Below are 53,745 nucleotides of genomic sequence, written 5' to 3'. Positions count from 1 at the left end.
GTTTCGCCGCGGCTAGTTTTCGCGTTAGTTTCGGCGTTGAGCGTCCGCCGCCGAAAAGCCCGAATGCGCCTGTCTTCAGACCCCGCTACCGAATCTCCAGACGGATCAAACAATGTTTGCAAGCTACAGGCCGATCCTCTCGCTGCTTCGCGGCACCGCTTTCCTGCTCGCGGCTTCGGGATTGCACGGCCTGTTGTTGCCGTTGCGCGGCCAGCTCGAAGGGTTTTCGACCGCATCGCTCGGTCTGATGGGCACGGCCTGGGCCGGTGGCTTCGTCACCGGCTGCTTCTTCGCACCGCGCCTGGTGCGCCGCGCCGGCCACGTCCGGGCGTTCGGCGCCTTTGCCGCTTCGGGCGCCATCGTGGCGTTGCTTACCGGCCTGATCATCGACGAATATGTCTGGATCCTGCTGCGCGCCTTCACCGGCTTCACCATGGCCGGAGCCTTCATGGTCATCGAAAGCTGGCTGAACGAGAAGGCCACCAACGAGAACCGCGGCACCGTCTTCGGCCTCTACATGATGGTCACCTATGCCTCGATCATGGGCGGCCAGATGATCGTTGCCGGCGGCGACGTCAGATCGGCGTCGCTGTTCATGATCACCGGCATATTGTTCTGCCTGTCGCTGATCCCGACCGCGGTGTCGTCGGCTTCGTCTCCCAAGCCTTTGCAGGACGTCAAGCTCGACGTCAAAGGTCTCTACGCCAACTCGCCGGTGTCGGCGATCGCCTGCCTGTTGGTCGGCATCGCCAATGGCGCCTGGGGCACGCTTGGCGCCGTCTACGGCGCCCGTATCGGCATCTCCACCGCCCAGATCGCACTGATGATGAGCCTTGTCGTTATTGCCGGCGCGGCCATGCAGCTTCCGGCCGGACGCCTCTCCGACAAGACCGACCGCCGTTTCGTGCTGGCGGGCGCGGCTTTCGGCGCCGCACTGTTCGCCATCCTGATCTTCCTGTTCGAACCGCGTTCCGCCGTCCTCGTCATTGTCTTCGCCGCCGCCTACGGCGCCTTTGCCTACACGCTCTATTCGATCGCCGTGGCGCATGCCAACGACCACGCCCGATCGGAGGATTTCGTCAAGGTCTCGGGCGGCCTGCTGCTTCTGTATGGCTTCGGAACCATGATCGGGCCCTTGCTGGCTGCCGCCCTGATGGGCTGGCTCCGCCCCGAAGGCCTGTTCCTGGCCACCGCGCTGGCGCATCTCAGCCTCGCCGCCTACACGCTGCTGCGCATCAGCCGCCGCGCGCCGGTGCCTATCGAAGACCGCGACGCCTTCAAGACCCAGCCGGCCGATCGCTCGGTCACCCCTGAAGCACTGCGGCTCAGAAAAGCGGAAGCCGACGGTTGAGATTTGAAAAGCTTTGCCCCACAAGTATAGGCATGATCTTTTCTGACGCCTTCATGGCGATTGCCGACCCCAACCGGCGCTATCTTCTGGAAGAGCTCCGGCGTGGCCCGAAAACCGTCAACGAACTGGCTTCGGGCCTGCCAGTCTCCCGCCCGGCCGTGTCCCAGCATTTGAAAGTGTTGCTGGACGCCGGTCTGGTTCAGGCCAAGGCCGAGGGCACGAGGCGGGTCTATACAGTCAGCAGTGCCGGCTTCCTCAAGCTCAATATTTGGCTTGATCAGTTCTGGGAAGCATAGGCCGCGATTCCACCTCGCCTCCCTGGCTTTCAAGTGTCCGTTGCCAGCGCCTTGCCCAGCGCATCGAGCAGGAATCCGGTACCATGCTCGCGCGATGACGGTGTGTCGTGCCCATCGAGAAACGCGCCCTGCTCGGTCAGCACCAGACGCGTGCCCGTGCCTTCCGGGCGAAGCTCAATTGTCGCCAGCGAAACCGAGATTCTGACATCACCGAACAGCATGTCGTAGCTGTAGACGATGCGCTGGTTGGGCACGATGTCCTGATAGGTGGCGGTATAGGTGTGGATCGGCCCGTCCTTCGGCCCGCCGGCATTGACCTCCTGGCCGCCGACGCGAAAATCCATTTCGTGCCTGTGGGTCATCGGGTTGTCGGGGTCGGCGAACCAGCGCCGCTTGGCGGCCGGATCGCTGAGCGCGAAATAGACTTTCGCCGGTGCAAATGGATAGAGGCGCTCGAGGACGAAGGTGGAGTGGACGACGGATCGTTCGGCCATGGTCAGGTCCTCATGGTCAGCTTGATGGTTTCTGCGCGACGAAGACGCCGTCGCGATAAGACGCGCCGAAATAGACTTCGACGGCGCGCAACCTGTCGTCATGGAACAGATGCAGTTCGGTGTTGCGGAAGGTCTTTCCGTCCGCCGTCTCGCAGCGATAGAGGACAAAGGCGGCGTCCTCGTCCTCGCATATCCGCTCGATGACGATCGAGCTGAAGGCCGGGCTGTCCGGCCAGCAGCGCTCGAAATAGGTCGCACGGTCGATGGCGTCGTCATAGGGGCTGGTGAAGGTGAAATCGTCGGCGAGCATAGCCGCGACGGCAGCCATGTTATTCGCCTGGTAGGCGGAAAAATAGCCGCGGATCAACTCCGCTCTGCTTTTGCCGGGCATGGTCATTTCTCCTCTGCTTCAGATCATTCGGTCCCGGCGAGAAAATCGCCGAGCCGGTCGAGCCGACGCTCCCATGTCAGCCGCCGTTCGTTGATCCAGTGTTCTGCGCTGCGCAGCGCCTGCGGCGCGATCTGGCAGGTGCGCACGCGGCCGAGCTTTTCCGAGCGCACCAGCCCGCTTGCTTCGAGCACGTTGAGATGCTGGACGACGGCCGACAGCGACATCGCCAGCGGTTCGGCCAACTGGCTGACCGAGGCCGGCCCACGCGACAGCCGCTCGACCATGCTGCGCCTGGCGGGGTCCGCGAGCGCCTGGAACATCAGGTCGAGCTGGGCGGGATCGTGCAGCATCGCGATCAGCCGTTATTGTAGGGAAAGAACTTGAAGTAGGGCTGCGCCTCCTCGATCACCCGGGCGAAAGACGGCCGCTTGAGCAGGCGGTCGTGGTAGCGTTTCACGGCCGGATAGCTGTCGCCGAACGGCTCGACCTTGTTGGCGTAGAACAGCGCCGGCGAGGCGGCGCAGTCGGCCATGGTGAAGGTGGGGCCGGCCGCCCAGATTTTCGAACGCATCTCCTCCTCGATGATCGCATAGGCGTTGCGCAGTTGCGCGCGCGCCTCGTCGACCCCGAACGGGTCGGTCCGGTCCTGCGGGCGCAACCTGTCGCCGACGATCTTCTGCATCGGCGCCTGCACGTAGAAATCGTAGAAACGGTCGGCCTGGCGGACCTGGAGAGCAAGGTCGGCCTCGGCCGGGATGAGCTCGACCGGCCCGGGATAATGCGCGGCCAGATATTCGATGACGATGGTCGATTCCAGCACCGTGCGATTGCGTGCATCGTCATACAGCGCCGGCATCTTGCCGGTCGGCGACACCTTCAGGAATGCTGCCCGCGACTGCTCGTCGCCGAGGTCGACGATAACCGGCGTGAAGGGCGTGTCGTTCTCGTAGAACGCAATCAGCGGTTTCCAGCAGAACGATGCCAGCGGATGGAAATGGAAGGTCAGGGACATTTTTTGCTCGTCTGTTTGTGGTTCGCCGATGCTGAGCGGTGCCAGCCTGCGCCGACACTGAAGCATTTACTTAACTATTTCCGTGAGGCGAATGTGTCAAGGTTCGAGACTGCCTTCAGGGCTTGGTATGCGTGACGATGGCGGCAACGATCGTGCCCCAGTCGTCGGGATGCAGTTCGTGGCCACCGCCTTCGACGCGGACAAGCCGCCCGCCGGCAACAGCGTCGGCAAGGGCTGCGCCATGCTCGACCGGAAAGATCGGATCCGATGTCCCGTGAATGACGAGCAGCGGAACCTTGATCTCGCGCAGGCGTCCTTTCAGATCCTCGCAGCTCTTCAGCATGAAATGGTTAGTCGCGCTCAGGAAGCCGCCGGATCGGTCGTAGTCCTGTTCGACGAACGCGCGCATCGCCTTCTCGTCGAAGGGATGCGCGGTGCTGGCGATCGCACGCGCATCCTTGACGACGAAGCCGATCACCTGGTCGCGGTCCGACCAATCGACCTTGGCGCCATCGGCCGAGTGCTCCATATAGGCTTCGGTCGTCCCCGGCAGGTGCGATGTATCGATCCCCACCGGCGAACTGCTGATCACCGTCAGTGTGATGACACGCGAGGGATGTTTCAACACCAGTCATTGCGCGATCATGCCGCCCATCGACATCCCGATCACATGCGCCTTGCCGATGCCGCAACTGTCGAGGACGCGCACCGCATCGTCCGCCATGTCGTCGAACGTATACGTCGGCTCGCCCGGCGCATATTTGGTCGACGATTGTCGTAGCGGATCACGAAGCGGCCTTCGCCGGCGAGTTTTTTGCAGAGCGCCTCCGGCCACCAGAGCATCGAGGCCATGGCGCCCATGATCAGCAGAACGGTTGGATCGCCGGGATCCCCAAACGTCTGGGAGACGATTTCGGGTGCTGCGGCCCGTGTCATGGGACTCTCCTCGCATCGGCCAATCAAAGGCCAACCAAACTGATTGCGTTTTGCAATCGGTTGCACGATAATAAAACTGATACGATAATGCAACTGGTTTTTGAGGAGAGTCGGATGAAAACCGAACACCGCTCGGGATGCCCTATCAATCTGTCGCTGGAAGTGTTCGGCGATCGCTGGAGCCTGATCATCCTGCGCGACATGATTTTTGGCGGCAAACGCCACTTTCGCGAACTGCTCAACGGCTCGATCGAGGGCATCGCTTCCAATATCCTGGCCGACCGGCTGAAGCGGCTGATGGAACTCGGCATGCTGACCAAGGCCGACGACCCCTCGCACAAGCAGAAGGCGATCTACAGCCTGACCGAGATGGCCATCACGCTGGTGCCGATCATGGCGCATCTCGGCGCTTGGGGCCGCGTCTGGCTGCCGGTGAGCGAGGAGCTTTCGATCCGGGCCGAGCTGCTGGAGAAAGGCGGACCGCCAATGTGGGAGCAGTTCATGGACGAGTTGCGCCACGACCATCTGGGCACGCCTGTCGCCACACCCGCGCAGCCTTCCGTCCGCGCTACATTGCAGGCCGGATATGAGGCGGTGGTCGCCCGCAAGGCGTCGAGCGGCATCGAGGCCCCCGCCGCTTGACCAACTTATTTCCCCATTATCAGGCCGGCTCTGCTATCAAGGGGCTGAAAAACATAATTTACGGGATTGGATAACGCTCTTGGTCGAGAACTCTAAGGATACTGCCCGCGCCCGGGCGGATATGCGTTTCAAGAAGCAGGAAGAGGCCGCCACGGTGCGGCAAAAGGCGATGGCGGAGTATGTCGCCGAGGCCGACGCCCGCCAGGCCAAGACCAACAAGCTCCGGGCATTGCGCCTTGCCAAGGAAGCGGAAGACCTCGCCAACGCCCCTGCCGTTCCGGTCAAGAAAGCGCCCCGAGCCAAGAAAAAATAGCGCGGCCTTCTTCATCGACGCCCGATCTGGATGCCGGCGGATCGTATCCGCCGCCATGTGCCACGATCAGCAATGCCCGCCATTTCCGCTTTCCCACGCGAAGCAATTTCAACCGCAACCGGGATTTCGCATCCCGCATGTCAGGTCGATGATTGACGCGTTTTGATCAGGAGACAGCCATGACCGCACTGACCCTCGAAAAAGCCAAGCACATCATCGACGCCGCCTTCGCCAAGGGCGCCGAGCTGAAGCTCAAGCCGCTCGGCGTTTCCGTGCTGGACGCCGGCGCGCATCTCGTCGCCTTCCAGCGTCAGGACGGAGCCTCGTTCCTGCGCCCGCAAATGTCGGCCGGCAAGGCCTATGGCGCGCTCGCCATCGGCATGGGCTCGCGCCGTGTCGAGGCTTTCGCCAAGGAGCGGCCGCATCTCGTCGCCGGCATTTCCGACGTCTCCGGTGGACGCGTGTTGCCGGTCGTCGGCGGCGTGCTGATCCGCGACAAGGCAGGCGCCGTCATCGGCGCCGTCGGAATTTCGGGAGATACGTCGGACAATGACGAAGCCGCCGCCATCGCCGGCATCGAAGCGGCGGGCTTCACCGCCGATCCGGGCTGAGGGGGAGCTTCGTCATCCCAGGGCGAAGCAGGAACGAAACTCCGTCGCGAAGACCCTGGGATCCATGCCGCGACCTTTGCCGCAAGTGTAAGCGGAGCAGAATTCTGAACCGTTGCAACGCCTTAGCTTCACGGAATGGATCCCAGGGTCTGCGCCGCGTCGCTTCGCTCCTTGCTTCGCCCCAGGATGACGACCAGAAAGAGCAGCCACGCCAATCGCGAACGGATGCGACCATCCAACGAAGGCGGCTAGTTCAAATTTATGTCTCTACTCGCCGACCGCATCGACACCGAAAACCCGGCCAGCACATCGAACAGGGCGATCACCATCAGCGTGAAGAAGACGGAGTGCGCCGCGCCCTTCACCAGCAGGAACTCGACCAGGAACGCCACGAAGACCAGCGTCGACAACAGATGGTCCATGATCGAGGCGTTCGTGGTGCGCACCGACTTCACCATTTCGAGGAACAGGAAGATCAGCCCGATCACCACCATCAGGTCGCCGAGCGTCATCGAGAACACCCCGCCCGACATCATGCTGAACGAGAAGATCTCGGTCGCCCACGGATCGTCGCCGCTGCCGAATATTCCGAGGAGTCCGAGATTGTAGGCCACGAAGGGCACGATCAGCAGCGGGATGGCACCGAACATCAGGCGTCTCCTCTAGCAATTCCAGGAAAGCGGTTTCCCAAGGAATTGCCTAAACAATGGGGGCACCTTCTGTAGAATGCCCCGCAGGCACGCCGTCAAGATTTTTCGCTAGCGCCCGCAAACACGGAAAAAGACCGCGCGAAACAACCCTGTCAGCCACAGTTGCCCCGGCTGACCACCGACACGCCGGGATTCAGCGCTTGAACTGGCCTGTCCGCACGGCGGCGCCGATAGCGTTGAGGATGAAAAGGCCGGCGGTCATCGAGGTGATCTCGTTGACGTCGCGCGCCGGCGCGATCTCGACGATGTCGATGCCGACGACACGTCCCTTGGCGAACAGCCCCTTGATCAGTTCGATCGTCTGCCGGTAGCTGATGCCGCCAGGCGCCGGGCCTTCGACCGCCGGCATGACAGCGGGATCGAGACCGTCGGCATCGATGGTCAGGTAATAGCGGCCACGGTCCGGGATGCGCTTGAGCAGCGCCGCCGTACCGATATCCTGCCATTCATTGGCGGTGACGATGTTGGAGCCGTAGGCGCGGGCCGCCTCGACCTCCTCGAGCCGGGCGCTGCCCTGGCCGCGGATGCCGAGCTGGAAAATCCCGGCTATATGCGCCATCTCCGAAGCGCGGCGGATGGGGCTGGAATAGCCTTCCCTGACCCCGTTGACATTGTCGCGCCAGTCGAGATGGGCATCGATCTGAACCAGGGTGATCGGCCCTTCGCCGTCAAGCGCCCGCAGGATCGGGATCGGAATGCCGTGATCGCCGCCAATGGTGATCGGCAAGGCGCCGGCGACGCGGATCTTTCGGATCGCCGCTTCGGCCAACCTGTAGTGGCCGCCGGCGGCATCGCCGGGGACATCGCCGACATCGACCACCTTGACGTCCTGCCCGTCGAACAGGGTTCCGCCAATGTCGAAATCATAGCGGTCGAGCCCGAGGCTGATGCGCTGCGAGGCGCGCCGCACCGCCGTCGGCGCGTTGGTCTGGTCGTTGACCAACTCGTCGATCGTGTAGGGACTGCCGTAAGGCATGCCGATGATGGCGACATCCGCCTTCAGCGCATCGAGGTCCTCGACCAGCGGGAAGTTCATGAAGGTCTGGCAGATATCGCGCGGTGCTGTGGTGAGCTTGGTCATGCGGTCCCTCTGAAGCCGGCCGATCATCGCGCGGAAGCGCCGCGACAAGGCATCACTCAATACAGCACCGCCGCCGCAGCTTGTATCGCCACGGACGCCCGGTCTTTGGCATAGTTGGCGGCGCGACGCGCACCAAACGCAAAAAAACCGGCCAATGGCCGGTTCTTTTGGCATTCAAACCCTTCGAAAGCTGGTCTCAGCTTTCCTTGGGCGTCAGCACCTGGCGACCGCGATACATGCCGGTCTTCAGGTCGATATGGTGCGGGCGGCGCATTTCGCCGGAATTCTTGTCCTCGACATAGGTCGGGGCCTTGAGAGCGTCGGCCGAGCGGCGCATGCCGCGCTTGGACGGAGAGGTTTTTCGTTTCGGAACGGCCATGGATATGCTCCACTACATGGTCAAAATGCCCCGATAGCCCTCGTGAAAGGGCCGCGTCAGGGCCATAATCTGAGAAAGTCGGGTGCCTATACACGCCCTGCGCCGTTTTGGCCAGCACCGTGGCGATTTTTTTTGAACTGGCAGCGGTTCTACCTAATCAAGACAACCGACATACGCGCCCGAACGGCCGGCGCGGCGTTCGATCAGCGACGCCAGCCGCCGCAGACCCGGACCGGGCTTGGCCGGATTGCGGGCGATCGGATTGGGCAGCGAGACGGCCAGCAATGCCGCCTGCCGCCGCGACAGCTGTTTGGCCGAAACGCCGAAATGGTGCTGCGCCGCCGCCTCGATGCCGTAAATGCCCGGCCCCCATTCGGCGATGTTGAGGTAGATCTCCATGATCCGCCGTTTCGACATCACCGCGTCGAAATAGACGGCCAGCGGCAGTTCGACCACCTTGCGCACCGAGCCCAGCGGCCGCGACCACAGGAAAAGGTTCTTCACCGTCTGCATGGTGATGGTCGAGGCGCCGCGCGTCGCCTCGCCGGCCAGCGCATCGTCGACGACGCCGCGCAATTCGCCGAGATCGATGCCGCGATGGAAGCAGAATTGCCCGTCCTCCGACATGATCACCGAATTGGCCAGCACCGGGGACACATCGTCGATCGACACCCAGCGCCGGTCGTAACCGGAGAAGGTCGCGAGGTCTTTGACCATCAAGGTCGATATCGGATGCACGAAGGACGGCAGATAGAGGAAGGTCAGCACAATGGGTATCGCCGCCAGCACGACGGCGACGACCAGGCCGCGCCGTGCCAGGCGCTTCAGACCGGCGCGGTTCACGCGCCTTGGTCGCGCCATCTCAAACCCTTCGGTTTCATGATCGACGATCGGTTCCGTCAAGCCGCCCCCACCCGCGCCACTCTCCCGCCTCCGGCATAATGGCGCGAGGCTTCTTGCGCAACGTCTGAGTGTCGGCTACCGCTCCCGGCCATGACGAAAGACGAGCAATTGGCCTTTGAGGCCGCACTTCTGGGGCGGGCGGCGGCGATCGAGGCCGGGCTCAGGCTGCTGCTCGACGGCCGCACGCTTGCCGGCGAGATCGCCCGGCCGGAGCGTCTGATGGCGGCCATGCGCCATGGCGTGCTGAACGGCGGCAAGCGGCTGCGCCCCTTCCTGGTCATGGAAAGTGCCGCCCTTTTCGGCGCCGATGGCGAGGCGTCGCTTCGCGTGGCGACAGCGCTCGAATGCGTGCATTGCTATTCGCTGATCCATGACGATCTGCCTGCCATGGACGACGACGATCTGCGCCGCGGCCAGCCGACCGTGCACAAGGCCTTCGATGAAGCCACCGCCATACTTGCCGGCGATGCGCTTCTGACGCTTGCCTTCGATGTCCTCGCCGATGAGGCGACGGCGCTGCCGGCGGAGCGCAGGGCGGCACTGGTACTGGCGCTGGCGCGCGCGGCCGGCACTGGGGGCATGGTCGGCGGGCAGACGCTCGATCTCGAAGCCGAGCGCAACAGGCCGGACGAAGCCGGCATTATCCGGCTGCAGGCGATGAAAACCGGCGCGCTGATCCGCTTCGCCTGCGAAGCCGGCGCGATCATTGCCGGCGCCGCACCGCAGAACCGCGACCGGCTGGCCGAATTCGGCTCGGCGGTCGGGCTTGCCTTCCAGCTCGCCGACGACCTGCTCGACCTGACCGCCGATGCCAGCCAGATGGGCAAGGCGACCGGCAAGGACGCAGCCGCCGGCAAGGCGACGCTGGTGGCGCTGCATGGCGCGAACTGGGCGCGCAGCCAGCTCCATGGGCTGGTCAAGCAGGCCCATGAATTGCTTGAGCCATACGGTGAACAGGCATCCTTGCTGAAGGCAGCGGCAAGCTTCGTGGCAATCCGCAACAACTGAGGTTTGGGCAATCGGATGCCGAACCGTTTTCGGAATTTGTCGGCCTTGCGCTGCCTGCTTGGTGTCTCTCAAATGCCCCAAAGCAACTGGGCGCGCTATCTGACCTTGACGACGACCTTGCCCTTGGCGCGTCCTGTTTCGACGTAAGCCAGCGCCTCATTGGTCGCTTCAAAAGGAAAGACCCTGTCGACGACCGGGCGAATCGCCCCATCTTCGATGAGGGACGTGATTTTGCTCAGCTGCTCACCTTGCGCCGACATGAACAGGAACGAAAATCCCACGCCCCGGCGCTTGGCTTTGGTCCTGATACCACGGCTCAGCAGCCGCAGCAGCAGCCTTAGCACCACGTTCAGTCTCTGTTTCCTGGCAAATTCGGGATCCGGAGGACCGGAAATCGAGATGAGCTTCCCACCCGGTTTCAGCACAGTCAGGGATTTCTCAAGCGTCTTGGCGTCCTGGCTGTTCAGGACGACGTCGTAGCCCGACAGGATTTTCTCGAAGTCGTCCTTCCTGTAGTCGACGACGACATCGGCGCCGAGATCCCTGACCAGATCGTTGCTTGCCGCGCCCGCTGTTGTCGCAACGATCGCGCCGAGGTGCTTTGCCAACTGGATGGCGAATGTCCCCACGCCGCCGGAGCCAGCCTGGATGAAGATCTTCTGGCCTGTCTTCAGACCCGCCCTCTCGATGAGAGCCTGCCAGGCGGTCAGACCGACCAGCGGGATCGAGGCCGCCTCTTCCATGCTGAGGTTCGCCGGCTTCAGCGCCACGTCGGCTTCATCGATTGCGATGAATTCGGCGAATGTCCCGATCCGGCCGTCGGGCGGCCGCGCATAGACGGCGTCGCCGGGTTTGAATTTGCGGACTTTCGAGCCCACCCTGACAACCCTCCCGGCAACGTCGTGACCGAGGATGAAGGGCCGGCGATAGGGAAGGACGAGTTTGAATTCGCCGGTCCTGATTTTGGAATCCAGCAGGTTCACCCCGGCGGCATGGACCTCGACCAGGACGTCATTGTCCAGCAGCTCCGGCTCCGGCATCTCGGCCAGCCGCAAAATGCCTTTCTTGCTATATTTATCGACAACGAATGCCTTCATGGCAGTGACTTTCTGAGAGTGTCGGTTGGTGTGCCGTTTGTGTGTGAGATTCTCCGTCCCACCGTTGTTCAGACCGGCAGGCGGAACTGCTTGCGCAAGGTCTTGTCGAACATCCCCGCGGGGGCGAAGCGGCGCAGCAGGCTGACCTGGCGCGCTGCCTTCCCTGCGGTATAGCGCCGTCGCGGACGGGCGTCGGTCGCTGCCTTGACGACCACATCCGCCACCACTTCCGGCCGATCGGCTTTGGGCATCACATCGGCAAGCAGCGCCTTGAGACCGGCGCGCGCCTGATCGTAGTCCTTCAACAGGGAATCCGGCTCGATGCCGTTCTGGTCGAAGACGGTGCGCACGAATGCCGGCTCGATGACCGAGACGCGAATGTTGAAGGCGCGAACCTCATGATCGAGCGATTCCGAATAGCCCTCCAGCGCGTGCTTGACCGCGGAGTAGTGCGCTGAGTATGGCGCGGGCACCAATCCCAGAATCGAGCCGATGTTGACGATGCGCCCTTGGCCGCGGCGCCGCATCGACGGCAACACCGCATTGGTCATGCGCATGACGCCGAACAGATTGACGTCGAACAGAGCCTGCACCTGTGCGACCGAAGATTCCTCGGCGCCGCCAAGCAGGCCGACACCGGCATTGTTGACCAAGAGGTCGATGCGGCCGGTCTGGGCCAGCACGGTTGAAACCAGGGCGCTGACCGACTCTCCGTCGGTCACGTCGCAGGTCAGCATGGACACCTGCGCCGGGCCGTTGCCAGCCTTGCTGCGGCTTGTCCCGAAGACGGTATACCCCGCCCGCGCCAAGGCCTCGGCACTTGCGCGGCCGATGCCCGAGGAGGCTCCGGTCACGACTGCGGTTCTTCCCGAAAGGGTACTCATTTGATACTCCACAGACATGAGGGCTAGCTTTTTGCCGTTGATTGAATTATGATCGTAATATCACATTACACACATAATGCAATAGCAGAAAGGAAGAGCGCCATGCGCTACGAAAAGGGCCGAAAGGACGCCTCCCGCGATCGGATCGTGGAAGTCGCAGCCCAGCGTTTTCGCGGTGACGGCATCGCCGCGTCCGGATTGGCAGCGATCATGGGCGACGCCGGACTGACGAACGGAGCCTTCTATCCGCATTTCCAATCCAAGGCGGAGCTCGTGCGTGAAAGCCTCGTAGCGGCACTGGAGAGCCAGTCGCAGCAACTGCAGGAGGTATTGACCGCCGGTGGCCCGGAGATGGGCATAGCGGCGTATTTGTCAGCTGAGCACCGGGACAACCCGGGAGCCGGCTGCGCGTCGGCCGCCCTGTTGCCGGAACTCGCGCGTCAGCCGCTCGAAACGCGACAAGTCTATACCGAACGCTTGCTGGTTCTGGTGCGCCAGTTGTCTGCAGCGCTTCCGCAGACGAAGGATCCGGAAGCCGCCGCCCTGGGCGTCTTTGCGACCCTCATAGGCACACTTCAGCTGGCCCGCGCGGCAGCGGGGACGGATTTGTCGGATCGCATCCTTGCGGCAGGAGCAGACGCCGCGCGCAGCCTGATCCAGCCACGTGACGGCGAGAAGGCATCCTAGAGCTCGGTGGCGGCAGCGGCAAAGGGCCCTGACATCGTCCTGCGGGTCGCACACAGGAAAGGCCGGCCTTTGGAGGCAGGCCGAACCGCTATTTCGCCCGATTCAATCTCAGGTCTAGTGCAGATGCCTGAGCTTGTCGGGATTGCGCATGACATAGACGGCCGCGATCTTGCCGTCCTCGATGTCAAGCGCGGTGGTCTGCAATTCGCCATCGGCCTCCAGCGTGACGAACCCCGGCAGGCCATTGACGAAGCCGACGCGCACCAGCGTCGAGCGATTGTCGCGCAGCCAGGCCGCGACTTGCGCGTATTGCTTCATGACGGCGTCGAAGCCCAGCACCGGCGCCAAAGCCGCCGGACGCTTGCCGCCGCCATCGGCATGAGCGCTGACATCTTCCGTCAGCAGCGCGCCGAGCGCCTGCATGTCGCCGCTGCGCGATGCCGCGTAAAAGGCTTCGGCGATCTCCAGGCCACGCTGCTTCTCCACCTTGAAGCGGGGCCGCGCCTCGCGGACATGGCCCCGTGCGCGAGCGGCAAGCTGGCGGCAGGCGGCTGAATCGCGCTCGATGGCGGTCGCGACCTCCTCGAATTCCAGCCCGAACACATCGTGCAGCAGAAAGGCCGCCCGCTCGAGCGGCGAAAGCCGCTCCAGCGCCAACATCAGCGGCAAGGTGACATCTTCAAGATCGTCCTCTTCGACGATCGGCTCGGGCAGCCAAGGGCCGATATAGGTCTCGCGCTGGCGCCGCGTGGATTTGAGCTGGTCAAGGCAAAGCCGCGTCACCGTGCGGCGCAGGAACGCTTCTGGCTCGCGAACCTGCGAGCGGTCGGTCCCCATCCAGCGGATGAAGGCATCCTGCACGACATCCTCGGCGTCGCTCACCGAGCCCAGCATGCGATAGGCGACCCGCATCAGCTTCGGACGCAGCGGGCCGAAGCCCGCTGCCGCGTCGTCGGGTGCCGTCGCCGTCATCAGGCCGCCTTGGCGCTGGCGCGTATCGTTGCTGCGTCGGTGTAGAGCCCGAAGCCAACGGCGATGCGGTTCCAGCCATTGATGATGTTGATCAAAACGGTGAGCTTCACCTGCTCCTCCTCGGTGAAATGCGCCTTTAGATCATCATAGGCGCTTTCGCGGTCCTGTCCTTCCGAGAGGCGCGTCAGCGCATCGGTCCAGCCGAGCGCGGCACGCTCGCGGTCGCTGTAGCAGGGCGCTTCGCGCCAGGCCGGCAGCAGATAGATGCGCTGCTCGGTCTCGCCATTCTCGCGCGCTTCGGTGGCATGCAGATTGATGCAGTTGGCGCAGCCATTGATCTGCGACGCCCGAAGCTTCACCAGCTCGTTGAGGCTGTGCTCGAGCCCGGCGGCGACGGAGAGTTCGGTCGATGCGCGCTGCCACTGCTTGATCAGCGCAGGGGCGGCGGCGAAGAGGTCGATCTTGGCGGTCATGATTGCAGTCCTTGTGTTGGGTACGCCATCATGACGAGACAAGACCGGCCGGTGTGACATTCAGGCTGGATTTTTTCGAAGGTGCTTTCCCGGCGCGTTCAATCGTCTTTGATCAGCACGATCTTCGCCGGATCGAAATCGATCCCGACCATCGTCCCTTCCGCCACGGCGGGTGTGACATCAGGCGATGTCGCGAACAGTTCGACCGCCGGATCGCTGATCGCGATCCGGTATTCCATGTGGTCGCCGAGATACGAGCTCTTGACCACCTGGCCCTTCATGGTGCCCGCTGGCTGGCCGGGCAAGATGCGCACGGCATTCGGGCGCACAGCGAGCATCGCCGGTCCCGGAGCGTTACCGCGACCCGGCATGTCGAGCAGCAAGGGTCCGACCTTGACCCTCGCTCTGGTCGCATTGCTGGAAAGCACCTCGACGTCGAGCAGATTGGCGTCGCCCATGAAATCGGCGATGAAACGGTTGGTCGGCTCGTTGTAGAGGTCGCGCGGCGTACCGTCCTGGGCGACGCGAGCGGCGTTCATGACGATGATGCGGTCGGAGACGGCGAGCGCCTCTTCCTGGTCATGCGTGACATAGACCATGGTCAGCGCCAGATCTTGCTGCAGGCCGCGGATTTCGTCGCGCACCCGCCGGCGCAGCTTGGCGTCGAGATTGGACAGCGGCTCGTCGAACAGCAGCACCTTCGGCTCCAGTACGATGGCGCGCGCCACCGCGACGCGCTGCTGCTGGCCGCCGGACAATTCGCTCGGCTGGCGCTTCTCGTAGCCGGACAGGCCGACAAGCGACAGCTTTTCTGCGGCGCGCTCGGCTGCCTGCGCCTTGCCAAGCCCCATCGCCCGCAGGCCGTAGCTGACATTCTCCATCACGTTCATATGCGGAAACAGCGCATAGGACTGGAAAACCATGGAGACATCGCGCTCGGCGGCGGACAGCAAGGTGACGTCCTTGTCGTCGATCAGGATGCGCCCGGTGCTGGTCTGTTCCAGCCCGGCGATCAGCCTGAGCGTCGTCGTCTTGCCGCAACCCGAGGGCCCGAGCAGCGTCACCAGGCTGGCCGGCGCGATGTCGAAGCTGACGTTGTCGACGGCGGTCACCGCGCCATATTTCTTGGTGACGCCCTCGAACCGCACCGCTGGCCTGTCCGTCGCAACCGGGGCAGCAGTCTTCGCCGTCTGATCCACGCCGCTTCTCCCCATCAGATTGCTGCCACAACGGCTTCCGGACCAGGGCGGCGCCGGCCGAGCCGGCGTTCGCCGACCAGCAGCTGGATGCCGATGAGGATGACCATCATGACGACGATCATCACCGCCGAATAGACAATCGCGATGCCGTATTCGCCGACATCTGCGCGCCCGACAATGTAGACCGTGGCGAGGTTGAACCGGCCGCTCGCCAGGAAGATGACGGCGCTGACCGCCGTCACCGCGCGCACGAAACTGTAGATCATCGCGGTCACGATCGCCGGCTTCAGGATCGGCAGGATCACCCGCCGCAAGGTAGCAAAAGACCGCGCCCCAAGCGTCAGCGATGCCTCGTCCAGGCTCTTGTCAATCTGGCCGAGATTGGCGAGCCCGGCGCGGATCGCCACCGGCATGTTGCGGAAGATGAAGGAGATGACGATGATCAGCCCGGTGCCCGTCAACTGCACCGGCGGCACGTTGAAGGCAAGGATATAGCTGACGCCGATCACCGTGCCGGGAATGGCAAAGCTCATCATCGCCAGGAATTCGAACATGGTGCGCCCGGCGAAACGCTGCCGGTCGAGCAGATAGGCCGTCAGGATGCCGAGCGCCGCGGTGAACGGCATCGCCACCAGCGCCAGGCCGATGGTCATCAGCAGCGACGGCCAGGCCGAGCCGCTGAAAAACCAGCCATTGACGCCTTTCTCGATCGAAAAGGCGGTGAGGAAATATTCGAGCGTCGGCGTGTTGTCGCGCCCGATCGATTGCACGAAACCGCCGCACAGGATGATGCCGTAGACCACGATGGTCAGAACCAGCCACGGAACGACGGCGGCGTAGCAGCCGATCCGCAAGGCCTTGGGCAGCGTCGCCGGTACACCGCCATCGCCCTTGCCTGCGACGGTGACGTAGCTGCGGCTGCCGATCCAGCGACGCTGGATGACGAAGGCTGCCAGCGTGAACATCAACAGCACGATCGCCAGCACCGCCGCGCGGCCCTGGTCGTGCGCCGCACCGACCACTGCAAAGAAGATGTCGGTCGACAGCACGTTGAAGTTTCCGCCCAGCACCAGCGGATTGGCGAAATCGGCCATGCTCTCGATAAACGAAATCAGGAAGGCGCTGGCCAGCCCCGGCCGGATCAACGGCCAGGTGACGGTGCGAAACGTGCGCCAGCGGCTGGCGCGCAGGGTTTGTGATGCTTCCTCCATGCTCGGGCTGACCCCTTGCAGCACGCCGACCAGAACCAGGAAGGCGATCGGCGTGAAGGCCAGCACCTGCGCGATGGTGATGCCGGCCATGCCATAGATCCAGCGGCTGCGCGGAATGCCGAGATGCACCGACATGAGGTTGGTGACGATGCCGGCGCGGCCGAACAGCAGGATCAGCGCCAGGCCGATGACGAAGGGCGGCGTGATGATCGGCAGGATGGACAGGCCGCGCAGCAGCCATTTGGCCGGCAGCTTGGTGCGAAGCGCAATCAGCGCCAGAGCCAGCCCAAGCGCCGTGCAGAAAAAGCCGACGAGGACTGCGATCGCCACCGTGTTCCACGCCACGCCGCAGGAGCCCTCGCCATAGAGGCAGCGCAGGCTCCATATGTTGGCGCTGAAGATCTTTTCGACGAACAGCGCCGGCACGACATTGCCGTCATTGTCCTTGATGGCCGAGGTGAGGATCGACAGCAGCGGATAGGCGACGAACAGGATCAGCGAAGCAATCACGATTGAGAGCGAGCCGACGACGAAGCGGTCGCCCTTGCACCAGCCGCGCGCGGCGAGCGCCTCGGCGATGAACATCAGCATCGCCACGGCATAGAGCGCAGCGCCCCAGCCGAGCCCCGGCTGCATCGGTCCCGGCGTGCCGGCGATCTGGGTAAGCAAGCCAAATCCCCAGCCCGAATGGATGATGGAAAAGCCTTCGATGGCCAGCCACAGCAGGCCCGCCGCGCCTGCAACCGCCAGGCTCTTGGGGTTGTTGCGCGCCACTAGCCAGCTCGCCAGCAGAAGCGGCAGGACAAGCGGCAACAGCCAGGGCCGGCCACCGAGCGCCAGCATGATGGCCGGCGTCGCATCCGCCGGCTGTGCCAGCCAGTCGAACGACAGGAAGCCGCCTTCGACCTTGTACCAAGGCAAGAGAACGAAGCTCGCCCACGCGGCCATTACCCAGGCGAGCGCGCTGCGTCCAGGAGCGGAACTGACCATGGAACCGGCCGCGGCCATTCAATGTCTTTCTCTGCCAAGGATGGTGCGCCGGCTGCCGCGAAGGGCAGCCGGCGATCAGATGCTAGAGTGAGCGCAAAAGAACGCGCTCAGCCGCCATTGCGGACCTCGTCGGTGAACTTCTTCAACAGTCGCTTGCGTTCGGCCGACGAGCCGTATTTGGCGAAGTCGTAGTCGATCAGCTTGATCTTCGAGAGGTCCGGCGCCTCGGGCGGCACCGGCGTGGCGGTGTTCGACGGGATCTGGAAGCTGCCGTTCGGCGCCGCGAGCTTCTGCGCATCCGGGCTCAGCGCCCAGTCGTAGAATTTCTGCGCCTCTTCGACATGCTTGGCGCCCGTCACGATGCTCATCGAGCCGATCTCGAAGCCGGTGCCCTCGCAAGGCGAAACCACCTTCACGGCAGGGTTCTGTTTCGCGGCATTGATCACGTCGTGCTGGAAGGAGATGCCGATCAGCGTCTCGCCCTTGCCGACGGCGAGTGCCGGCGCGGCCCCTGCCTTGGTGTATTCGGCGATGTTCTTGTTGAGCTGCTTGAGATAGTCGAATGCCTTGTCCTCGCCCATCAGCTGGACGATGGTGGCAAGCATAGTCCAGGCCGTGCCCGATGAATTCGGGTCGGCCATCTCGATCTCGCCCTGGAATTCCGGCTTGACCAGATCGGCCCAGCACGCCGGAGCGGTCAGCCCGCGCTGCTTCAGATCTTCCTCATTATAGCCGTAGCCGAGCGCACCGAGATAAATGCCGACCGTGCGGTTCTTCGACCTGTCGGCCTGCTTCAGCGCCCAGTCGCGCAAGTTTGCCAGTTGCGGCGACTTGTATTCCTGGGTGAGGCCCTCTTCCGCCGCCTGCAGATGCGGGTCGCCGGTGCCGCCCCACCAGATATCGGCTTGCGGATTGTCCTTCTCGGCCCGGAGGCGGGCGTAGATTTCGCCGGCGCTCATGCGGGTCATGTCGACGCTGACGCCCGTCTCCTTCTGGTAGGTGGTCGCCATCGCCCGGCACCAGGCCTCGTCGACGGCGCAATACATTGTGAGGCTGCGGTCGGCCGCCTGGGCGGCACTCGCCAATCCGAACATGGCCAGCGCCGCGCCAAGGCCAAGCCAGGCGGCGCGCAAGCCTTGCTTACTGTCAAATGTCTTCATCGATATTCCTCCCTGTCTTCTCACTGGAAACGATCTACCCGTCGTCGAGCGGCACTCCGATCACCTGGGACAATGTCGCCGCAACACCGGGTGCTGCCGCAAGCACGGGATTGCCCTTCGCCATGCCATCGCCGTCGAGGAACCGGTTCACCCGGCCGCCGGCCTCCTCCACCAGCAGCAATCCGGCCAGGCAGTCCCACGAATTGATGTGCAGCTCGGCATAGGCATCCGAGCGGCCGTCGGCTACATAGGCCAGCCCAAGCGCCCCCGAGCCGGAGCGGCGTACATTGGCGCCGAGCGCCCACACCAGGCTCACCTTGTCGAGATACTCACGGTTCGGAATCCTCGGCGACCAGCCGAACTCGACAAAGGCGCGGTCGAACGCTTGCGTCGGCGACACATGGATCGGCGCGCCATTGCGCGTCGCGCCTTGCCCGCGACGGGCAAAGTACGTTTCGCCGACGGCCGGATTGGCAATGCCGCCGATCTCGCTGCGGCCGTCCTCGACGAAAGCTATCGAAATGCAGAAATGCGGAATACCGCGCATGAAATTGGCGGTGCCGTCGATCGGGTCGACGACCCACATGCGGGCAGAGCCGATGCCGCCGCCTTCCTCGCCCAAAAACCCGTCCTGCGGAAAAGCCTCTGCCAGCGTGGCGCGGATGTGCTCCTCGACCTTACCGTCGGTTTCAGTGAGAAAATCCTGCGGGCCTTTCATCGCCACCGGCTGGACGGCGCCCTGCCGGGCATAGCCTTCCATCGCCAGTTGCCCGGCCGTGACAAGCAGTTTCCGGCAGACCTCGGCACGCCTGTCCATCTCGGCCTTGGACAGCCGGTCCGCCTTCGGATGCGCCGCCGCCCTGCTCATGCAGCCGGTCCGGACAATCGCGCCCTCAATGCCGTCTTCGGCGAAATGGACAGGGTATTCCTCCGATGCCACTCTTGAGCCGGCTTGTATTGCACGGCTGTGCAAAGCTGTTGCATTCGGCCATGCCTGTCAAGTGCGGTGGGTGGCAATGGCAGAAGAGTTGCATTACATTGCACTGGCGTGCAAAGAATCACGAAAACAGCAGCGAGAGCGTTCGCTTGACGGTTCCGAGAATCCGCACCGGTTTTTCCAGCGCCCAGCAGGTTGCCGACCTCGCCGGAGTTTCACGCTCGGCCGTGTCACGTACCTTCACGCCCGGCGCTTCCGTTTCCGGGGAAACCCGCGAGCGGGTGATGCTGGCGGCCGAGCAACTCGGCTATCACGTCAACCATCTGGCTCGCGGCCTGATGCGGGCCTCGACCGGCATCGTCTGCCTCATCGTTGCCGATGGCGACACGCCCTATCATGCCCGCCTGCAGAAGGCGCTGACCCAACATCTGCGGGACGCCGGCAAAATGGCCATGGTGTTCAACACCTCCGGCCCCAGCCACCATGTCGACCAGGCGCTGCGCAACACGCTGAACTATCGCGCCGATGCGAGCATCGTTCTGTCCGGCTCGCCGCCGCAGTTGCTGATCCGCACCTGTCTTGAGAACGGCCAGCGGCTGGTGCTGATCAATCGCGATGACCGCTTCGACGGCCCGCACAATATCGGTGTCGACAACGCTGCAGCCGCAGAGGCAGCGCTGCATGCCTTCATCCGGGCCGGCTGTACCCGCCCCGCTTTGGTGACCTCGGCTGCCGGCACGCCCAGCCTGCTCTCCCGCGAAACCGCCTTCCTTACCGCCGCGCAGAAGGAAGGGCTGGAGGTGACCGTGTGGCGCGAGGGCCGCACCGGCTATGCCACCGGAGCCGATGGCGCCAGGCGGCTCTTTTCCGGCCGGCAGCGGCCGGATGCGGCGTTCTGCGTGACCGACCTGATTGCGTGCGGCTTTCTCGATGCGGCCCGCCACGAGTTCGGCATCAACGTACCCCGCGATCTCTGCGTCATCGGCTTTGACGACATTGAACAGGCCGACTGGGCCTCTTACCGGCTGACGACGTTCTCGCCGCCGATCGAGGAGATCGCCAGGCGCGCCGTGCGGCTCGCGACCGGCGCGCGGGAGGAGGCTGGCAGCCGCCTGATCTGCCATGCGCCCATGGTCTGGCGCAGCACGGTGAGGCCGGGCCAGGGCTGATGCGAAACATGTGTCGGTCAAGACGGGAAACGTACTGATGTCCAAGAAAAAGGCCAGGAAGACCCGCCAGGCGGCAAGACCGGTGGAGATAGCTGTAGGCCCCGAAATCCGGAGCATGATGCGCAAGTTCGGCCTGACCGAGGAAGAAGCACTGCGCATGATGCGCGAATGCGATGCCACCCTCTATGGCGCCAACTCCGGGCACGTGCAGCCAGGATCTTGACGGCCCGCCAGGCGCGAACGGAATTTTAATGTAAATCAAGCGTAATCCCGACCGTTAAAATGATGCGTATGTGTTGGGGTTGCGCATGCCGGAATATTCTTTCTTCATCCGCTCGATCCGGATCCGCTACATCTCGGGATTGCTCATCTTTGCGCTGGCTTCCACCGCGGTGATGTTTGCGCTCAATCGCGTCAATTCCTTCCGCCACGACATCGACGCGCTGAGCAGCAATCTCGTCGTCTTCACCCGCGACCTGCGCAACGCCTCCAGCTTTGCCGAAACCGCCAGCACGACCTGGCGCACCGAAACCCGTGACGGCCTTGCCGCCGCCGCGCGCGGCCATTCGCAACGCCTGACCAGCGAGATCGAAACACTGTCCGCGGAGTTGGCCGCGATCAAGCCGAGCCTGTCGGCCAAAACGCTGGACGAACTCTCGTCGGCCGCCGTCAACGGCGACCTGTTCTGGTCGTCGCGCGACATCGTGCGCAACTTCAACCTGATGTCGGCGGCGCAACAGACCGACGAATGGAGTTCGCGCGAAATCCTCAACCAGAACGACCTGTTCGTCCAGCCGATGCTGGTGCGTGTGCGTACCGCCATGGATGGCGAACGCCATCTGGCCGACGCCTCCAGCGACAGGCTGCTGTTGTGGGCAAGCGGCCTTCTGTTCGCGGTTCTTGCCATCGTTGCCCTCTGGATCTTCCGGCCGATGGAAAAGGCGATCCGCCGCGCCTTCACCGAATCCGCCGCATCCTTGTTCAAGGCCGAAGCGGCCGACCGCGCCAAATCGGAATTCCTGGCCAATATGAGCCATGAGATCCGCACGCCGATGAATGGCGTGCTGGGCATGGCCGAACTGCTCGCCAAGACCGAGCTTAACGCGCGCCAGAAGACCTTCACCGAAGTCATCGTCAAGTCCGGCAATGCGCTGCTCACCATCATCAACGACATCCTCGATTTCTCCAAGATCAATGCCGGTCAGCTGACGCTCGATCCTGCACCCTTCCGGCTTGCCGAAGCGGTCGAGGACGTGGCCACACTGGTGTCGGCGCGCGTCGCCGAAAAGAACCTCGAGCTGATCGTGCGTGTCGACCCGCGCCTGCCTGCCCATGTCGTCGGCGATGCCGGACGGTTTCGTCAGATCGTCACCAATCTGCTCGGCAATGCGGTGAAGTTCACCGAGAAGGGCCATGTGCTGATCGATGTCGGCGGCGAGGTGGTCGACGGCATCGTCCAGCTCAAGGTCCGCGTCGAGGACACAGGCATCGGCATTCCTGCCGAGAAGCTCGAGAACGTGTTCGAGAAATTCGCGCAGGTCGACGGCTCGTCGACGCGCCGCCATGAAGGCACCGGCCTCGGCCTTGCCATCGCCGCCCGCCTCATCGACCTGATGGGCGGCAAGATCGGCGTCGAAAGCGAGATCGGCCGCGGCTCGGTGTTCTGGTTCGCCGTGCCGCTGCCGGCGCATCAGCAGGACACGCGCAACGAGATCGTGCCGGTCGATGTCACCGGCGCCCGCGTGCTGGTCATCGACGACAACCCGGTCAACCGCGAGATCTTGCTGGAGCAGCTCAGAAGCTGGAGCTTCGACTGCGCGGCCGCCGAAAGCGGCGCCGTCGGCCTCGCCTTTCTAGACCGGGCCAGCCAACTCGGTGCTGCGGTCGACTGCATCATCCTCGACTACCAGATGCCCGGCATGAACGGCGCCGATGTCGCCAAGGCGATTTCCGCCGACAGCCGTCTCTCCGCCATCCCGGTGGTGCTGCTGACCTCCGTCGACCAGGTCGATTTCGGCAAGATGGTCATCGATTTCGGCATCGCCGCGCATCTCACCAAGCCGGCGCGCTCGGCCATCCTGCTCGGCACCGTCATCTCGGCCATCCAGAAAGCGCGGGCCCAGATCGGCAAGGCCCAGTTCGTTCGCGAGCCTGTCGTTCCGCAGGCGGCACCCGTGACGCCACCCGCCTTCACCGTCATTCGCGGCCCGGCAATTCCGGCGGCCACAGTGCCTGAATCGATCGCCACGCCAAACGGCCCGATCGATATTCTGATCGCCGAGGACAATGACGTGAACCAGCTGGTCTTCGGCCAGATCCTCAATGGGCTTGGCCTCAGCTACCGCATCGCCAGCAATGGCCGCACGGCCGTCGAGATGTACCGGGCGCTGCGGCCGAAGCTGATCCTCATGGACGTCTCCATGCCGGAGATGAACGGCTACGAGGCGACCCGCGCCATCCGGGCGGCGGAGGCAGCGAGTGGCAATCACACACCAATCATCGGCGTCACCGCGCACGCACTGAAGGGCGACCGCGACAAATGTATCGAGTCCGGAATGGACGACTATCTGCCCAAGCCGGTGTCGCCCGACCGCCTCGGCAGCAAGATCGGCACATGGCTCAGCGAAACGGTCGCGGTAAAGAGGGCTTGATCAAATCGCCGCGTCCAGACGATAGCGGCGCATCCAGTCCAGACTAATCTCGTCCGAGAGCCTGGCGACGCCCGGCTTTACGTCGGCGGCATTCGGCGCCGGAACGCCCAGGGCCTTGCAGATGGATGCCAATGCCGCTGCCGGATCGCCTGACAGGCGCTCATAGCCGATGCGCAGCGGGACGATCCCCTGCTCCGCGAACCAGACGTTCCAGCCCGCGTCATAGGCTTCGAGTTCGGCAAGCTCGCGCTGGATCCGCTTGAAATCGTAGCGGGGTTCCTGCGGCGGTGCGACTCGTTCGATCTCGGTTCCGTCGGGCGCGATGTGCCAAAGCCCGGTCTGCTCGGCCTTGATCAGCGACACCGCCTGCGCCAGCTTGTTTTCGCGCGAAAGATGGATGTAGAGGACCCGCCCGAAGGCCTTTTCAAAGCGTGCTTTGTCCGAAGACAGGTCTGGGTAGATCCGGTCGAGGATGGCCGAGAGTTCACCCAGGTTCTCCCGCATCAGGCGCAAGCCGAAGGCGGCTGTTCCGCCCTTTCCCGCGCTGATTGCCGCCTTGAGGTAGGCGACATCGAAGTCATGCGCGCTCATCGTATCGGGTTGCGGCAATTTCCACTCTTCTGCCCATTCCGCCTTGTCCTGCCGCCGGTAGAACGAGTGCGGATCGCCGGCTGTTTTCGTCGAGGCCAGAAGGCCGCACAGCAAGGTGCTTCCGGTTCTCGGCGTGCCGCAGATTATGTAGCCGTCAAGCATCTGGGACTCTGTCGCTTGTCATGGATTGGGCTAACCCCGCCAGGGCGCGGTGACACGCGCGCTTCGCGAAAGGCTCCAGTCTAGCCGCGCCGGAAGGGATAGAGGAATTGCTGCCAGTATCCGTTCGGAACGGGATGTCCGTGAATGCCGTAGCCGTTCGGCCAGCGCCCTTCGGGCATATGATGGGTGCCGAACAGCCGGTCGAGCAGCGGGAAATGGATGGCGAAATTTACGTCGATCGCTTCTTTTTCGAGGCCGTGATGCCAGTGGTGGTAACGCGGCGACACCAGCACCTTTTCGACTGGACCGAAACTGGTTCCGATGTTGGAATGGATGAACGACGAATAGACGTAGACGATCAATATATACGTCTGGATAGCCGATTCATCGAACCCCAGCACGAACATCGGGGTGGCCGTCAGGCTGCGCAGCACGATGATTTCCAGGAAATGCATGCGCGCACCGGCAATCCAGTCCATCGACTTGGCGGAATGGTGCACGGCATGGAACTTCCACAGCCAGGGAATGCGATGAAAGGCCCGATGCACCCAATACTGGGCAAGGTCGGTCAGGAACATCACCGCCAGCAGTTGCACCAGCCACGGCAAGCCGTGGACCCAGGCGCGCACCGAACCAAGGGCGCCCTGTGAATTGACGAAGTTGGACGGCGCCAAGGTCAGGTAGGTCAAAATCTGCACCAGCAGCGACGAGACCAGATAGTAGAACAGGTCCTCGCGCCATTCGTCGCGGAACACGGTCTGATCCTTGTTGCGCGCGAAAAGACGTTCGAGCGGGACGAACAGCACACCCATGAACAAGGCGTTCAGGATGAAGAAATCGAGCCCGAAGAACACCCCGTCGATGTGCAGTTGATGGCGCACCGGAAGCATGCCGACCAGCGACGCCAGCAGCACAGTGAACATCGCTGCCGCGCCGAGCGTCTTTTGCCTGCGCAGCGTCATGCTGAGGATCGCCAGGATATAGCCGGAGATGAGGACGAAATAGAGCACCGGCTTGAAGAACAGCATCTGGTGGATGGGGGCCAGATCCGGCATCGATGTAAGCGACGGGTAGCGCAGCACGATGACCATCAGCAGGGCGGTGACCCCGGCAAGCAAGCCAATCGAGCCGGACAGCCAGCCAGAACCGAACGGCCGTTTGGCGCGCGGCGTTTCAAGTTCACTTACAACGCGTCTAAGGAAATTTGCCACCGCCCCCTATGCCCCGCCTTTTTGACGATCGCAAAAAAGCTCTCGTCGGAGATATCGACCTCTTTTGCTACAGCAGGGCTCATTAATATTTAATCGCCACGACCCTGCACATGACGGGTGACTATCGCTTTTGGGCGATTGGAAGAGCCATGATTGCAACAAAAGAACACCGGCCACTATAGTCGGAATCTTTCCTGGATGCGACGGGCGCATTCAAGCGGCGTCAGCCGGCTGGTGTCGACTTCGAGGTCGTAGTCCATGCCCTTGTGGACGCGTCCATATTGCCAGCGCGCCAGGCCAGGCAGCCTGTCGGCGCGCGCGGCCTCGCGCGCTTCCAGCACCTCCAGCGGCGCCATGACGCCGACCAGATGCAGGTCAAAGCTCGACAGCAACTTGCGGTGCTCCGCTATCTCGTCATTGAAGATCACGTCGTCGACAATGAGATTGTTGCCTTGCCCGGCCATGGCGGCGATGGCATGGCGCATGCCGCGCATGGCTCGCGCGCCGACCGGCCCGCTCCTGATCACCACCGACGGCTTGCCGTCTTCCAGCACGGTCTCAAAGGAAAACCCGTCGGCATGATCCTGCAGCGCCGGCGGCAGCATGTCGATGAAAGCATCCATCTGGACATGCAGGAAGGGCTCGGTGGCGATTGTTTGCAGCGCCCTGGCGATCGAGCTTTTGCCGGCGCTGCCGACGCCATTAAGCAGGACGATTTTGGCCGTCATGTCGCCCCCTATCGGTTGCGCACGACGATACAGGCGCCGCCGACGCTTTGCAGTTTCTGGCAGATGACGTTGGCGGCGGCACGGTCGTCGACGCCGATCCTGACGGCGTAGATGCCGCGTCGGCCGATCGGCGTGCGCACCCGGCTGACCACCGGGTCACGACCGGAAAGCAGCGCCGGAAACCGGCTCCTGACCCTCAGCCACTGATTGATCGCAGCTCCCCTGCGGAAATTGCCGGCCACCTGGACGCCCCATGGCTTCACATTGATCGAGGCCATCGCCACGGTTCTGGACATGATCACCGGCAGCTTGCGGCAGGCGACGGGAAAGCTGGTTTTCGCGTCGAGCGGCTCGATCGTTCCGGCGTAGGCGCTGTCGGAGAACTTGTCGGCCGGTTCGCCCATGATGTCGAAGACGTAGCTCTCGGTCTCCATGGGCAAGAAGCCGCCCGAACCCAGCCAGCGCGAAACGCGGCTCTCGCCGGCATTGTAGGCAGCCGCCGCCAGGCCGAGATTGCCGAAGCCGGTCTTCATTTCGGCGAGATATTTCGCCGAAGCCGGGATCGCCTGGTCGATGTCGAAAGGATCGGCCAGCCCGCGCATCTTGGCGGTGCTCGGCATGAACTGGGCGATCCCTTCGGCACCGACCGGGCTAACCGCATTGGGATCGAAGCGGCTTTCTTTCCAGATCAGCCGGGCGAAGTAATCCTTCGGCAGGCCGTTCCGCTCGGCATGCGTCTCGATCAGGTCACAGACATGGCCGATCAATCGTTTCGCCGCCGAGCGCGATTGCGGTGGATCGGCAAGCGCCTGTCCGGCACTCAGCCCGCAGAACAGGATCACACCGGCTTTGAGCAGCCCCCGCATGGCTCATTCGGCCGCGGCTTTGCCGTGCTGTCCAAACCGCTGCTCGATATAGTCGGCAACCATTTTTTCGAAATCGGCGGCGATCGACGGACCGCGCAGCGTCGCCGACTTCTTGCCGTCGACGAAGACGGGTGCGGTCGGCATCTCGCCGGTGCCGGGCAGCGATATGCCGATATCGGCGTGCTTGGATTCGCCGGGGCCGTTGACGATGCAGCCCATCACCGCGACCTTGAGGTTCTCGACGCCGGGATATTTCTCCCGCCAGACCGGCATGTTCTTGCGCAAATCGGCCTGGATGTTCTGGGCGAGCTCCTGGAACACGGTGGAGGTCGTGCGACCGCAGCCGGGGCAAGCGGCGACGATCGGCACGAACTGACGGAAGCCCATGGTCTGCAGCAGTTCCTGCGAGACCTGCACCTCGCGCGTGCGGTCGCCATTCGGCTCCGGCGTCAGCGAGATGCGGATGGTGTCGCCAATGCCTTGCTGCAAGAGGATGCCCATGGCAGCCGACGAGGCGACGATGCCCTTGGATCCCATGCCGGCTTCGGTGAGGCCAAGATGCAGCGCATGGTTGGAGCGCGTGGCAAGCTCGGCATAGACGGCGATCAAATCCTGCACGCCGCTGACCTTGGCCGACAGGATGATCTTTTCGCGGGCGAGGCCTATCTCTTCGGCCATTTCGGCCGACAGGATGGCCGACTGCACGATCGCTTCGCGGGTTACTTCCTGCGCCGTCAGCGGAAAGCCTTGGCGCTGGTTTTCGTCCATCAGCCGGGTGAGCAGCTCCTGATCGAGCGACCCCCAATTGACGCCGATGCGCACCGGCTTGTCATGCCTGATCGCCATTTCGACGATCGCGGCGAACTGGCGGTCCTTCTTGTCCTTGAAGCCGACATTGCCAGGATTGATGCGGTATTTGGCCAGCGCCTCGGCACAGGCCGGATGATCGGCCAGCAGTTTGTGGCCGATATAGTGGAAGTCGCCGACCAGCGGCACATTGATGCCGAGCCGCTCGAGCCGTTCGCGGATGCGCGGCACGGCGGCGGCGCTCTCGTCACGATCGACGGTGATGCGCACGATCTCGGAGCCAGCGCGATGCAAAGCCGCAACCTGCGCGACGGTCTGGTCGATATCGGCCGTGTCGGTGTTGGTCATCGACTGCACGACGACCGGCGCGCCGCCGCCGACGACCACGCCGCCGACATCGACGCCGACCGATGTCCGGCGCGCAAAGGGGGAGGAAAAATACCCGGTCATGCCGGCAGCCTCTTGATCACCCGAGCGACATACGTCCACGTCGACGCACGCTCAATCAGCTATCAGCGCATAGCGCTGAGGTTCGGGCATGAGGTGGAGGAGCAAAGATGGCTTGTCAATGGCGACAGACAAGCAGAGCCGCCAAATCGCAGCAGCGCGGTGACCCCACAGACGGGTTTCGCCAGCCAACAGTATCGGAATCAGTAGCAAAAACAGGCCTCCGGCGGCATGTCGCCACCGGAGCGATAGTCACGCGCCAAGGCGGCGCGTCTAATCCTGGAAGGGCGTCAGTGTCTCGTCGGTTTCGCCTTCAGTTTTTCAATCTCGTCCTTGAGTGCCAGCTTGCGTCGCTTCAGATTCACGATTTCGAGGTCGTCGACCGATGGATGGTTCATCGCATCGTCGATCTCGCGTTCGATATCACCGTGTTTCCGCTGCAACTCATCAAGATGGGATGCAAGAGACATGATTGGTTCTCCCTTTCATGGTTTCCTCGATTGCAGCCGTCAAAGGCACGTCCACCGCAGGTCGCATCTGTGACGGCACCATGACAGTCTGCCACCATCCGGCTGCGATGTCGAATGCTGCGTGGTAGCATTCCACGACAATGTGATATGTGATATTGGCTGCGCGCCGGCGGCAATTGATGCCGCCCCGGCCCAATCATGCCCATTGCCGGGCGCCGCAGACATGCAGACGGTAGAGAATGTCCGACCAGGAAAAGGCCGATGTCCGCCTCGAATTTTCCCGCCTGAAGCAGGAGCATGCCGATTTCGACGCGGCCATCAATGCGATGATCGCCATGGGCTGCGACCCCTTGCAGATCCAGCGCATGAAGAAGAAGAAGCTTTTCCTCAAGGACCGGCTGATGGCGCTGGAAGACAAGATCATTCCGGACATCATCGCTTAGCCGACGGCCTCGGGGCCTAACTGCTCACCCCGCTATCGACAGCCGCGCCGCGCGATGGCGCAGCAACGTCAGCAATTCGTCGGTCTTCTCCGCTGAAGTGTCGATCGGCACCACCAGGCACAGCGTCGCCTCGACCTTGCCGGCGGCCGCGAAGACAGGGGCGGCCAGGCATTTGGTGTAGGCGTCGACCAGCCCCGAAGTGATGCAATAGCCGGTCGTTCTGGCCGTCGCGATATCGGCAATGAAGTCGTCGAACTGCAGCCTGCGGCCGTCGGGCAGCAAAAGGTCGTCTTCCGAGACCATGTCCTGGATGGCGGCCCTTTCCAATCCGGCCAGGAGCAGCCGCCCCGATGCCGTCCATGGCAGCGGGATCTGCAGGCCGGTGGCCGAGCTGATGCGGAACGGCCTGGTGCCGGGGCTGGAATGGACGATGGTATAGCGCCCGCTTTGCAGCATGCACAATTCGGAGGTCTCGCCGGTCTCGCGCGACAGATTGTCGACCTCCTGCCGGCCCCGCCTAAGCAGGTCGTTGCCCCTCACATAGTCCATTCCATAGAGGTAGAGCTTCTTGCCGAAATAGACCCGGTTGCCGTCGCCCTCCATCTCCAGGAGACCCGCATCGACCAGCGAACGCACCAGCGTATAGGTGGTGGAGCGCGGCGCATTCACCCCCTTGGCGAGATCGCCAATGCCGATGGCGCGCTGCGTAACATGCAGGAAGTCCAGGATCTCCAGCACCCGGTTGAGACCCTTCTCGCGCGAGCCGGAGGTCTTGTCGGGCGTCGGGCTCTCGGCTGGACCAAGCTCCGCCCGATCCGTGAGTCCATTGCTGTCTTGCATAACTGATTCCTGATGTTAGTATCTGTCTTGTATAGGATACATGTGTCTATTGTAAGAGACAATTCAGGTCGGCGGCACGTGTGTCTGTAAGGGGAACTCAAACAACAGGAGGTCGCAGTGAACGACACATCCAAGCGAGATTTTCTGAAACTGGGCATGGCCGGGCTTGCAACGGCGGGCGTGATGACCGCTGTCAGCGCCGAAAAGGCGGCGGCACAAGCCGCATCCGACAGCGTTCTGCGCACCGCGCTTGACCGCGGCAAGCTGATCGTCGGCACCGGCAGCACCAACGCGCCATGGCATTTCGAAAACGATGCCGGCGAGCTGGTCGGCATGGACATCACCATGGGCCGCATCCTGGCCAAGGGTCTGTTCGACGATCCGAGCAAGGTCGAGTTCGTCATGCAGGATCCGGCGCAGCGCATCCCCAATGTCACCACCAACAAGGTCGACATCACCATCCAGTTCATGACCATGACCGCGCAGCGCTCGCAGCTGATCCATTTCTCCAGGCCATACTATGTCGAGGGCGTCGCCCTGCTGACGCTGCCGACTGCGGAAAACAAGACCTTCGACAAGCTGCTCGCCGGCGGCTCGGCGACGCGCATCTCGATCCTGCAGAATGTCGATGCCGAAAGCTCGGTCCATTACGCCCTGCCGGAGGCGCAGGTGCTGCAGATCGACACCCAGGCCAATGTGCTGCAGGCACTGGAATCGAAACGCGCCGATGCCGCCGCTGTCGATCTTTCAACCGTGCGCTGGCTGGCCTCGCGCAACCCCGACAAATATTTCGATGCCGGCAAGAGCTGGTACTCGATGCTCTACGGCGCGGCGGTCAGGCAGGGCGACCTGGACTGGCTGACCTTCGTCAACCAGACCTTCACCATCGCCATGTTCGGCCATGAGACCGCACTCTACGACGCCGCCTTCAAGGACTATTTCGGCCAAGAGCCGCCGGCCCGCCATCCCGGTTTCCCGGTTGTCTGACAAGTGCTGGCGGAAGGGTTAGCCCTTCCGCCTTCTAGTTCGCATCCCCTTGGTTATTGCGGGAGACGCATGGGCTATACGCTCAACTTCAACCTGATCTGGCGCCATTTCGACAAGCTGTGGGGCGGCCTTCTGCTCAGCCTCGAGCTTGCCGTGATTTCGATTGCTATCGGCGTCGTCATCGGCCTGATGCTGGCGGTCTGGTATGTCTCGGCCGGACGCGTGGTGCGCGCCATCATTGCGGCTTACGTCGAATTCATCCGCAACGTGCCGCTGATCCTGCTCGTCTATCTTGTCTTCTACGGCCTGCCGACGGTGATCGACGTCGCCTACGACGCGCCGACCTCGTTCGTGCTGACGCTGTCGGTCTATAGCGGCGCCTATCTGGTCGAGGTGTTCCGCTCCGGCCTCGAAGCCGTGCCGCGCGGCCAGCTCGATGCCGGCAAGGCGATCGGGCTCACGCCTTGGCAGCGGCTGGTTCATGTGCGCCTGCCGACCATGCTGCGCATCACGCTGCCGGCGCTGTCCAACACCTTCATCTCGCTGTTCAAGGATACGTCGATCGCCTCGGTGATCTCGGTGCCCGAGCTCACCTTCGGCGCCCAGTGGATCAACTTCAACACCTTCCGCATCGTCGAGGTCTATCTGGTGACGACGGCGATGTATCTGGTGACCGGCTACACCCTGCTCTTCGGGCTGCGGCTGGTCGAACGCCGGTTCAGGGCTGCGCGCTGACATGCTGAGCCAGATCCTCTACGCCGTACCGTTCCTCGCCCAGGGCTTCGCCATCACCTTGTGGGTGTCGCTGCTGGTCGTGGTGCTGTCGCTGATTGCCGGCGTCGCGCTCGGCGTCGGCCTGGTCTACGGCCCGGCGCCGCTGCGCTGGGCGGTGCGCATCTTCTCCGACACCATCCGCGGCATCCCGATCCTGGTGCTGATGTTCTTCGTCTATTACGGCCTGCCGGCCATCGGCCTGCATCTGCAATCCTTCTCGGCGGCGGTGCTGGCGCTCACCTTGTTCAAGACCGCGCAGGTCATTGAGTATCTCCGCGGCGCCGTCGGCTCCATTCCCAAAGGGCAGTCCGAGGCGGCGATGGCGATTGGGCTGACCTTCCGCCAGCGGCTCACCTACGTCATCTTTCCGCAGGCCTTCCGGCGCTTCCTGCCGCCCTGGATCAACGGCGTCACCGATGCGGTCAAGGGCAGCGCCCTGGTCTCGCTGCTCGGCATCACCGACCTGATGCAGGCGATCAACCAGGTCATCGGCCGCACCTATGAGGCGATGCCGCTCTACATCCTCGGCGCCTTGATCTATTTCGCCGTCAACTATGCGCTTTCCTACGCCAGCCGGCGGCTGGAACGGCGCTTTGCCTTCATCCGGGACTAGCACGATGGCCACAAGCTCGAACGACAATGCTGCCCTTCTCGACATTGCCGGGGTCTCGAAAGCCTTTGGTTCGGTCGAGGTGCTTCGCTCGGTCAGCCTCAAGGTGGACAGGGGCGAGGTGGTCACCGTCATCGGCCCTTCCGGCAGCGGCAAGACCACCCTGCTGCGCTGCGTCAACTTTCTCGAAAGCTACGACTCAGGCTCGATCCGAATCGACGGCAAGGAGGTCGGTTTTCGTGAGGTCGGCGCGCGCCAGCGGCGCAGCGAGCGCGACCTTGCCAATATGCGCGCCGAAACCGGCATGGTGTTCCAGAGCTTCAACCTGTTTCCGCACCTCACCGCCGCCGGCAACATCATGCTCGGCCTCACCAAGGTGCGCGGCAAGAGCAAGGCCGAGGCGCGCCAGATCGCGGAGCATTGGCTGAGCCGCGTCGGGCTGGCCCACAAGGCCGACAGCCTGCCGGCGGAACTCTCCGGGGGCCAGCAGCAGCGCGTCGGCATAGCGCGGGCAGTCGCCATGGAGCCAAAGATCCTGCTGCTCGACGAGATCACCTCCGCGCTCGATCCCGAACTGGTCGGCGAGGTGCTGGCCGTTGTGCGCAGCCTGGCCGAAGACGGCATGACCATGGTGATGGTCACGCACGAGATGGCCTTTGCCCGCGACGCTTCGAACCGCATTGTCTTCATGGCCGATGGCGGTGTCAGCGCTGTTGGCCCGCCGAAGGAGATCCTTGCCGAAGAGACCACCAATGAGCGCCTGCGCTCTTTCCTGGCGCGCTTCCGCGCCTCGCATTTCTGACATGGGCGGCCCAAAGCAATTCCAGGAAAAGTGTAAGCGGTTTTCCCGAGAAAAGCGCGAAGCGCTTTGCCTTGGGAATTGCGTAAAACAACAGGCCGGCCCAAGGAGAATTCTTCCATGACGCCTTACATCCGGCTCGCCGAACTCGGCCTGACGCTGCCCGAGCCGCCGACGCCGATCGCCAATTTCGTCACTCATGCGGAAAGCGGCCGGCTGATCTTTCTTTCGGGTCAAGGGCCGCTGCGCGCCGACGGCACGCTGTGCACCGGCAAGGTCGGCGAGGACGTCACCGTCGAGCAGGCCTATGAGCATGCCCGCCTCACCGGCCTCAACCTGCTCGCCGTCATGCACGCCGCCGCCGGCGATCTCGGCCGCATCGTGCGCGTCGTCAAATTGCTCGGCTTCGTCAATGCGACGCCGACCTTCAGCGACCACCCGAAAGTGGTCAATGGCTGCTCGGACCTGTTCGCCAGCGTCTTCGACAAGATCGGCGGCCATGCCCGTTCGGCGATCGGGGTCGGCTCGCTGCCTGGAAACATCACCGTCGAAATCGAAGCGGTCGTCGAGATCGCCGCCTGACCGTCAAGGGATTGCTGAACATGAAAACCTATTCCGACACCGGCTCCAACACCACGATCCGCGAACGGCTGGGACTGCGGCCGATCATCAACGTCTCCGGCACGATGACGACGCTCGGCGCCTCGATCATCGTTCCCGAGGCGATCAGCGCCATGGCCGAGATCGCCTCGCAATGGGTGGAGATGGACGATCTGCAGCGCGCCGCAAGCGTGATCACCGCCCGCCTCACCGGCGGCGAGGCCGGCTTCATCACCGCCTGCTGCGCCTCAGGCATCACCATGGCGATCGCCGGGGCGATGACCGGCACCAATTTGCTGGCGATCGAACGGCTGCCCGACGATACCGAAGGGCTGAAGTCCGAAGTCGTCATCCAGCTCGGCCATATCGTCAATTACGGCGCACCGATCGACCAGTCGATCCGCGTCGCCGGCGCCAAGGTCATTCCGGCCGGCACGGTCAGCGTCACGCAGGATTATCATGTGCGCGAGGCGATCAACGAGCGCACTGCGGCGGCGCTCTACGTCGTGGCGCACCACACCGTGCAATACGGCATGCTTTCCCTCGAGGAATTCTGCGATATCTGCCACGCCAGGGGCGTGCCGGTGATCGTCGATGCGGCTTCCGAATATGATCTGCGCAGCTTCCTGGCCCGCGGCGCCGACATCGTGGTCTACAGCGGCCACAAATTCCTGTCGGGGCCAACCAGCGGCATCGTCGCCGGCCGCAAGGATCTCGTCCGCGCCGCCTATCTGCAAAACCGCGGCGTCGCCCGCGCCATGAAGGTCGGCAAGGAAAGCATCGCCGGCACGATGGCTGCGCTCGAAGCGTGGGAAAAGCGCGACCATGCCGGCATCCGCCGACGCGAGGAAGCGGCGCTCCATCTATGGAGGGATTCGCTGCAGGGAATACCCGGCATCGTCGCAAACATCATTCCCGACCCGACCGCCAATCCGCTCGACCGGCTGCAGATCTTCGTCTCCCCCGAAAGCCGCTTCAGTGCCGCCGGCCTCGCCTCGGCATTGGCGGCCGGATCGCCGCCCATCATCGTGCGCAACCACGAAGTCGAGCGTGGCCATTTCTTCCTCGACCCGTGCAATCTGCACCCAGGCGAGGCCGAGATCGTCGCCGAACGCCTCCGCGCCGTGCTCACCGCGGCCGACAGGCCGGCGGATGCGATGAGACAGCCGCGAAAGGATTCATCCGGCGCCCTGCGCTGGCCGGACTAGGCTGCGGCGGCCGCCATCCTTGCGGGCCAGCCCGAATTCCGCTAAGGCGCGCCTTTACCGCCGGGAGCATGCGCTTGACCGACCACCGCGCCGACGTCGCCATCATCATGGGCAGCCAGTCCGACTGGGCGACGATGCGCCACGCCGCCGAAACGCTGGAGGCGCTGGGCATTCCGCACAAGCGGCTGATCGTCTCCGCCCACCGCACCCCGGACCGCCTCTATGATTTCGCCAAAGGCGCCAAGGCGGCCGGCTACAAGGTGATCATCGCCGGCGCCGGCGGCGCCGCCCACCTGCCCGGCATGACGGCGGCGATGACGCCGCTGCCGGTGTTCGGCGTGCCGGTCGAATCGAAGGCGCTGTCAGGCCAGGATTCGCTGCTCTCCATCGTCCAGATGCCGGCCGGCATTCCGGTCGGCACGCTTGCCATCGGCAAGGCGGGTGCGGCCAACGCCGCCCTTCTGGCGGCCGCCGTGCTGGCGCTGAACGACGAAGAACTTGCCGCCCGCCTGGATGCCTGGCGCACCGCCCAGACCGCCAGGGTCGCCACCGAACCGACGGACGCGCCGTGAGCCTGCCCGCGGGATCGAGCATCGGCATCATCGGCGGCGGCCAGCTCGGCCGCATGCTGGCTGTTGCCGCAGCGCGCCTCGGCTACCGCACAATTATCCTCGAACCGCAGGCCGATTGCCCGGCGGCTCAGGTCGCCAACCGCCAGATCACCGCCGCCTATGACGATGCGGACGCCCTTGCCGAACTGGCGGCAGTCAGCGCCGTCGTCACCTACGAATTCGAGAATGTGCCGGTGGCGGCCGCCGGCGCACTTGCTGCCAAGGTCCCGGTTTATCCGCCGCCGCGAGCGCTGGAAGTTGCCCAGGATAGGGTGGCGGAGAAGCTATTCCTGAACGGCATCGGCATCAGGACAGCGGATTTCCGCTCCGTCGACAATGACGACGAGCTGACGGCGGCGCTGAGAGAGTTCGGTGGCAGCGGCATCTTGAAAACCCGCCGCATGGGCTATGACGGCAAGGGCCAGCGCGTCTTCCGCAACATGGAGACGGGCGGCTTTGCCGGCACATGCGAGACCATGGGCAATGTGCCGCTGATCCTCGAATCCTTCGTCGCTTTCGAGCGCGAAATCTCGGTCATCGCCGCGCGCGGGTTGGACGGCGCGGTCGCCGCCTACGATCCGGCTGAGAACGTCCACCGCGACGGCATCCTGCATACCTCGACCCTGCCGGCCCAGATCAGGCTGGAGACGGCGGCGACGGCACAGGGGTCGGCAGCGAAAATCCTGGCGGCCCTCGACTATGTCGGCGTCATCGGCGTCGAGTTCTTCGTTCTTGCCGATGGCACGCTGCTGGCCAACGAAATGGCGCCGCGCGTGCACAATTCCGGCCACTGGACGGAAGCCGCCTGCATCGTTTCGCAATTCGAGCAGCATATCCGCGCCATTGCCGGCCTGCCGCTGGGCAACCCTGGCCGGCATTCAAACTGCATCATGGAAAATCTGATCGGCGACGATGTGCTGCGGGTGCCCGCTTTGCTCGCCGAGCCCGATCTGATGCTGCATCTCTACGGCAAGGCGGAAGCGCGCCCAGGCCGCAAGATGGGCCATTTCACGCGCATCAGCCGCCGTAGCTAAGCCATTCCGGCACTTTGCGCGAGGGCCTTATTGCAGCTCGTCGTTCAGATCCCCGTCCTCGTCGGGGCTGGCGCAACTCGCATCGCCTTCCCTACAATTGGCGCCCGCGGTGAGCTGTTTGATGCGCTGGTCCGTCAGTTCGGTCAGGCATTGTGAAACCTCCATCGGATGGATGGAGCCGCCCTCGCTGTCTGTCGTCGTATAGGCGCATTCGGCGTCGCGGAAGGCGATCCAGGCGCGTTGCGCGACCTGCAGCAGCTTCCTGCCCTTGTCGTCGTTGCGACCGACGAGATCCTTGTAGGCCTGGTTGAGCTTGGCATCGGCGGCCCGATAGTCCTCGTCGGCGCAGATGTTCATCATCTGCTGGCTGTCGTCGTTGCGGTCGCATTCCTGCGCCTGCGCGATGGAGGCGGCTGCCAGAACGGCAAGGCTCGCGGACACAAACAACAGGCGCATAGAGGTCTCCAAATCGGCTTGCGGGTGCCGCACCATTCCAGCCCGCCTTCGGCCGCGCAATGGCGTGGAGCCGAGATGGCGGATATTTGATGGCCAAAGCCATTCTCGGCCTCTATCCAGCACGCTTGCGGTTGACACGGGCAAGGCTCCTCGTTTATGAGCCACCGCAAGTTCAAAGGCGCGCTTTTCAGGCGCGCCTTAATAATTCGGCCCGGACAGGGCCCAGACCGACGGGCAAGACCATGAAGATCAAGAATTCGCTCAAGGCGCTGAAGGCGCGTCACCGCGACAACCAGCTGGTTCGCCGCAAGGGCCGCGTCTACATCATCAACAAGACCGCTCCACGCTACAAGGCGCGCCAGGGCTGAGTGTTCGGCCGGAGGCTCGTTGCCTCCGTCCATACGATGGTAATTGCCTGGTTTCAGGCACTTTCACGCTAATTTCAGTTTGACGATCCGCCGTCCGGGGTTAGATTCCGGCGATGCGGATTCTTTTTGCATTTTTGGCGACCCTGTTTCTTTTCGGCGTCGCTCCGGCGTCGGCGGACGATCCGCCGGCAAAGCCGCCGGTTGCCCTGACCAGGGAAGCCAGGCTCGACCAACTGTTTGCCGAGCTGAAGCGCGAGCGCAACGAAAAGGCGGCCGAGCGCATCGCCGGGCGCATCTGGGGCGAATGGTTCCAGTCCGGCAGCGCCTCGATCGACCTGATGATGCAATGGTCGCAAAAGGCGATGGACGACCAGAAGTTCGACGTCGCCCTCGACTTTCTCGACCAGGTCGTCATCCTGCAGCCAAAATATGCCGAAGGCTGGAACCGGCGCGCCACGGTGCATTACATGATGAAGAATTTCGGGAAATCGATGTCCGACATCGACCAGACGCTGCAGCTGGAACCACGCCATTTCGGCGCGCTTTCGGGCCTGGCCCAGATCATGGCCGCCACCGGCCACAAGCAGTCGGCGCTCGAAGCCTGGCAGAAGGTGCTGACTATCTACCCGATGATGCGCAGCGCCCAGGACCAGGTCGCGGCAATTTCGGAAGAGCTTGCCGGCGAAGGAATTTGATTAGGCAGTAGGAATTAGGGATTAGTCAGTAGTCAGTAGAGAAGATTGGTCGAGACGCCACCTCCCTACTCCCTACTCCCTACTCCCTACTCCCTACTCCCTACTCCCTACTCCCTACTCCCTACTCCCTACTCCTACTCCCTACTCCCTACTCCCTAGAACTTATCCCCCTCCACCCCCGTATCTCCGCGCATGAACCTCATTTACGCCGCCTGTGCTTTGCTCCTCGCGCTCGTCTTTGCCTTGGCCGGTGTCACCCGCGCCGGCGCGTGGCTGATCGAGTGGCGAAACCCGCCGGCCGGCGAATTTGCCGCCATCGACGCCACCCGCATCCACTATGTCCACGTGCCGGCGCCACAAAATGCCGAGCTGCCGGCGATCGTCTTCATCCATGGCGCCAGCGCCAACCTCAGGGATCAGATGCTGCCGATCAGGCCTTTGCTCGAAGGCCGCGCCGAGATGGTCTTCCTCGACCGGCCGGGCTTCGGCTGGTCGGCACGCGGCCCCGGAAATGAGAGCCCGTCGGCGCAGGCCGACACCATCGCCAGGCTGATGGACCGTCTCGGCATCCACAATGCGATCATGGTCGGCCATTCCTTTGGCGGCGTGATCACCGCCGCCTTTGGCCGCGAACACCCGGAGAAGACGCTCGGGCTGGTCTTTCTGTCGCCGGTCAGCCACCCCTGGCCGGGCGGCGCGACCGCCTGGTACTACAAGCTGACCGCCACCCCCATCATCGGCTGGCTGTTCTCGGAGACATTGACCTATCCGGCAGGCACGCTGCAGATGGACAGCGCCACGGCCTGCGTGTTTTCTCCCAACAAGGTGCCGGAGGGCTATGTCGACAATGCCTCGATTCCGCTGGTGCTGCGTCCCGGCGCTTTCCGCGCCAACGCCATCGATGTCGCCGGCCTCTACGACTATACGCTGAACGCCGCGCCGCATTACCGCGAGATCACAGCCCCGACGATCGTCATCTCGGGCGATCGCGACAAGGTGGTCTATGCCTCGATCCATTCGGTCGGCCTGGTCAGGACATCCCCGGCGCCGAACTGATCTGGGTCCACAATCTGGGCCACAAGCCGGATTGGATCGCCTCCGACCTCGTCGTCGGCGCGATCGAGAAAGTCGCCGGCAAGCAGATCGACCTGGAGGCAGTCGCAAAAACCGTGGAAGCACGCATCGCCGGCGATGCCTACAACGATGCACAGTGCCCCGACATTACGGTGCCCGACGCGGAACTGGCCCCGACCTGATCGCCATGTATGTCCTGAAACACGGTATCAAGAGAAACCCGGAGAAGCGATGGGCGTTGCCGGACCGCATCTTCTTCGGTTATGGCGCGTGCGCCATTCTTGCCGGCGCCTTTCTCGAGCATCCTTCTCTGGAAGGATTTTACGGCGAACGGATTATTCCTGGCGAGGGCTTTTCCGGGAACCATATTTACGCGACGAACGGCGTGATCGCGTTCGACTATCACGGCTATTCCGCCCGCGAGCAGCTTTTGGAACACCACAAGAGGGGCTGGGCGTCGCGCAATCCCGGGTGGCACTGCACGATCGCCACGGTCGATTTCGATCTGCTCGACACAGTCGAACTCAACCGGCGAAAGATGCTGGGTCCGGACCAGTACCTGCACGACCCCGTTCCCCGGGCTCGCCGCTTCCTTCGGCGCATCGATCACGCCGAAGGTGCGGCAAGAGCGCTGCGGACTGTGACGAGGTCTCAGCCTATGTTGCGGGTGGCCTGCACGTCCGATCCGACATAGGCGATGCGCAGCATGTTGGTCGAACCCGGCGTCCTCAGCGGCACGCCCGCCGTGATGATGACACGGTCGCCCGGCTGGCCGAACCCCTCTTCGAAAGCGATGCGGCAGGCGCGGTCGACCATGTCGTCGAGGTCGCTGGCGTCGGGCGAGACGACGCAATGCGTGCCCCACAAGAGCGACAGCCGCCGCGCCGTGTTGAGGATCGGCGACAGCGCGATGATCGGCACTTGCGGCCGCTCGCGCGCGGCGCGCAGGCCCGTGGTGCCCGACGCCGTATAGGTGATGATCGCCGACAGTTTCAGCGTCTCGGCAATCTCGCGGGCGGCGAGCGAAATGGCGTCGGCGCCGGTTGCTTCCGGTTCCGAGCGCTGCGCGTTGATGATGCCGGCATAGGTCGGGTCGGTTTCGACCTTGGTGGCGATGCGGTTCATCATCGCCACCGCCTCGACCGGATAGGCGCCGGCAGCGGATTCGGCTGAAAGCATGATGGCGTCGGCGCCCTCGAACACGGCGATCGACACGTCGGAGACCTCGGCGCGGGTCGGCACCGGCGCGGTGATCATCGATTCCAGCATCTGCGTGGCGACCACCACCGGCTTGCCGGCGCGGCGCGCGGCGCGGGTGATCTGCTTCTGGATGCCGGGCACCGCTTCCAGCGGCATTTCCACACCGAGATCGCCGCGGGCGACCATCAGCGCGTCGGAGAGTTCGATGATTTCGGCCAGCCGGGCGACGGCCTGCGGCTTTTCGATCTTGGCCATGATCAGCGCCCGGCCGCGCGCGATCTTGCGGGCTTCCGCCAAATCCTCCGGCCGCTGCACGAACGACAGCGCCACCCAGTCGACGCTTTCCGCCAGCACCGCATCGAGGTCCTTGCGGTCTTTTTCGGTCAGCGCACCGACCGGCAGGTCGGTGTCGGGCAGGCTGACGCCCTTCTTGTCGGAAATGGTGGTGCCGGCGACGACCGCGCAGGTGATCGACATGCCGTCGCTCTTCACCGCCCTGAGCTCCAACTTGCCGTCATCGATCAACAGACGGTGGCCGGCCTCGACCGAACTCAGGATTTCGGGATGCGGCAGGTAGACCCGGGTCGACGTGCCGGGCTCGGGATTGTTGTCGAGGGTGAAGGTCTGGCCCGGCGTCAGCACCTCCTTGCCGTTGGCGAACTTGCCGACGCGCAGCTTTGGTCCTTGCAAATCGGCCAGGATGCCGATCGGACGGCCAACTTTCTCCTCGACCGCGCGGATGCGGCCGACCAGCGTGCGCATCAGCTCGTGATCGGTGTGGCTCATATTGATGCGGAAGACATCGGCCCCGGCTTCGAACAGCTTCTGCAGCATCTCCTCGGACGAGGAGGCCGGACCGATGGTGGCGAGGATCTTGACCTTGCGGCTACGTCTCATTGACTGTTTGTTCCCGGGGCGGCTGGAGCGCCTCCCGTTGTGGACTCATCGGTCAGCTGGACCATCCAGCTTGCCTGCTCGCCCGTGTCATATTCCTGGAATCCGGCGCGCTGGAAGCCCCGAGCGACGCAATCGGTAACGCCGGCAATCTTGAATTCTTTTTCGGCCACGCACATGTTGATCGGACCATCCCAGCGCCCGCCGCGCTCGGCGTCTTCTGCATAAAGATAGTAAAACCTTGATGACAGCGGACCTTCGATCAGCGTCTTGCAGCTCGATCCTTCGATGTGCCACCACCCCTCGGTGATCCAGCCTGCCTTGGCGCGGTAGCCGATGCCGACGCCGACCAGGTTCTGGGTGGCGTTGCAGACGCGGAAATCGGCGCGGGCAGGCGAAGCCGCGACCAGCGCGGTGAGCCCTAGCGTCAGGGTCAGGAGCGGCACGGCAAAGGCGGTGCGCGCACGCGGCCTGCCGGCGGAACCCATCCCGAAACCCCTCAATAACGTCATCTGCATCTCTCAACGCCCCTTTTCGGAAAAGTCCGGGCGCATGTCAACGCGCCGTTCTGTCCAATTCCAATCGATTTAGAAAGGCCCCCGACACGCGATCTGCCGCGCGTCACAGGATTTTCGCAGAAACCGTGGCCAAACAACGGCATTGCGCAACAGTCCTCTTCGTGGGAATGACGATACCACCCTCCCCGGAAGCCAGCGAACAGACCTTTCCAGCCAATGACCCGATCCACAGTTTTCGCGCCTTTCGATATCGTCGAAGGCGACCGCAAGCGAGGCATCGTGCTTGTCGCCGACCATGCCCGCCGCGACCTGCCGGAGGAGTATGGCAGTCTCGGCCTGCCGGCGGCGGAACTCGATCGCCATATCGCCTACGACATCGGTGTCGAGACGGTGACGCGCGAACTGGCCGCAGCGCTCGACGTGCCGGCGGTGATCGCCAATTTTTCGCGGCTGCTGATCGATCCCAATCGCGGCGAGGACGACCCGACGCTGATCCGCCAGCTCTATGACGGCACCGTCGTGCCGGGAAACTATCCCATGGCACCGGCCGAACGCGAAAGGCGGCTCGACGGCTTCTACCGGCCTTATCAGGACGCGGTCGGCGCCACGATCGCGTCGGTGGCGCACGCCTCAGGCAAAGCGCCGTTCATCTTCTCCGTACACTCCTTCACCCCTGTCATGCAGGGCTTCATCCGCCCTTGGCATGTCGGCATATTGTGGGACCTCGACGACCGCGTGGCGCGGCCGCTGATCGACATGCTGGCGCAGGATAAAAACCTCGTCGTCGGCGACAATGAACCCTATGACGGCGCGTTGCGCGGCGACACCATGTTCAAGCACGCCATCGTCAACGGCTTTGCCCATGCGCTGATCGAGATCCGCCAGGACCTGATATCAGACCGCAAGGGGGCGCTGGCCTGGGCGGAACGGCTGGCGCCGATCGTTGACGCCATCGACCGCCGTCCCGATATACATCAGGTGAAGATGTTCGGCTCGCGCACCGGGCCGCTGTGAGGATCCAAGGCAATGACCGAACTCAGCGATGACCAGAAACGCGATTTCGAGGCCGCGGCCTTCCGCCGGCTGGTCGAGCATCTGCGCGAGCGCAGCGATGTGCAAAACATCGACCTGATGAACCTCGCCGGCTTCTGCCGCAACTGCCTGTCGAACTGGTATCGCGAAGCGGCCGAGGCTGAGGGCGTCGATCTCGGCAAGGATCAGTCGCGCGAAATCGTCTACGGCATGCCCTATGCGCAATGGCAGGCGCTGAACCAGACCGAGGCTTCGGACGCCAAGAAAGCGGAGTTCGAGGGAAGACGGCCGAGGGATCACTGAAGTAGCGCGCGGTTCACAGGATTGACGTCGGCGGGACAGCGCCTAACGGTTTCCCCTTAGATGTGGCCCACAAGCTTTTCGCAGCCAAGCGCTTGACGAGAAATTGAATCGATCTAATTTGCCGCGCAAAGCCATTCCTTGACCGGATTCGAACCATGGACGCGCGAGACACCATGCAGAGCGCCATTCGCGGGCGATGGGCCGTAGCCGCGATCTTCCTCGCCAACGGCTTCCTGACCGGCAGCTGGGCGCCGCAGATTCCGGTGTTCCTGACCCGGCTCGACATCTCGAAATTCACCCTCGGTCTGCTGATCCTTCTGTTCGGCGTCGGCGCGGTCGCGGCCATGAGCTGGTGCGGCCATCTGATCTCCAGGCATGGCTCGCGCACCGTGCTGCGCTGGTTCGGCCTTTGCGGCAGCCTCGGCCTGCTGATCGTGGCGCTGGCGCCCAACGTCCCGCTGGCGGCGATCGCCATGATCATCTTCGGCGGCTCGATCGGCGGCATGGATGTCGCCATGAACGCCAATGCCGTGGTGGTCGAGCGCCGGCTGTCCCGCGCCATCATGTCGTCCTCGCACGGCTTCTGGAGCCTCGGCGGTTTCGCCGGTGGCGGTCTGGGCGGTTACGCCATCCAGACTTACGGCCACCTCGCCCATGCGGCTGTAGTCACGATCATCGCTTTTGCCGTCATCGCCGTGGCGGTCGGCTACCTCATCGCCGAGGACAAGCCGCAGGCCGCCGAGCATCCTAAATTAACGCTGCCGGCCAACCCGTTGGTCTATCTTGTCGGGCTGATGGCGCTGCTGACGATGATTTCCGAGGGCGCCGTGCTCGACTGGGCAGCGCTTTATCTCAGGCAGGAGCTCGGCGCCGACCTCGCCATCGCCGGCCTTGCCTACGCCGCCTTCTCCGGCGTCATGGCTGTCATGCGCTTTTTCGGCGATGGCGTGCGCAACCGCTTCGGCGCGGTGGCGACGCTGCGCGGCTCGGCGGTGGTCGCCGCCGCCGGCATGCTGGTCGCCGGCCTGTCGCCTTCGCCCTGGATCGCCATCGCGGCTTTTGCCCTGTGCGGCTTCGGCATCGCCAATATGGTGCCGATCATCTTCTCGGCCGGCGGCAACCAGGAAGGCATGTCGTCGGGCACCGGCATGAGCGTCGTCACCACCATGGGCTATTCCGGTATATTGGTGGCGCCGTCGGCGATCGGCTTCGTCGCCGAGCATTCCAGCTTCGGGCCGATTTTCGTCGCCATGTCGGCGCTGCTGATCGTCGTGCTGTCGATGGCCGGGCTCGCTCACCGCGCCGAATTCGCGGCCGCCCCCGCCGAATAGCGCTTCAGCTCCTCATAGAGGAAATCCGCGACGCGGCGGATGCGCACGCTGGTGCGCACGTCGCGATGCATGGCCAGCCACACCGGCAGGCTGGGCAATGGCAGGCCGGGCAGCAGTTTCTCCAGCGACGGGTCGCTGTCCGTCAGCGGCTCCTGGCCAAGACCGACGCCGTTTCCCGCCCGCAGCGCTTCCCACAGAACGATCTGGTTGTCGGCCCTGAAGCGGAAGCTGCTTCGGGTGACGGGGATGCCGACTTGCGTAAAGCCCCGGATCATCTCGTCGCTGCGGTCGAAGCCGATCAGCGGGTGGTCGAGAAGGTCGGCGGGCTTGAGCGGGCGGCCGTACGTGTCGAGATAGGATTTCGCCGCGCAGCAGCAGAGCTTGATATCGCAGACCTTGCGCGCCGTCAGCTCGTTCTGCGCCGGCTTGACCATGCGGATGGCGATATCGGCATCCCTTCGCAGCAGGTTCTCGACCTGGTTCGAGGCGACGATCTCGACCTCGATGCCGGGTTCCTCGATGCCGAGCCGCGCCGTCATCCTCGGCAGCACATAGGCCGCCACCACCTCGCTGGCGGCAATGCGCACCGTGCCTTCGATCGCCTCGACCGAGCCCAATGCCAATAGTGAGAACGCGCTCGCCTGCTCGCTCACCGCTCTGCCGCGTTCGAACAGCGTGGCGCCTGCTTCCGTCAGTGCATAGCCGCGCCGCCCGCGCCGGAACAAGGTGACGCCCAACGCCTGTTCGAGCTCACCGATGTGACGCCCGAGCGTCGGTTGGCTGGCCGACAGTTTGCGCGCCGCGGCCGACAGGCTGCCGGTCTCCGCCACGGTGACGAAACTCTTGATCAGGTTCCAGTCGATGTCTTCCATTCATTTGTGAATACCAAATGTGCATCCATAGTCAATTTTCATTCGCGTATGAACGCATCATATTCGCCGTGCAAACACAGGCACGGAGAAGAAAAATGACCAAGATCGCAATTCTAGGCGCCAATGGCCGGCTCGGCCGCGTGGTTGGCAAGGCCTTCATCGACGCCGGTTTCGACGTCCGCGCCGTCACCCGCACCGGCAAGGTGCCGGCCGAACTCAAGGGCGCCACCGCCGTCACCGGAGATGCACTCGACCGCGAGGCGCTGATCCGCGCCACGCAGGGTGTCGACATCGTCTTCAACGGTCTCAACCCGATCTACACCGACTGGGGCAAATGCCTGCCGATGGCGGAGAACGTCATGGCCGCCTGCCATGCCAATGGCGCGCTGCAACTTTTCCCCGGCACCGTCTATAATTACGGCTCGCCGATGCCTCAGCTCGTCACGGAAGACACGCCGTTCCGCCCGACCACCGAGAAGGGCCGCATCCGCTGCGCCATGGAAGCGCTGTTTCGCCGCGAGGCCGATGCCGGCCGCGTCCGCACCATCATCCTGCGCGCCGGCGATTTCTTCGGCGGCACCGGCAGCGGATCATGGTTCGACCTCGTCGTCGCCGCCAAGATGAGCAAGGGCGTCTACACCGCGCCTGGCCCTGCCAACCTCGTGCACGAATGGGCCTATTTGCCGGACTTCGCCATCGGCTTCGTCGGCCTGGCGCGTAATCAGGGCAAGCTCGGCTTCTTTGAGGCGCTCAACTTCCCCGGCCACGCCGTCACCGACATGGACATAAAGGCCGCGGCCGAGAAAGCGTTGGGACGTCCGCTGAAACTGACCTTCATGCCGTGGTGGGTGCTGCGCGCCGGCAGCCCGTTCGTGGCGATGTGGCGCGAGATCGTCTCGATGTCCTATCTGCGCTTCGAACCGCACCGGCTCGTGTCCGACCGGCTGGAAGGCATCATCGGCGAAGTCCCGCACACGCCGCTGGACGAGGCCGTGGCCGAGGCCTTGAAGGACATCGGCATCAGCCTCGACCGTGCAAAAGACGCCGCTTAAATGCATGTCGCCCAGAAGTGTGCGCGGTTCTGGGACAACGACATGCATCAAAACAAAGACTTTAGACAAAAATCTCTCTCGCGGTGCTGGCCCAATCGCTGGAAATCAGCAACCGGATGGTCATTATGAGGAGACTGTTTATAACGGTCGGCGAGATCACCATCACCAAGGGGAGACGATGCGTTACATACGTCCGCTTTCAATCGAAGACGCCGTTGGCCTGCTGGCTGACGCTTCCGGCACATCAGCCATTCTCGCTGGAGGCAGTGACCTCCTCGTTCGGATGAAGGGCGGGTTTGTCGATCCCGACCTGATCGTCGACATCAAGGCGATCGAGGGCTTGAGCGAGATCAGGGAGACGGCCGACGGCTTCAGCATCGGCGCCACCGTCCCCTGCGCCGTCCTGGGCGAGAGCTCGGTTCTGAAGAAGGCCTGGCCCGGTGTCGTCGAAGCGTCGAAGCTGATCGGCTCGAAACAGGTCCAGGGCCGCTGCACCATCGTTGGCAATCTGTGCAACGCCTCGCCAGCCGCCGACAGCGTCCCGGCCTTGGTGGCCGCCGCCGCAAAGGCCGTGGTTGCCGGTCCCTCGGGCAAGCGCACCATTCCGGTCGAGGCTGTGCCGATCGGGCCTGGCAAGACCTCGCTCACCAAGGGTGAGATCGTCGAGGCGATCCTGCTCGACAAGCGCGCGCCGCGTTCGGGCGACGCCTACCTCAGATTCATTCCGCGCACCGAGATGGACATCGCGGTGGTCAGCGCGGGCGTGAACCTCACGCTCGACGAGCATGGCGTCATAACAGCCGCCCGCGTCGCGCTGGGCGCCGCGGCCCCGACCGTGCTTCTGGTGGAAGAAGCAGCCGAGGCTCTCATCGGCAGGAAGCTGGATGAGGCGGCACTTGAGCGGCTCGCCAAGATCTGCGCTGGGGCCTGCCGCCCCATCGACGACAAGCGCGGCACCATCGAGTTCAGACGAAAAGTTGCGGGCGTGCTGGCCGGACGGGCCGCGACGACCGCCTACGCACGCGCAGGAGGCAAATGATGGCCGGTGTAGCAGTTTCAACGACAATCAACGGCGATCACGTCGAATACCTTTGCCAGCCCGACGAGACGTTGCTCGACGTCCTGCGCGATCGGCTCGGCCTGACCGGCGCCAAGGAAGGCTGCGGCACGGGCGACTGCGGCGCCTGCTCGATCATCCTCGACAACCGGCTGGTCTGCTCTTGCCTGGTGCTTGGCGCTGAAGCCGAAGGCCGGCATATCGAGACCGTCGAAGGCATGGCGCATGGCGATCAGTTGCATCCGCTGCAGCAGAAATTCCTCGAACACGCAGCCTTGCAATGCGGCATCTGCACGCCGGGCTTCCTGATCGCGGCCAAGGACCTGTTGGCCAAGAACCCCGATCCGACCGAGGAAGAAATCCGCTTCGGCCTTGCCGGCAACCTCTGCCGCTGCACCGGCTACGACAAGATCGTGCGCGCCGTCCAGGACGCCGCCAACGTGATGAAGGGAGCGCACGCATGAACTTCGATCCACGCTTTTCGGGCCGCAAATTCTCATCCGTCGGCACCCGCCCCATCCGCCCCGACGGCATCGACAAGGTGACGGGACGCGCCCGCTACGGCGCCGACTTCAACATGGCGGGACAACTGGTCGGGCGTGTCCTGCGCAGTCCGCATGCGCATGCCAGGATCCTCAAGATCGACACCTCGAAAGCGGAAAAGCTCGCCGGCGTGAAAGCGGTGATCACCGCCGCCGACCTGCCCGATCTCACCGATGGCGATGCCGCCATGTATGACGTCCTCGACAATTGCATGGCGCGCGGCAAGGCGCTCTATGACGGCCACGCCGTGGCCGCAGTCGCCGCCGTCGATGCCCGCACGGCCAGGCAGGCGCTGAAGCTCATCGAGGTCGAATACGAGCTGTTGCCGCATGTCACCGATGTCGACGAGGCGATGAAGCACACCGCGCCGTTGATCAACGACACGATCTTCACCGAGGGTCTCGAGGAAAAGCCGGTAAAGCCGTCCAACGTCACCAAGCGCAGCCAGTTCGGCCATGGCGATGTCCATCAGGGCTTTGGGCACGCCGATGTCATCGTCGAGCGCTCCTTCAAGACCGAACAGACGCATCAGGGCTATATCGAGCCGCACGCCTGCGTTGCGAGCGTCTCGTCCGACGGCACCGCCGACCTCTGGGTCTGCACGCAGGGCCATTTCGTCTACCGCCAGCATTGCGCGCAGCTGCTCGGGCTGGAAGCCTCGAAGCTGCGCGTCACCTCGTCGGAAATCGGCGGCGGCTTCGGCGGCAAGACCCATGTCTGGGCCGAGCCGGTGGCGCTGGCTTTGTCGCGCAAGGCGGGACGGCCGGTGAAGCTGGTGATGACCCGCGACGAGGTGTTCCGCGCCTCGGGTCCGACCAGCGCGACCTCGATCGACGTCAAGATCGGCGCCCGCAAGGACGGCACCATCACCGCCGCCGAGGCGACGTTGCGCTACACCAGCGGGCCCTATGCCGGGACCTGGGCCGAGATCGGCGCCATGACGGCCTTCGCCTGCTACAAGCTCGATAACGTCCAGACCGTCGGCTTCGAAGTGCTGGTCAACCGGCCGAAGACCGCGGCCTATCGCGCGCCCTCCGCGCCGATGGCGGCGTTCGCGGTGGAAAGTGCAGTCGACGAGCTGGCCAAGGAACTTGGAATGGATCCGGTCGAGTTCCGGATCAAGAACGCCGCCCAGGAAGGCACCCGCTCTTCCTATGGCCCCGTCTACGGCCCGATCGGCATCGGCCCGACGCTGGAGGCGGCCAAGCACCATCCGCACATGAAGGCGCCGCTGGGCAAGAACCAGGGCCGCGGCATGGCTTGCGGCTTCTGGTTCAACTTCGGTGGCCAGACCTGCGTGGACCTGAACATCGGCATGGACGGCTCGGTGTCGCTGGCTGTCGGCACGGTGGACGTTGGCGGTTCTCGCGCGTCGCTGTCGCTGGTGGCGGCGGAGGAGCTCGGCATCGACTATGCCCAGCTCAAGGCGGTGGTCGCCGACACGTCCTCGCTTGGCTACAACGACATGACCGACGGCAGCCGCGGCACCTTCTCGTCCTCGATGGCGACCATCTCGGCCGCCCGCAACGCGATCAAGATCCTGCGTGAGCGCGCCGCCCAGACGTGGGACATCCCCGTCGACGACGTGGTCTGGGAAAACGGCCACGCCATCGCCAAGGGCGAGAAATACGGCAACCTTGCAGCCCTGTCGCTGAAGGAGATCGCCGCCGCTTCCGGCAAGACCGGCGGGCCGATCGCCGGCCACAGCGAGCTCGTCGCCGACGGCGCCGGCGTCTCCTTCGCCACCCATATATGCGACATCGAGGTCGACCCCGATACCGGCTCGACCAGGGTGATCCGCTACACGGTGATCCAGGATGCCGGCAAGGCGGTGCACCCCACCTATGTCGAGGGCCAGTACCAGGGCGGTGCGGCGCAAGGCATCGGCTGGGCGCTCAACGAGGAGTACATCTACGGAAAGGATGGGCGTCTCCAGAACGCCGGCTTCCTCGACTACCGCATCCCGGTCTGCTCGGACCTGCCGATGATCGACACGCAGATCCTCGAGATACCCAATCCCAACCACCCCTATGGCGTGCGCGGCGTCGGCGAAACCTCGATCGTGCCGCCGCTGGCGGCGATCGCCAATGCCGTCTCCAACGCAGCCGGCGTGCGCATGACCCACATCCCGATGTCGCCGCCAAGGGTCCTCGCCGCGATCGAGGCGGAACGGGGAGGCTAGGGCAAAAATGAGGTTCTTGCCCTAATGGTCGAAGTGACGCTCTGGGGCGCGCTGGGCCAGCTCGCCGGCGGCCAGAGCAAGGTCGAGGTCGAGGCCAAGGACATCAGGGAGCTGTTCAGGAAACTGGCTGAACAGTATCCCGGCATCGAGCCCTGGATCGAGAAGGGCATCGCGGTGGCGATCGACGGGACGATTTATCGCGATACGTGGTCGAAGGAACTGCCGCCGGGGGCGGAGATTTTTCTGCTGCCGCGGCTGGCTGGGGGGTGAAGTGGGGTGTCGCCCTACGTCCCAGAGCGGACCGGCATCCTCGGTCTGCGAACTTCAAGTGCAATGTCGGTCCTCGCCTAGATGCCAGTTTTGCTGACCGCGTCTTATCGGCGGCGGGTTGGCCAACAATCCAGAGAACCTGATCCGCTGGATTACTATCGGCAAGGGACATCAGTTCGCACACGGCTCTGAAGTGACTCGAGCGGGTCACCGTTTGACGGACAACACCGGCCCCTTTCTGGAGAGGCCGGCTATCGTTGATCCAGGATCATCAAGCTAGGTTTGGCGCTGAGACGTATCGGAAATTCGTTCGCGCACGGCATGCTCGGTCTTGTCTGCTGTGGACTTCACGATCTCGCCGAGCTGATCGGCTATCGTGTCTGCTTCCATATCTTGCCGGCCAGCTTCCTGCTTGATGGTCTCATAGGCTTCGGCGGCGACCTGCTTGGCCTCATCGAGGCCCCTATTGAGCAAAGTTTCGGCGGAATCGCGAAGCTTGTCGCCATAGGCGCCTAGTTGCTCGTCCTCCGTTGCGGTATGGGGCAGCATTGCACCTATAGCGGCGCCGATGGCGAGACCGACGGCCGCTACGGCCAAGGGTTGGTCCTCCAACAGATCTTGCGCGGAGCGGCTGGCTTTCGCCGCCATGTCCCCAGTCGTCGAGCTTGCATTGGCAGCGCTTCCCGTCAGACCCGCCGCAGCGGCTCTTGCGGTGCTCGATATGGTGTCGCCGACGCTGGTAGCGCTTGAGGAGAGCGATTCCGCGGCGTCGGAGAGCGTGCCGCCCAAACCGCCGCGCTCCCCTGCTACATCATGTCGTCCCGGCGCTGAAGGCAATGGATAGCCAGCCGAACGGTGGGCGGTGTTTGAGGCACCGCTGCCGAACATCAGCCAGGCCAGACCTGCGCCCACCATGGTGACCGGCAAAGGATTGTCTCGGACCTGCGTTCTGAGATTGCTGAGCATGGCCGCGCTCTCCCCTCCCGAGAACAGCCCGGTGAACTCATCCAGCAATTGTCCCGGCGTCATCTTGCCTCGAATGGATTCGGCGGTCTCCATCACCCGGGCGCGCGCCCCCTCGGCCTCGCGTTCAAGTTCGGCTGCGGATTTCTCTTTCATCTCACCTGTTCCTTAATCGCGCTCGCGTCGCGCTTCAGCTGTCCCTGGGTCCGGTCGGGGGTAAGTTCCGAAGGCGCCATGCTGGCCGTCCCGGTCCGCAGCAGGATGACGCCGAGGACCGCCACGACCACACCGACCAGCAGGGAAGACCACCCCGCGCCAAGCCCTGCCCGCGTCAGTGCGATAATGAGCGCCTGCAGCAACACCAAGAGCGCGGCGAGCAGGCAAATCGCGCCGCCCAGCACTTCCGCGGCACCTGCTCCGGCTTTGGTAAGCTTTTCAGAGAGCTCGGCCCGAAACAGCCTCGCCTCGGTTTGCACCAGAGTGGTTACATTCTGGGCCAAATCGGTGACTAGCCCGGCAAGGCTGGGATTGTCCTGGTTGTTCATCTGTCCTGCTCCGCGATCTGCGTGGCGCCATCATCGCCGACCACGCCAAAATCTTGTGGACGATCAGCGGACCAACCCTGTGGCTGATCGGTGTGTGATCTGAGGCCTCCCGGAGCGGCCTCAGAATCGGGCGTTGCCGGCGGAGAAGCCTTGATGAACCGCCCGAGAGCCAATCCGGCCAACACCGATCCCGCAAGCAGGACACCGGGATTTTGCCGGCCGAAGGACTGCACGTCATCAAGGACTTGGCTAAAGGGCTTCTGTTTCAAGGACGATGAAAGCCGCTCAAGGCCACTGGCAGCATCCAAAGCGAATTTCGATGCGTTCCTTTCATCGTTGCTGGCAAGGTGATCGCTGGCCGCTCGCAGTGCACCACCCAACGCCGCCAAGCTCGATCCGATGTCGCGCTGCGCCTCCTCCGCCTTGTCGGAGATGACCTGCGTGGCTTCAGATGCATAGTCGCCAGCCTTACGGGTCACCTCGTCCCGCGCGTCGTGAAGCAACTCGCTGGCACGCTCATTTTCCTGGCGAAGTCTGTCGGAGACGTCGCTTTTCGCCTTGTCGAAATCGGTGGGCTGTCCGCCCTGATCGTTCTCATGCTGCATGAGGCCACCTAGTGAAAACCGAGGAAGGAGAGGACCGCGAGCACGACAACGATAAGGCCGATAAGATAGATGACACTGTTCATGTGCACGTCCTCCGTAGCTTTCCAACTTCGACGAACCTGCGATGTTCCGTAAGTGAGAGCATTTATCTCAGCCGAAACGAAGGGCTTCGTCAGGCACGCACCCAGTCACCAGTGAGTTGCCCTGTCCCTCGTGCGGAGCGCCAGTTGCTCCCGTACGAACCGGTGCGCCCGACTCCGCGGGAACCGAGTGCCGGCTGCGTCCTGTATTGCAATCTTTTGCCTATTCGGCGGCCCCGCCTCGGCGTACCGGCGACCAGGGAGAACTCTCCCTTGCCATCCATCGACGGTCCATCGCTCCAACGGCCCCACGCTGGTTCGGCATCTTCGACGAAGCAATGATGAAGGCATAGGATACGGCTTGAGGCGTAAAGCGGCCGGTCATGCATGCCTGAACTGGGCTATTGGTGAACGCGTCTCCATGGGCCAAGTCTCTACTTTGCAGAACGCCCTCCCTAAGCCCCCAGGGTCGGTTCCGTATTCACCTCCAGCGCCTCTTCCGCCTCGTCATCCTCGCCCAGCACCTCGCCATGCACCCCAAGCGGGCGACCGATCCAGAGGGGATCAACCAGATGGTCGCGCTTGGGGTTGGTGGTGTTGGGGTGGATGAGGATGCTGAGGCCGCCATGGTTCAGCATCAGCCAGGGAACGAGCGCCGCGAAGATCTCGGTGGCGAAGGAGACCTGGTACATGGCCTGCTCGTGCGGGCCGACCTGTTTGTCGTGCCAGGCGCCCAGGCGCACGCGGAAGCGTTCGCCGATGCGCAGGCGCAGCCATTCGGCGTGTTGCCGCTCGGCTTGCCCGTCATAGTAGATGTGGGCGTGATAGCTGGCGATCTCGGCGAGCGGCCTTGGCGAGCTGGCGATGTTCACCTTGGGTTGTGTGCGTCAAGTTCTGCAAAATGGGCGATCATGAAACTGGTCATGCGGCTTGGCGTAGAGCGAGCTTCTTGTGCTCGCG

At 63.6% G+C, this 53,745-nt stretch carries 62 protein-coding genes and 2 pseudogenes (1 of these 64 only partly in view); 32 read left to right on the top strand and 32 right to left on the bottom strand.

What is annotated here, in order from left to right; genetic code table 11:
• From NKI35_RS18030 to NKI35_RS18020, 3 genes are all read left to right on the top strand, one after another.
• On the top strand, window positions 1-16 hold the 3' portion of the coding sequence (locus NKI35_RS18030; protein WP_023670145.1) for a DUF1192 domain-containing protein. 179 nt of this gene lie to the left of the window's left edge; the window shows 16 of its 195 coding nt (coding positions 180-195); its start codon lies off the left edge, out of view; the stop codon is at window positions 14-16.
• A 96-nt stretch (window positions 17-112) separates the two neighbouring features.
• Window positions 113-1,351 (top strand): MFS transporter, encoded by a 1,239-nt coding sequence (locus NKI35_RS18025; RefSeq protein WP_023683997.1) that lies wholly within the window; start codon window positions 113-115, stop codon window positions 1,349-1,351.
• A gap of 32 nt (window positions 1,352-1,383) precedes the next feature.
• The gene (locus tag NKI35_RS18020; RefSeq protein WP_023706277.1) at window positions 1,384-1,647 is read left to right on the top strand and encodes an ArsR/SmtB family transcription factor; all 264 of its coding nucleotides are present in this window, start codon (window positions 1,384-1,386) and stop codon (window positions 1,645-1,647) included.
• Between the two features lie 29 nt (window positions 1,648-1,676).
• Here the strand turns inward: NKI35_RS18020 and NKI35_RS18015 are convergent, their stop codons facing one another.
• The 5 genes and pseudogenes from NKI35_RS18015 to NKI35_RS17995 all read right to left on the bottom strand — a co-directional run bounded on the left by NKI35_RS18015 (window position 1,677) and on the right by NKI35_RS17995 (window position 4,480).
• Window positions 1,677-2,141 (bottom strand): SRPBCC family protein, encoded by a 465-nt coding sequence (locus NKI35_RS18015; protein ID WP_023706276.1) that lies wholly within the window; start codon window positions 2,139-2,141, stop codon window positions 1,677-1,679.
• 16 nt (window positions 2,142-2,157) lie between these two features.
• Window positions 2,158-2,532, bottom strand: coding sequence for a nuclear transport factor 2 family protein (locus NKI35_RS18010; protein ID WP_032891742.1), 375 nt, complete (start codon window positions 2,530-2,532; stop codon window positions 2,158-2,160).
• A gap of 23 nt (window positions 2,533-2,555) precedes the next feature.
• Window positions 2,556-2,882, bottom strand: coding sequence for an ArsR/SmtB family transcription factor (locus NKI35_RS18005; protein WP_023699361.1), 327 nt, complete (start codon window positions 2,880-2,882; stop codon window positions 2,556-2,558).
• A 5-nt stretch (window positions 2,883-2,887) separates the two neighbouring features.
• Window positions 2,888-3,544 carry a glutathione S-transferase family protein gene (locus NKI35_RS18000; protein WP_023706274.1) on the bottom strand — a complete coding sequence of 219 codons (657 nt, stop codon included), beginning with the start codon at window positions 3,542-3,544 and terminating at the stop codon, window positions 2,888-2,890.
• 115 nt (window positions 3,545-3,659) lie between these two features.
• Window positions 3,660-4,480: pseudogene (locus tag NKI35_RS17995) on the bottom strand (alpha/beta fold hydrolase).
• Window positions 4,481-4,594: 114 nt separating this feature from the next.
• On the opposite strand from NKI35_RS17995, the gene NKI35_RS17990 reads away from it, so the two are divergent.
• The 3 genes from NKI35_RS17990 to NKI35_RS17980 all read left to right on the top strand — a co-directional run bounded on the left by NKI35_RS17990 (window position 4,595) and on the right by NKI35_RS17980 (window position 6,046).
• Window positions 4,595-5,122: a winged helix-turn-helix transcriptional regulator gene (locus NKI35_RS17990; RefSeq protein WP_023670151.1), complete on the top strand. Its 528-nt coding sequence runs from the start codon at window positions 4,595-4,597 to the stop codon at window positions 5,120-5,122.
• 79 nt (window positions 5,123-5,201) lie between these two features.
• The gene (locus NKI35_RS17985; RefSeq protein ID WP_023684002.1) at window positions 5,202-5,435 is read left to right on the top strand and encodes a hypothetical protein; all 234 of its coding nucleotides are present in this window, start codon (window positions 5,202-5,204) and stop codon (window positions 5,433-5,435) included.
• Between the two features lie 179 nt (window positions 5,436-5,614).
• Window positions 5,615-6,046, top strand: a complete 432-nt coding sequence (locus NKI35_RS17980) for a GlcG/HbpS family heme-binding protein (protein WP_023690074.1) — start codon at window positions 5,615-5,617, stop codon at window positions 6,044-6,046.
• A gap of 248 nt (window positions 6,047-6,294) precedes the next feature.
• On the opposite strand, the gene NKI35_RS17975 is transcribed toward NKI35_RS17980, so the two are convergent.
• The 4 genes from NKI35_RS17975 to NKI35_RS17960 all read right to left on the bottom strand — a co-directional run bounded on the left by NKI35_RS17975 (window position 6,295) and on the right by NKI35_RS17960 (window position 9,077).
• On the bottom strand, window positions 6,295-6,696 hold the full coding sequence (locus NKI35_RS17975; RefSeq protein ID WP_023670154.1) for a hypothetical protein: 402 nt from the start codon (window positions 6,694-6,696) through the stop codon (window positions 6,295-6,297).
• A 193-nt stretch (window positions 6,697-6,889) separates the two neighbouring features.
• Window positions 6,890-7,837 (bottom strand): agmatinase, encoded by a 948-nt coding sequence (locus NKI35_RS17970; RefSeq protein ID WP_031249426.1) that lies wholly within the window; start codon window positions 7,835-7,837, stop codon window positions 6,890-6,892.
• A 196-nt stretch (window positions 7,838-8,033) separates the two neighbouring features.
• Window positions 8,034-8,216, bottom strand: coding sequence for a 50S ribosomal protein L32 (gene rpmF, locus NKI35_RS17965; protein WP_008834724.1), 183 nt, complete (start codon window positions 8,214-8,216; stop codon window positions 8,034-8,036).
• 153 nt (window positions 8,217-8,369) lie between these two features.
• Window positions 8,370-9,077, bottom strand: a complete 708-nt coding sequence (locus tag NKI35_RS17960) for a biosynthetic peptidoglycan transglycosylase (RefSeq protein WP_050587122.1) — start codon at window positions 9,075-9,077, stop codon at window positions 8,370-8,372.
• A gap of 132 nt (window positions 9,078-9,209) precedes the next feature.
• Between NKI35_RS17960 and NKI35_RS17955 the strand changes: the two genes are divergently transcribed.
• A complete protein-coding gene (locus NKI35_RS17955) occupies window positions 9,210-10,127 on the top strand; it encodes a polyprenyl synthetase family protein (RefSeq protein ID WP_352741132.1) in 918 nt (305 codons plus the stop codon).
• 95 nt (window positions 10,128-10,222) lie between these two features.
• Here the strand turns inward: NKI35_RS17955 and NKI35_RS17950 are convergent, their stop codons facing one another.
• Together NKI35_RS17950 and NKI35_RS17945 are read right to left on the bottom strand one after the other, a co-directional pair.
• The gene (locus tag NKI35_RS17950; protein WP_352519842.1) at window positions 10,223-11,224 is read right to left on the bottom strand and encodes an NADP-dependent oxidoreductase; all 1,002 of its coding nucleotides are present in this window, start codon (window positions 11,222-11,224) and stop codon (window positions 10,223-10,225) included.
• A gap of 68 nt (window positions 11,225-11,292) precedes the next feature.
• A complete protein-coding gene (locus tag NKI35_RS17945; protein WP_352741129.1) occupies window positions 11,293-12,108 on the bottom strand; it encodes an oxidoreductase in 816 nt (271 codons plus the stop codon).
• A 102-nt stretch (window positions 12,109-12,210) separates the two neighbouring features.
• On the opposite strand from NKI35_RS17945, the gene NKI35_RS17940 reads away from it, so the two are divergent.
• The gene (locus NKI35_RS17940; protein ID WP_352741127.1) at window positions 12,211-12,795 is read left to right on the top strand and encodes a TetR/AcrR family transcriptional regulator; all 585 of its coding nucleotides are present in this window, start codon (window positions 12,211-12,213) and stop codon (window positions 12,793-12,795) included.
• 114 nt (window positions 12,796-12,909) lie between these two features.
• On the opposite strand, the gene NKI35_RS17935 is transcribed toward NKI35_RS17940, so the two are convergent.
• From NKI35_RS17935 to NKI35_RS17910, 6 genes are all read right to left on the bottom strand, one after another.
• Window positions 12,910-13,767 (bottom strand): sigma-70 family RNA polymerase sigma factor, encoded by an 858-nt coding sequence (locus NKI35_RS17935; protein WP_352741125.1) that lies wholly within the window; start codon window positions 13,765-13,767, stop codon window positions 12,910-12,912.
• A complete protein-coding gene (locus NKI35_RS17930) occupies window positions 13,767-14,240 on the bottom strand; it encodes a carboxymuconolactone decarboxylase family protein (RefSeq protein WP_023673089.1) in 474 nt (157 codons plus the stop codon). Before NKI35_RS17930 ends, NKI35_RS17935 begins: the two co-directional genes overlap by 1 nt.
• Window positions 14,241-14,338: 98 nt before the next feature.
• Window positions 14,339-15,439 (bottom strand): ABC transporter ATP-binding protein, encoded by a 1,101-nt coding sequence (locus NKI35_RS17925; RefSeq protein ID WP_352741123.1) that lies wholly within the window; start codon window positions 15,437-15,439, stop codon window positions 14,339-14,341.
• A 14-nt stretch (window positions 15,440-15,453) separates the two neighbouring features.
• Complete coding sequence (locus NKI35_RS17920; protein ID WP_352741121.1) at window positions 15,454-17,658, bottom strand: ABC transporter permease; 2,205 nt, start codon at window positions 17,656-17,658, stop codon at window positions 15,454-15,456.
• An 89-nt stretch (window positions 17,659-17,747) separates the two neighbouring features.
• Complete coding sequence (locus NKI35_RS17915; RefSeq protein ID WP_023706271.1) at window positions 17,748-18,773, bottom strand: ABC transporter substrate-binding protein; 1,026 nt, start codon at window positions 18,771-18,773, stop codon at window positions 17,748-17,750.
• A gap of 61 nt (window positions 18,774-18,834) precedes the next feature.
• Window positions 18,835-19,668, bottom strand: coding sequence for an inositol monophosphatase family protein (locus NKI35_RS17910; RefSeq protein ID WP_352741119.1), 834 nt, complete (start codon window positions 19,666-19,668; stop codon window positions 18,835-18,837).
• Window positions 19,669-19,886: 218 nt separating this feature from the next.
• Here NKI35_RS17910 and NKI35_RS17905 point away from each other — a divergent pair, with 218 nt between their 5' ends.
• The 3 genes from NKI35_RS17905 (at window position 19,887) to NKI35_RS17895 (ending at window position 23,557) form a co-directional block, all read left to right on the top strand.
• Window positions 19,887-20,906, top strand: a complete 1,020-nt coding sequence (locus tag NKI35_RS17905) for a LacI family DNA-binding transcriptional regulator (protein ID WP_031195645.1) — start codon at window positions 19,887-19,889, stop codon at window positions 20,904-20,906.
• 37 nt (window positions 20,907-20,943) lie between these two features.
• The gene (locus tag NKI35_RS17900; protein ID WP_023684018.1) at window positions 20,944-21,129 is read left to right on the top strand and encodes a hypothetical protein; all 186 of its coding nucleotides are present in this window, start codon (window positions 20,944-20,946) and stop codon (window positions 21,127-21,129) included.
• Between the two features lie 85 nt (window positions 21,130-21,214).
• Window positions 21,215-23,557 (top strand): response regulator, encoded by a 2,343-nt coding sequence (locus NKI35_RS17895; protein WP_023684019.1) that lies wholly within the window; start codon window positions 21,215-21,217, stop codon window positions 23,555-23,557.
• Here the strand turns inward: NKI35_RS17895 and NKI35_RS17890 are convergent, their stop codons facing one another.
• The 6 genes from NKI35_RS17890 to NKI35_RS17865 all read right to left on the bottom strand — a co-directional run bounded on the left by NKI35_RS17890 (window position 23,558) and on the right by NKI35_RS17865 (window position 28,839).
• The gene (locus NKI35_RS17890) at window positions 23,558-24,310 is read right to left on the bottom strand and encodes a Stf0 family sulfotransferase (RefSeq protein WP_352741117.1); all 753 of its coding nucleotides are present in this window, start codon (window positions 24,308-24,310) and stop codon (window positions 23,558-23,560) included. It abuts the gene before it with no gap.
• Window positions 24,311-24,390: 80 nt separating this feature from the next.
• Entirely contained in the window at window positions 24,391-25,521 is a 1,131-nt protein-coding gene (locus tag NKI35_RS17885) for a sterol desaturase family protein (RefSeq protein ID WP_023690062.1), read from the bottom strand.
• 176 nt (window positions 25,522-25,697) lie between these two features.
• A complete protein-coding gene (locus NKI35_RS17880; protein WP_023690061.1) occupies window positions 25,698-26,249 on the bottom strand; it encodes a chloramphenicol phosphotransferase CPT family protein in 552 nt (183 codons plus the stop codon).
• An 8-nt stretch (window positions 26,250-26,257) separates the two neighbouring features.
• Entirely contained in the window at window positions 26,258-27,115 is an 858-nt protein-coding gene (locus NKI35_RS17875; RefSeq protein WP_023832024.1) for a lytic transglycosylase domain-containing protein, read from the bottom strand.
• Window positions 27,116-27,118: 3 nt separating this feature from the next.
• Window positions 27,119-28,372, bottom strand: a complete 1,254-nt coding sequence (gene ispG, locus NKI35_RS17870) for a flavodoxin-dependent (E)-4-hydroxy-3-methylbut-2-enyl-diphosphate synthase (protein WP_023693643.1) — start codon at window positions 28,370-28,372, stop codon at window positions 27,119-27,121.
• Between the two features lie 287 nt (window positions 28,373-28,659).
• Window positions 28,660-28,839, bottom strand: coding sequence for a YdcH family protein (locus NKI35_RS17865; RefSeq protein ID WP_023684024.1), 180 nt, complete (start codon window positions 28,837-28,839; stop codon window positions 28,660-28,662).
• A gap of 239 nt (window positions 28,840-29,078) precedes the next feature.
• On the opposite strand from NKI35_RS17865, the gene NKI35_RS17860 reads away from it, so the two are divergent.
• Window positions 29,079-29,282, top strand: coding sequence for a YdcH family protein (locus NKI35_RS17860; protein WP_023673103.1), 204 nt, complete (start codon window positions 29,079-29,081; stop codon window positions 29,280-29,282).
• Window positions 29,283-29,306: 24 nt separating this feature from the next.
• Here the strand turns inward: NKI35_RS17860 and NKI35_RS17855 are convergent, their stop codons facing one another.
• Window positions 29,307-30,122: an IclR family transcriptional regulator gene (locus NKI35_RS17855; RefSeq protein WP_023711631.1), complete on the bottom strand. Its 816-nt coding sequence runs from the start codon at window positions 30,120-30,122 to the stop codon at window positions 29,307-29,309.
• A gap of 156 nt (window positions 30,123-30,278) precedes the next feature.
• On the opposite strand from NKI35_RS17855, the gene NKI35_RS17850 reads away from it, so the two are divergent.
• From NKI35_RS17850 to NKI35_RS17815, 8 genes are all read left to right on the top strand, one after another.
• Window positions 30,279-31,109 (top strand): transporter substrate-binding protein, encoded by an 831-nt coding sequence (locus NKI35_RS17850; protein WP_023673105.1) that lies wholly within the window; start codon window positions 30,279-30,281, stop codon window positions 31,107-31,109.
• Between the two features lie 69 nt (window positions 31,110-31,178).
• A complete protein-coding gene (locus tag NKI35_RS17845; protein ID WP_023673106.1) occupies window positions 31,179-31,844 on the top strand; it encodes an amino acid ABC transporter permease in 666 nt (221 codons plus the stop codon).
• A 1-nt stretch (window position 31,845) separates the two neighbouring features.
• The gene (locus NKI35_RS17840) at window positions 31,846-32,496 is read left to right on the top strand and encodes an amino acid ABC transporter permease (RefSeq protein WP_023684027.1); all 651 of its coding nucleotides are present in this window, start codon (window positions 31,846-31,848) and stop codon (window positions 32,494-32,496) included.
• 4 nt (window positions 32,497-32,500) lie between these two features.
• Window positions 32,501-33,295, top strand: coding sequence for an amino acid ABC transporter ATP-binding protein (locus tag NKI35_RS17835; RefSeq protein ID WP_352741114.1), 795 nt, complete (start codon window positions 32,501-32,503; stop codon window positions 33,293-33,295).
• A 117-nt stretch (window positions 33,296-33,412) separates the two neighbouring features.
• On the top strand, window positions 33,413-33,874 hold the full coding sequence (locus NKI35_RS17830) for a RidA family protein (protein WP_023673109.1): 462 nt from the start codon (window positions 33,413-33,415) through the stop codon (window positions 33,872-33,874).
• Between the two features lie 20 nt (window positions 33,875-33,894).
• Window positions 33,895-35,100, top strand: coding sequence for an aminotransferase class V-fold PLP-dependent enzyme (locus NKI35_RS17825; RefSeq protein WP_023673110.1), 1,206 nt, complete (start codon window positions 33,895-33,897; stop codon window positions 35,098-35,100).
• 74 nt (window positions 35,101-35,174) lie between these two features.
• Window positions 35,175-35,672, top strand: a complete 498-nt coding sequence (purE, locus tag NKI35_RS17820; protein ID WP_023745755.1) for a 5-(carboxyamino)imidazole ribonucleotide mutase — start codon at window positions 35,175-35,177, stop codon at window positions 35,670-35,672.
• On the top strand, window positions 35,669-36,745 hold the full coding sequence (locus NKI35_RS17815) for a 5-(carboxyamino)imidazole ribonucleotide synthase (protein WP_023702776.1): 1,077 nt from the start codon (window positions 35,669-35,671) through the stop codon (window positions 36,743-36,745). The genes purE and NKI35_RS17815 overlap by 4 nt, the downstream gene beginning before the upstream one ends.
• A 27-nt stretch (window positions 36,746-36,772) precedes the next feature.
• On the opposite strand, the gene NKI35_RS17810 is transcribed toward NKI35_RS17815, so the two are convergent.
• Window positions 36,773-37,201, bottom strand: a complete 429-nt coding sequence (locus NKI35_RS17810; RefSeq protein ID WP_352638712.1) for a lysozyme inhibitor LprI family protein — start codon at window positions 37,199-37,201, stop codon at window positions 36,773-36,775.
• Window positions 37,202-37,443: 242 nt separating this feature from the next.
• On the opposite strand from NKI35_RS17810, the gene ykgO reads away from it, so the two are divergent.
• From ykgO to NKI35_RS17790, 4 genes and pseudogenes are all read left to right on the top strand, one after another.
• Window positions 37,444-37,569 (top strand): type B 50S ribosomal protein L36, encoded by a 126-nt coding sequence (ykgO, locus tag NKI35_RS17805; RefSeq protein ID WP_006327841.1) that lies wholly within the window; start codon window positions 37,444-37,446, stop codon window positions 37,567-37,569.
• Window positions 37,570-37,682: 113 nt separating this feature from the next.
• Complete coding sequence (locus NKI35_RS17800) at window positions 37,683-38,264, top strand: tetratricopeptide repeat protein (protein WP_023684032.1); 582 nt, start codon at window positions 37,683-37,685, stop codon at window positions 38,262-38,264.
• Between the two features lie 192 nt (window positions 38,265-38,456).
• Window positions 38,457-39,520, top strand: a pseudogene (locus NKI35_RS17795) (alpha/beta fold hydrolase).
• Window positions 39,521-39,525: 5 nt separating this feature from the next.
• Window positions 39,526-40,032 carry a hypothetical protein gene (locus NKI35_RS17790; protein WP_352741111.1) on the top strand — a complete coding sequence of 169 codons (507 nt, stop codon included), beginning with the start codon at window positions 39,526-39,528 and terminating at the stop codon, window positions 40,030-40,032.
• On the opposite strand, the gene pyk is transcribed toward NKI35_RS17790, so the two are convergent.
• Both pyk and NKI35_RS17780 read right to left on the bottom strand, forming a co-directional pair.
• On the bottom strand, window positions 39,990-41,435 hold the full coding sequence (pyk, locus tag NKI35_RS17785; protein ID WP_352741109.1) for a pyruvate kinase: 1,446 nt from the start codon (window positions 41,433-41,435) through the stop codon (window positions 39,990-39,992). The genes NKI35_RS17790 and pyk overlap by 43 nt on opposite strands.
• A complete protein-coding gene (locus NKI35_RS17780) occupies window positions 41,432-41,920 on the bottom strand; it encodes a DUF1036 domain-containing protein (RefSeq protein ID WP_023673118.1) in 489 nt (162 codons plus the stop codon). Before NKI35_RS17780 ends, pyk begins: the two co-directional genes overlap by 4 nt.
• 246 nt (window positions 41,921-42,166) lie before the next feature.
• On the opposite strand from NKI35_RS17780, the gene NKI35_RS17775 reads away from it, so the two are divergent.
• From NKI35_RS17775 to NKI35_RS17765, 3 genes are all read left to right on the top strand, one after another.
• Complete coding sequence (locus NKI35_RS17775; RefSeq protein WP_352741107.1) at window positions 42,167-42,964, top strand: N-formylglutamate amidohydrolase; 798 nt, start codon at window positions 42,167-42,169, stop codon at window positions 42,962-42,964.
• A 12-nt stretch (window positions 42,965-42,976) separates the two neighbouring features.
• Window positions 42,977-43,285, top strand: coding sequence for a DUF1244 domain-containing protein (locus NKI35_RS17770; protein WP_352741105.1), 309 nt, complete (start codon window positions 42,977-42,979; stop codon window positions 43,283-43,285).
• 155 nt (window positions 43,286-43,440) lie between these two features.
• Window positions 43,441-44,616 (top strand): MFS transporter, encoded by a 1,176-nt coding sequence (locus NKI35_RS17765; RefSeq protein ID WP_352741103.1) that lies wholly within the window; start codon window positions 43,441-43,443, stop codon window positions 44,614-44,616.
• Here NKI35_RS17765 and NKI35_RS17760 read toward each other — a convergent pair.
• The gene (locus NKI35_RS17760) at window positions 44,580-45,488 is read right to left on the bottom strand and encodes a LysR family transcriptional regulator (RefSeq protein WP_352741101.1); all 909 of its coding nucleotides are present in this window, start codon (window positions 45,486-45,488) and stop codon (window positions 44,580-44,582) included. The genes NKI35_RS17765 and NKI35_RS17760 overlap by 37 nt on opposite strands.
• 95 nt (window positions 45,489-45,583) lie before the next feature.
• Here NKI35_RS17760 and NKI35_RS17755 point away from each other — a divergent pair, with 95 nt between their 5' ends.
• The 5 genes from NKI35_RS17755 to NKI35_RS17735 all read left to right on the top strand — a co-directional run bounded on the left by NKI35_RS17755 (window position 45,584) and on the right by NKI35_RS17735 (window position 50,592).
• Window positions 45,584-46,540 carry an SDR family oxidoreductase gene (locus tag NKI35_RS17755; RefSeq protein ID WP_352741099.1) on the top strand — a complete coding sequence of 319 codons (957 nt, stop codon included), beginning with the start codon at window positions 45,584-45,586 and terminating at the stop codon, window positions 46,538-46,540.
• A gap of 178 nt (window positions 46,541-46,718) precedes the next feature.
• The gene (locus tag NKI35_RS17750; RefSeq protein WP_023693632.1) at window positions 46,719-47,579 is read left to right on the top strand and encodes an FAD binding domain-containing protein; all 861 of its coding nucleotides are present in this window, start codon (window positions 46,719-46,721) and stop codon (window positions 47,577-47,579) included.
• Window positions 47,579-48,061: a (2Fe-2S)-binding protein gene (locus NKI35_RS17745; protein ID WP_023684040.1), complete on the top strand. Its 483-nt coding sequence runs from the start codon at window positions 47,579-47,581 to the stop codon at window positions 48,059-48,061. The genes NKI35_RS17750 and NKI35_RS17745 overlap by 1 nt, the downstream gene beginning before the upstream one ends.
• Window positions 48,058-50,322, top strand: coding sequence for a xanthine dehydrogenase family protein molybdopterin-binding subunit (locus NKI35_RS17740; protein ID WP_352741097.1), 2,265 nt, complete (start codon window positions 48,058-48,060; stop codon window positions 50,320-50,322). Before NKI35_RS17745 ends, NKI35_RS17740 begins: the two co-directional genes overlap by 4 nt.
• A 24-nt stretch (window positions 50,323-50,346) precedes the next feature.
• Entirely contained in the window at window positions 50,347-50,592 is a 246-nt protein-coding gene (locus tag NKI35_RS17735; protein WP_023684042.1) for a MoaD/ThiS family protein, read from the top strand.
• 276 nt (window positions 50,593-50,868) lie between these two features.
• Here the strand turns inward: NKI35_RS17735 and NKI35_RS17730 are convergent, their stop codons facing one another.
• The 4 genes from NKI35_RS17730 to NKI35_RS17715 form a co-directional block, all read right to left on the bottom strand.
• Complete coding sequence (locus tag NKI35_RS17730) at window positions 50,869-51,711, bottom strand: hypothetical protein (RefSeq protein ID WP_023708565.1); 843 nt, start codon at window positions 51,709-51,711, stop codon at window positions 50,869-50,871.
• Window positions 51,708-52,100 (bottom strand): phage holin family protein, encoded by a 393-nt coding sequence (locus tag NKI35_RS17725; protein ID WP_023693628.1) that lies wholly within the window; start codon window positions 52,098-52,100, stop codon window positions 51,708-51,710. The genes NKI35_RS17730 and NKI35_RS17725 overlap by 4 nt, the downstream gene beginning before the upstream one ends.
• On the bottom strand, window positions 52,097-52,705 hold the full coding sequence (locus NKI35_RS17720; RefSeq protein WP_023696785.1) for a hypothetical protein: 609 nt from the start codon (window positions 52,703-52,705) through the stop codon (window positions 52,097-52,099). Before NKI35_RS17720 ends, NKI35_RS17725 begins: the two co-directional genes overlap by 4 nt.
• Before the next feature lie 535 nt (window positions 52,706-53,240).
• Window positions 53,241-53,657 (bottom strand): DOPA 4,5-dioxygenase family protein, encoded by a 417-nt coding sequence (locus tag NKI35_RS17715; protein WP_352741094.1) that lies wholly within the window; start codon window positions 53,655-53,657, stop codon window positions 53,241-53,243.
• Window positions 53,658-53,745: the final 88 nt, after the last annotated feature.

This window comes from Mesorhizobium sp. M0676 (genome assembly GCF_040320535.1).
Classification (GTDB): domain Bacteria; phylum Pseudomonadota; class Alphaproteobacteria; order Rhizobiales; family Rhizobiaceae; genus Mesorhizobium.
The sequence above is the reverse complement of the archived record's forward strand: the minus strand, read 5'-3'. Positions and strand labels throughout refer to the sequence as shown.

Excerpts from the sequence above, each read along its gene's own strand:
- NKI35_RS18025 (WP_023683997.1), top strand. The coding sequence starts at position 113 with ATGTTTGCAAGCTACAGGCCGATCCTCTCGCTGCTTCGCGGCACCGCT.
- NKI35_RS18020 (WP_023706277.1), top strand. The coding sequence starts at position 1,384 with ATGATCTTTTCTGACGCCTTCATGGCGATTGCCGACCCCAACCGGCGC.
- NKI35_RS18015 (WP_023706276.1), bottom strand. The coding sequence starts at position 2,141 with ATGGCCGAACGATCCGTCGTCCACTCCACCTTCGTCCTCGAGCGCCTC.
- NKI35_RS18010 (WP_032891742.1), bottom strand. The coding sequence starts at position 2,532 with ATGCCCGGCAAAAGCAGAGCGGAGTTGATCCGCGGCTATTTTTCCGCC.
- NKI35_RS18005 (WP_023699361.1), bottom strand. The coding sequence starts at position 2,882 with ATGCTGCACGATCCCGCCCAGCTCGACCTGATGTTCCAGGCGCTCGCG.
- NKI35_RS18000 (WP_023706274.1), bottom strand. The coding sequence starts at position 3,544 with ATGTCCCTGACCTTCCATTTCCATCCGCTGGCATCGTTCTGCTGGAAA.
- NKI35_RS17990 (WP_023670151.1), top strand. The coding sequence starts at position 4,595 with ATGAAAACCGAACACCGCTCGGGATGCCCTATCAATCTGTCGCTGGAA.
- NKI35_RS17980 (WP_023690074.1), top strand. The coding sequence starts at position 5,615 with ATGACCGCACTGACCCTCGAAAAAGCCAAGCACATCATCGACGCCGCC.
- NKI35_RS17975 (WP_023670154.1), bottom strand. The coding sequence starts at position 6,696 with ATGTTCGGTGCCATCCCGCTGCTGATCGTGCCCTTCGTGGCCTACAAT.
- NKI35_RS17970 (WP_031249426.1), bottom strand. The coding sequence starts at position 7,837 with ATGACCAAGCTCACCACAGCACCGCGCGATATCTGCCAGACCTTCATG.
- rpmF (WP_008834724.1), bottom strand. The coding sequence starts at position 8,216 with ATGGCCGTTCCGAAACGAAAAACCTCTCCGTCCAAGCGCGGCATGCGC.
- NKI35_RS17960 (WP_050587122.1), bottom strand. The coding sequence starts at position 9,077 with ATGGCGCGACCAAGGCGCGTGAACCGCGCCGGTCTGAAGCGCCTGGCA.
- NKI35_RS17955 (WP_352741132.1), top strand. The coding sequence starts at position 9,210 with ATGACGAAAGACGAGCAATTGGCCTTTGAGGCCGCACTTCTGGGGCGG.
- NKI35_RS17950 (WP_352519842.1), bottom strand. The coding sequence starts at position 11,224 with ATGAAGGCATTCGTTGTCGATAAATATAGCAAGAAAGGCATTTTGCGG.
- NKI35_RS17945 (WP_352741129.1), bottom strand. The coding sequence starts at position 12,108 with ATGAGTACCCTTTCGGGAAGAACCGCAGTCGTGACCGGAGCCTCCTCG.
- NKI35_RS17940 (WP_352741127.1), top strand. The coding sequence starts at position 12,211 with ATGCGCTACGAAAAGGGCCGAAAGGACGCCTCCCGCGATCGGATCGTG.
- NKI35_RS17935 (WP_352741125.1), bottom strand. The coding sequence starts at position 13,767 with ATGACGGCGACGGCACCCGACGACGCGGCAGCGGGCTTCGGCCCGCTG.
- NKI35_RS17930 (WP_023673089.1), bottom strand. The coding sequence starts at position 14,240 with ATGACCGCCAAGATCGACCTCTTCGCCGCCGCCCCTGCGCTGATCAAG.
- NKI35_RS17920 (WP_352741121.1), bottom strand. The coding sequence starts at position 17,658 with ATGGCCGCGGCCGGTTCCATGGTCAGTTCCGCTCCTGGACGCAGCGCG.
- NKI35_RS17910 (WP_352741119.1), bottom strand. The coding sequence starts at position 19,668 with ATGAGCAGGGCGGCGGCGCATCCGAAGGCGGACCGGCTGTCCAAGGCC.
- NKI35_RS17900 (WP_023684018.1), top strand. The coding sequence starts at position 20,944 with ATGTCCAAGAAAAAGGCCAGGAAGACCCGCCAGGCGGCAAGACCGGTG.
- NKI35_RS17895 (WP_023684019.1), top strand. The coding sequence starts at position 21,215 with ATGCCGGAATATTCTTTCTTCATCCGCTCGATCCGGATCCGCTACATC.
- NKI35_RS17890 (WP_352741117.1), bottom strand. The coding sequence starts at position 24,310 with ATGCTTGACGGCTACATAATCTGCGGCACGCCGAGAACCGGAAGCACC.
- NKI35_RS17880 (WP_023690061.1), bottom strand. The coding sequence starts at position 26,249 with ATGACGGCCAAAATCGTCCTGCTTAATGGCGTCGGCAGCGCCGGCAAA.
- NKI35_RS17875 (WP_023832024.1), bottom strand. The coding sequence starts at position 27,115 with ATGCGGGGGCTGCTCAAAGCCGGTGTGATCCTGTTCTGCGGGCTGAGT.
- ispG (WP_023693643.1), bottom strand. The coding sequence starts at position 28,372 with ATGACCGGGTATTTTTCCTCCCCCTTTGCGCGCCGGACATCGGTCGGC.
- NKI35_RS17865 (WP_023684024.1), bottom strand. The coding sequence starts at position 28,839 with ATGTCTCTTGCATCCCATCTTGATGAGTTGCAGCGGAAACACGGTGAT.
- NKI35_RS17860 (WP_023673103.1), top strand. The coding sequence starts at position 29,079 with ATGTCCGACCAGGAAAAGGCCGATGTCCGCCTCGAATTTTCCCGCCTG.
- NKI35_RS17855 (WP_023711631.1), bottom strand. The coding sequence starts at position 30,122 with ATGCAAGACAGCAATGGACTCACGGATCGGGCGGAGCTTGGTCCAGCC.
- NKI35_RS17850 (WP_023673105.1), top strand. The coding sequence starts at position 30,279 with ATGGCCGGGCTTGCAACGGCGGGCGTGATGACCGCTGTCAGCGCCGAA.
- NKI35_RS17845 (WP_023673106.1), top strand. The coding sequence starts at position 31,179 with ATGGGCTATACGCTCAACTTCAACCTGATCTGGCGCCATTTCGACAAG.
- NKI35_RS17840 (WP_023684027.1), top strand. The coding sequence starts at position 31,846 with ATGCTGAGCCAGATCCTCTACGCCGTACCGTTCCTCGCCCAGGGCTTC.
- NKI35_RS17835 (WP_352741114.1), top strand. The coding sequence starts at position 32,501 with ATGGCCACAAGCTCGAACGACAATGCTGCCCTTCTCGACATTGCCGGG.
- NKI35_RS17830 (WP_023673109.1), top strand. The coding sequence starts at position 33,413 with ATGACGCCTTACATCCGGCTCGCCGAACTCGGCCTGACGCTGCCCGAG.
- NKI35_RS17825 (WP_023673110.1), top strand. The coding sequence starts at position 33,895 with ATGAAAACCTATTCCGACACCGGCTCCAACACCACGATCCGCGAACGG.
- NKI35_RS17810 (WP_352638712.1), bottom strand. The coding sequence starts at position 37,201 with ATGCGCCTGTTGTTTGTGTCCGCGAGCCTTGCCGTTCTGGCAGCCGCC.
- ykgO (WP_006327841.1), top strand. The coding sequence starts at position 37,444 with ATGAAGATCAAGAATTCGCTCAAGGCGCTGAAGGCGCGTCACCGCGAC.
- NKI35_RS17800 (WP_023684032.1), top strand. The coding sequence starts at position 37,683 with ATGCGGATTCTTTTTGCATTTTTGGCGACCCTGTTTCTTTTCGGCGTC.
- NKI35_RS17790 (WP_352741111.1), top strand. The coding sequence starts at position 39,526 with ATGTATGTCCTGAAACACGGTATCAAGAGAAACCCGGAGAAGCGATGG.
- pyk (WP_352741109.1), bottom strand. The coding sequence starts at position 41,435 with ATGAGACGTAGCCGCAAGGTCAAGATCCTCGCCACCATCGGTCCGGCC.
- NKI35_RS17780 (WP_023673118.1), bottom strand. The coding sequence starts at position 41,920 with ATGGGTTCCGCCGGCAGGCCGCGTGCGCGCACCGCCTTTGCCGTGCCG.
- NKI35_RS17775 (WP_352741107.1), top strand. The coding sequence starts at position 42,167 with ATGACCCGATCCACAGTTTTCGCGCCTTTCGATATCGTCGAAGGCGAC.
- NKI35_RS17770 (WP_352741105.1), top strand. The coding sequence starts at position 42,977 with ATGACCGAACTCAGCGATGACCAGAAACGCGATTTCGAGGCCGCGGCC.
- NKI35_RS17765 (WP_352741103.1), top strand. The coding sequence starts at position 43,441 with ATGGACGCGCGAGACACCATGCAGAGCGCCATTCGCGGGCGATGGGCC.
- NKI35_RS17760 (WP_352741101.1), bottom strand. The coding sequence starts at position 45,488 with ATGGAAGACATCGACTGGAACCTGATCAAGAGTTTCGTCACCGTGGCG.
- NKI35_RS17755 (WP_352741099.1), top strand. The coding sequence starts at position 45,584 with ATGACCAAGATCGCAATTCTAGGCGCCAATGGCCGGCTCGGCCGCGTG.
- NKI35_RS17750 (WP_023693632.1), top strand. The coding sequence starts at position 46,719 with ATGCGTTACATACGTCCGCTTTCAATCGAAGACGCCGTTGGCCTGCTG.
- NKI35_RS17745 (WP_023684040.1), top strand. The coding sequence starts at position 47,579 with ATGGCCGGTGTAGCAGTTTCAACGACAATCAACGGCGATCACGTCGAA.
- NKI35_RS17740 (WP_352741097.1), top strand. The coding sequence starts at position 48,058 with ATGAACTTCGATCCACGCTTTTCGGGCCGCAAATTCTCATCCGTCGGC.
- NKI35_RS17735 (WP_023684042.1), top strand. The coding sequence starts at position 50,347 with ATGGTCGAAGTGACGCTCTGGGGCGCGCTGGGCCAGCTCGCCGGCGGC.
- NKI35_RS17730 (WP_023708565.1), bottom strand. The coding sequence starts at position 51,711 with ATGAAAGAGAAATCCGCAGCCGAACTTGAACGCGAGGCCGAGGGGGCG.
- NKI35_RS17725 (WP_023693628.1), bottom strand. The coding sequence starts at position 52,100 with ATGAACAACCAGGACAATCCCAGCCTTGCCGGGCTAGTCACCGATTTG.
- NKI35_RS17720 (WP_023696785.1), bottom strand. The coding sequence starts at position 52,705 with ATGCAGCATGAGAACGATCAGGGCGGACAGCCCACCGATTTCGACAAG.